This is a genomic window from Streptomyces sp. NPDC093225, assembly GCF_044753805.1.
Classification (GTDB): Bacteria; Actinomycetota; Actinomycetes; order Streptomycetales; family Streptomycetaceae; genus Streptomyces.
Window position 1 is genome coordinate 72,155 of the sequence record NZ_JBIVNX010000010.1, and the last position, 57,671, is coordinate 129,825.

At 75.2% G+C, this 57,671-nt stretch carries 41 protein-coding genes (1 of these 41 cut by a window edge); 29 read left to right on the forward strand and 12 right to left on the reverse strand.

Going from position 1 to position 57,671, the window contains the following annotated elements; translation table 11 throughout:
• Window positions 1-168 precede the first annotated feature (168 nt).
• Window positions 169-1,374, reverse strand: coding sequence for a thiolase C-terminal domain-containing protein (locus tag ACIQCH_RS12050; protein ID WP_402580538.1), 1,206 nt, complete (start codon window positions 1,372-1,374; stop codon window positions 169-171).
• A gap of 233 nt (window positions 1,375-1,607) precedes the next feature.
• On the opposite strand from ACIQCH_RS12050, the gene ACIQCH_RS12055 reads away from it, so the two are divergent.
• Both ACIQCH_RS12055 and ACIQCH_RS12060 read left to right on the forward strand, forming a co-directional pair.
• Window positions 1,608-2,957 (forward strand): acyl-CoA dehydrogenase family protein, encoded by a 1,350-nt coding sequence (locus tag ACIQCH_RS12055; protein ID WP_402580539.1) that lies wholly within the window; start codon window positions 1,608-1,610, stop codon window positions 2,955-2,957.
• Window positions 2,957-3,430, forward strand: coding sequence for a nitroreductase family deazaflavin-dependent oxidoreductase (locus ACIQCH_RS12060; RefSeq protein WP_402580540.1), 474 nt, complete (start codon window positions 2,957-2,959; stop codon window positions 3,428-3,430). Before ACIQCH_RS12055 ends, ACIQCH_RS12060 begins: the two co-directional genes overlap by 1 nt.
• A gap of 286 nt (window positions 3,431-3,716) precedes the next feature.
• Here the strand turns inward: ACIQCH_RS12060 and ACIQCH_RS12065 are convergent, their stop codons facing one another.
• Window positions 3,717-4,364, reverse strand: a complete 648-nt coding sequence (locus ACIQCH_RS12065; protein ID WP_030207357.1) for a TetR family transcriptional regulator — start codon at window positions 4,362-4,364, stop codon at window positions 3,717-3,719.
• A 532-nt stretch (window positions 4,365-4,896) separates the two neighbouring features.
• Here ACIQCH_RS12065 and ACIQCH_RS12070 point away from each other — a divergent pair.
• Complete coding sequence (locus tag ACIQCH_RS12070) at window positions 4,897-5,676, forward strand: VOC family protein (RefSeq protein ID WP_402580541.1); 780 nt, start codon at window positions 4,897-4,899, stop codon at window positions 5,674-5,676.
• Window positions 5,677-6,047: 371 nt separating this feature from the next.
• The gene (locus tag ACIQCH_RS12075) at window positions 6,048-8,570 is read left to right on the forward strand and encodes a PQQ-binding-like beta-propeller repeat protein (protein WP_402580542.1); all 2,523 of its coding nucleotides are present in this window, start codon (window positions 6,048-6,050) and stop codon (window positions 8,568-8,570) included.
• A gap of 227 nt (window positions 8,571-8,797) precedes the next feature.
• Here ACIQCH_RS12075 and ACIQCH_RS12080 read toward each other — a convergent pair whose 3' ends face one another.
• Window positions 8,798-9,586: a hypothetical protein gene (locus tag ACIQCH_RS12080; RefSeq protein WP_402580543.1), complete on the reverse strand. Its 789-nt coding sequence runs from the start codon at window positions 9,584-9,586 to the stop codon at window positions 8,798-8,800.
• Window positions 9,587-9,786: 200 nt separating this feature from the next.
• On the opposite strand from ACIQCH_RS12080, the gene ACIQCH_RS12085 reads away from it, so the two are divergent.
• Complete coding sequence (locus tag ACIQCH_RS12085) at window positions 9,787-10,392, forward strand: hypothetical protein (protein ID WP_402580544.1); 606 nt, start codon at window positions 9,787-9,789, stop codon at window positions 10,390-10,392.
• Here the strand turns inward: ACIQCH_RS12085 and ACIQCH_RS12090 are convergent.
• The 3 genes from ACIQCH_RS12090 to ACIQCH_RS12100 all read right to left on the reverse strand — a co-directional run bounded on the left by ACIQCH_RS12090 (window position 10,334) and on the right by ACIQCH_RS12100 (window position 12,869).
• Window positions 10,334-11,122 (reverse strand): enoyl-CoA hydratase/isomerase family protein, encoded by a 789-nt coding sequence (locus ACIQCH_RS12090; protein ID WP_402580642.1) that lies wholly within the window; start codon window positions 11,120-11,122, stop codon window positions 10,334-10,336. The two genes, ACIQCH_RS12085 and ACIQCH_RS12090, sit on opposite strands and share 59 nt — an antisense overlap.
• Window positions 11,123-11,214: 92 nt before the next feature.
• Window positions 11,215-11,667, reverse strand: a complete 453-nt coding sequence (locus ACIQCH_RS12095; RefSeq protein WP_402580545.1) for a Zn-ribbon domain-containing OB-fold protein — start codon at window positions 11,665-11,667, stop codon at window positions 11,215-11,217.
• A 50-nt stretch (window positions 11,668-11,717) separates the two neighbouring features.
• Window positions 11,718-12,869 (reverse strand): lipid-transfer protein, encoded by a 1,152-nt coding sequence (locus tag ACIQCH_RS12100; RefSeq protein WP_402580546.1) that lies wholly within the window; start codon window positions 12,867-12,869, stop codon window positions 11,718-11,720.
• A gap of 114 nt (window positions 12,870-12,983) precedes the next feature.
• Between ACIQCH_RS12100 and ACIQCH_RS12105 the strand changes: the two genes are divergently transcribed.
• Entirely contained in the window at window positions 12,984-14,675 is a 1,692-nt protein-coding gene (locus tag ACIQCH_RS12105; RefSeq protein WP_402580547.1) for a FadD3 family acyl-CoA ligase, read from the forward strand.
• Here ACIQCH_RS12105 and ACIQCH_RS12110 read toward each other — a convergent pair.
• The 3 genes from ACIQCH_RS12110 to ACIQCH_RS12120 all read right to left on the reverse strand — a co-directional run bounded on the left by ACIQCH_RS12110 (window position 14,635) and on the right by ACIQCH_RS12120 (window position 19,230).
• Complete coding sequence (locus ACIQCH_RS12110) at window positions 14,635-15,405, reverse strand: class I SAM-dependent methyltransferase (protein ID WP_402580548.1); 771 nt, start codon at window positions 15,403-15,405, stop codon at window positions 14,635-14,637. The genes ACIQCH_RS12105 and ACIQCH_RS12110 overlap by 41 nt on opposite strands.
• 377 nt (window positions 15,406-15,782) lie before the next feature.
• Complete coding sequence (locus ACIQCH_RS12115; RefSeq protein WP_402580549.1) at window positions 15,783-16,001, reverse strand: hypothetical protein; 219 nt, start codon at window positions 15,999-16,001, stop codon at window positions 15,783-15,785.
• Window positions 16,002-16,245: 244 nt separating this feature from the next.
• The gene (locus ACIQCH_RS12120) at window positions 16,246-19,230 is read right to left on the reverse strand and encodes an AfsR/SARP family transcriptional regulator (protein WP_402580550.1); all 2,985 of its coding nucleotides are present in this window, start codon (window positions 19,228-19,230) and stop codon (window positions 16,246-16,248) included.
• A 205-nt stretch (window positions 19,231-19,435) separates the two neighbouring features.
• On the opposite strand from ACIQCH_RS12120, the gene ACIQCH_RS12125 reads away from it, so the two are divergent.
• From ACIQCH_RS12125 to ACIQCH_RS12165, 9 genes are all read left to right on the forward strand, one after another.
• Window positions 19,436-20,656: an amidohydrolase family protein gene (locus ACIQCH_RS12125; protein WP_402580551.1), complete on the forward strand. Its 1,221-nt coding sequence runs from the start codon at window positions 19,436-19,438 to the stop codon at window positions 20,654-20,656.
• A gap of 156 nt (window positions 20,657-20,812) precedes the next feature.
• The gene (locus tag ACIQCH_RS12130; protein ID WP_402580552.1) at window positions 20,813-21,703 is read left to right on the forward strand and encodes a hypothetical protein; all 891 of its coding nucleotides are present in this window, start codon (window positions 20,813-20,815) and stop codon (window positions 21,701-21,703) included.
• A 413-nt stretch (window positions 21,704-22,116) separates the two neighbouring features.
• Window positions 22,117-23,064 carry a TIGR03619 family F420-dependent LLM class oxidoreductase gene (locus tag ACIQCH_RS12135; protein ID WP_402580553.1) on the forward strand — a complete coding sequence of 316 codons (948 nt, stop codon included), beginning with the start codon at window positions 22,117-22,119 and terminating at the stop codon, window positions 23,062-23,064.
• Window positions 23,065-23,100: 36 nt separating this feature from the next.
• A complete protein-coding gene (locus ACIQCH_RS12140; protein WP_402580554.1) occupies window positions 23,101-23,901 on the forward strand; it encodes an SDR family NAD(P)-dependent oxidoreductase in 801 nt (266 codons plus the stop codon).
• Between the two features lie 151 nt (window positions 23,902-24,052).
• Window positions 24,053-25,180, forward strand: coding sequence for an LLM class flavin-dependent oxidoreductase (locus ACIQCH_RS12145; RefSeq protein ID WP_402580555.1), 1,128 nt, complete (start codon window positions 24,053-24,055; stop codon window positions 25,178-25,180).
• Between the two features lie 147 nt (window positions 25,181-25,327).
• Entirely contained in the window at window positions 25,328-27,067 is a 1,740-nt protein-coding gene (locus tag ACIQCH_RS12150; RefSeq protein WP_402580556.1) for an amidohydrolase family protein, read from the forward strand.
• Entirely contained in the window at window positions 27,064-28,533 is a 1,470-nt protein-coding gene (locus ACIQCH_RS12155; RefSeq protein ID WP_402580557.1) for an aldehyde dehydrogenase family protein, read from the forward strand. The genes ACIQCH_RS12150 and ACIQCH_RS12155 overlap by 4 nt, the downstream gene beginning before the upstream one ends.
• Before the next feature lie 237 nt (window positions 28,534-28,770).
• Entirely contained in the window at window positions 28,771-30,396 is a 1,626-nt protein-coding gene (locus ACIQCH_RS12160) for an APC family permease (protein WP_402580558.1), read from the forward strand.
• A gap of 589 nt (window positions 30,397-30,985) precedes the next feature.
• Window positions 30,986-31,390, forward strand: coding sequence for a hypothetical protein (locus ACIQCH_RS12165; RefSeq protein WP_402580559.1), 405 nt, complete (start codon window positions 30,986-30,988; stop codon window positions 31,388-31,390).
• A 228-nt stretch (window positions 31,391-31,618) separates the two neighbouring features.
• Here ACIQCH_RS12165 and ACIQCH_RS12170 read toward each other — a convergent pair whose 3' ends face one another.
• The 3 genes from ACIQCH_RS12170 to ACIQCH_RS12180 all read right to left on the reverse strand — a co-directional run bounded on the left by ACIQCH_RS12170 (window position 31,619) and on the right by ACIQCH_RS12180 (window position 34,518).
• Window positions 31,619-32,218, reverse strand: coding sequence for a 1,4-alpha-glucan branching protein (locus ACIQCH_RS12170; RefSeq protein ID WP_402580560.1), 600 nt, complete (start codon window positions 32,216-32,218; stop codon window positions 31,619-31,621).
• Between the two features lie 100 nt (window positions 32,219-32,318).
• Window positions 32,319-33,107: a hypothetical protein gene (locus ACIQCH_RS12175; protein ID WP_402580561.1), complete on the reverse strand. Its 789-nt coding sequence runs from the start codon at window positions 33,105-33,107 to the stop codon at window positions 32,319-32,321.
• Between the two features lie 85 nt (window positions 33,108-33,192).
• A complete protein-coding gene (locus tag ACIQCH_RS12180) occupies window positions 33,193-34,518 on the reverse strand; it encodes a hypothetical protein (protein ID WP_402580562.1) in 1,326 nt (441 codons plus the stop codon).
• 187 nt (window positions 34,519-34,705) lie between these two features.
• Between ACIQCH_RS12180 and ACIQCH_RS12185 the strand changes: the two genes are divergently transcribed.
• From ACIQCH_RS12185 to ACIQCH_RS12250, 14 genes are all read left to right on the forward strand, one after another.
• Window positions 34,706-35,362 (forward strand): response regulator transcription factor, encoded by a 657-nt coding sequence (locus tag ACIQCH_RS12185; protein ID WP_402580563.1) that lies wholly within the window; start codon window positions 34,706-34,708, stop codon window positions 35,360-35,362.
• A gap of 442 nt (window positions 35,363-35,804) precedes the next feature.
• Window positions 35,805-40,271 (forward strand): hypothetical protein, encoded by a 4,467-nt coding sequence (locus ACIQCH_RS12190; protein ID WP_402580564.1) that lies wholly within the window; start codon window positions 35,805-35,807, stop codon window positions 40,269-40,271.
• 31 nt (window positions 40,272-40,302) lie between these two features.
• A complete protein-coding gene (locus tag ACIQCH_RS12195) occupies window positions 40,303-41,043 on the forward strand; it encodes a DUF4255 domain-containing protein (protein ID WP_402580565.1) in 741 nt (246 codons plus the stop codon).
• Window positions 41,043-43,196, forward strand: a complete 2,154-nt coding sequence (locus tag ACIQCH_RS12200; protein ID WP_402580566.1) for an ATP-binding protein — start codon at window positions 41,043-41,045, stop codon at window positions 43,194-43,196. Before ACIQCH_RS12195 ends, ACIQCH_RS12200 begins: the two co-directional genes overlap by 1 nt.
• Window positions 43,197-43,416: 220 nt before the next feature.
• Window positions 43,417-44,196, forward strand: coding sequence for a DUF4157 domain-containing protein (locus ACIQCH_RS12205; protein WP_402580567.1), 780 nt, complete (start codon window positions 43,417-43,419; stop codon window positions 44,194-44,196).
• Window positions 44,197-44,326: 130 nt separating this feature from the next.
• Window positions 44,327-48,076, forward strand: coding sequence for a hypothetical protein (locus ACIQCH_RS12210; protein WP_402580568.1), 3,750 nt, complete (start codon window positions 44,327-44,329; stop codon window positions 48,074-48,076).
• A gap of 262 nt (window positions 48,077-48,338) precedes the next feature.
• The gene (locus ACIQCH_RS12215; protein WP_402580569.1) at window positions 48,339-49,964 is read left to right on the forward strand and encodes a phage tail sheath family protein; all 1,626 of its coding nucleotides are present in this window, start codon (window positions 48,339-48,341) and stop codon (window positions 49,962-49,964) included.
• A 44-nt stretch (window positions 49,965-50,008) separates the two neighbouring features.
• Window positions 50,009-50,452 carry a phage tail protein gene (locus tag ACIQCH_RS12220; RefSeq protein WP_030197595.1) on the forward strand — a complete coding sequence of 148 codons (444 nt, stop codon included), beginning with the start codon at window positions 50,009-50,011 and terminating at the stop codon, window positions 50,450-50,452.
• A gap of 7 nt (window positions 50,453-50,459) precedes the next feature.
• Window positions 50,460-51,014: a hypothetical protein gene (locus ACIQCH_RS12225; RefSeq protein WP_402580570.1), complete on the forward strand. Its 555-nt coding sequence runs from the start codon at window positions 50,460-50,462 to the stop codon at window positions 51,012-51,014.
• A complete protein-coding gene (locus tag ACIQCH_RS12230; RefSeq protein ID WP_402580571.1) occupies window positions 51,011-51,172 on the forward strand; it encodes a DUF6760 family protein in 162 nt (53 codons plus the stop codon). The genes ACIQCH_RS12225 and ACIQCH_RS12230 overlap by 4 nt, the downstream gene beginning before the upstream one ends.
• A gap of 195 nt (window positions 51,173-51,367) precedes the next feature.
• Window positions 51,368-54,856, forward strand: coding sequence for a hypothetical protein (locus ACIQCH_RS12235; protein WP_402580572.1), 3,489 nt, complete (start codon window positions 51,368-51,370; stop codon window positions 54,854-54,856).
• Between the two features lie 125 nt (window positions 54,857-54,981).
• Window positions 54,982-55,407, forward strand: a complete 426-nt coding sequence (locus tag ACIQCH_RS12240; protein WP_030197589.1) for a phage tail protein — start codon at window positions 54,982-54,984, stop codon at window positions 55,405-55,407.
• Between the two features lie 40 nt (window positions 55,408-55,447).
• Window positions 55,448-56,353 carry a LysM peptidoglycan-binding domain-containing protein gene (locus ACIQCH_RS12245; protein ID WP_402580573.1) on the forward strand — a complete coding sequence of 302 codons (906 nt, stop codon included), beginning with the start codon at window positions 55,448-55,450 and terminating at the stop codon, window positions 56,351-56,353.
• Window positions 56,343-57,671, forward strand: partial view of a VgrG-related protein gene (locus ACIQCH_RS12250; RefSeq protein WP_402580574.1) — the 5' portion only. 528 nt of this gene lie beyond the right edge of the window; only the first 1,329 of its 1,857 coding nucleotides appear in the window; its start codon is at window positions 56,343-56,345; the stop codon falls past the right edge of the window. Before ACIQCH_RS12245 ends, ACIQCH_RS12250 begins: the two co-directional genes overlap by 11 nt.

Sequence of the window (57,671 nt, forward strand, 5' to 3'; positions counted from 1 at the left end):
GTGGTTTTGTGGTGGTGCCTATTGGGGGGCGTGGGCGTGCGGCCCGGGGGGGGCCCCGCGCGGGGGCCCCCCCCCCCCCCGGGCACGGCCACCCGAAGCGGGCTCCGGATGCCTCCGCCCCCGCAAACGCCGGGCGGACTGCAGGCGAGGCCCCCCGACCGGCCCACCTCAGCCGCGGCCGAGGACCAGCGTGCCCGAGGAGCAGAACCAGCCGCCGGTGCCCGAGGCGACGGCCAGCTCCGGCAGTCGCCCGCCCGCCTTGCGGACCTGGCCCGCGCCGGCCTCGCCGCGCAGCTGGCGGACGGCCTCCACGATCAGGAACAGCCCGCGCATGCCGGGGTGGCAGGCGGACAGCCCGCCGCCGTCGGTGTTCACCGGCAGCTCGCCGTCGCGCAGCAGCCGGCCCTTCTCCACGAACGCCCCGCCCTCGCCCTTCCCGCAGAACCCCAGGTCCTCCAGGGTCACCAGGGTCATGTACGTGAAGGCGTCGTAGATCTGGGCGAGGTCGACGTCGGCCGGCCGCACCCCCGCCCGCTCGAAGGCGAGCCGCCCCGACACGGCGGCGGGGGAGACGGTGAAGTCCTCCCACTCCGACATCGTGGTGTGGGACACCGAGGTGCCGGCGCCGAGGATCCAGACCGGCTCCTTGGCGGTGTCGGGGACGTAGTCCTCGGCGGCCAGCAGGACCGCGCAGCCGCCGTCCGAGCGGATGCAGCAGTGCAGCTTCGTGAACGGGTCCGCGATCATCTCGCCCGACAGGACGTCGTCCACGGTGATCGGGGTCCGGAACATCGCGTCGGGGTTGGTGGCGGCGTTCGCCCGCGCCTGGACGGCGACCGAGGCGAGCTGCTCCAGGGTGGTGCCGTACTCGTGCATGTGGCGGCGGGCGGCCATGGCGTACTTCGCGATCAGGGTGTGGCCGTACGGGACTTCGAACTGGAGGGGGCCGCGGGCGCCGAAGGAGAGGTTCGAGGTGCGGCGCCGGGCCTTGATGTCGGCGCGGGCCGTGGAGCCGTAGACCAGCAGGACGGCGTTGGCCGTGCCGGCGGCGATGGCCTCCGCCGCGTGCGCGGCCATCACCTCCCACGTCGAGCCGCCCACCGCGGTCGAGTCCACCCAGGTGGGCCGCAGGCCCAGGTACTCGGCCACCTCGACCGGGGCCAGGGTGCCCAGGCCGGCCGAGCCGAAGCCGTCGATGACCGAGCGGTCGAGGCCGGAGTCGGCGAGGGCGCGCCGGGCGGCCTGGGCGTGCAGGGCGTACGGGGTGGCCTCGTCGACCCGGCCGCAGTCGGAGAGCGCGACGCCGACGACCGCGACCCGGCGGCGGGGGCCGGACCGGGCCGGGGCGGGGGCGTGGAGGGTGGCTGCTGACATGAATCTGACGGTACGTCAGGTTCGGCGGGGGTGGAAGGGGGTGGCGGCCGGCCCGCGGCCGGGGCGTCTTCGGCCCGGCGCGGGCGGGCGTGCGGCGCGACGGTGGCCCGCGAGGCCGCCGCCCGCTCCGGCCGCTGCCGGCGGGGTGCTCCAGTTGGGTGTCGCGTGACGCTGTGCATTCCCGTCCGCCCGCCCTAATATGACGCGCCGTCAGATACGGGAGGAGCCCGCCGATGGACGCCGCCTTCACAGCCGAGCAGGACGAGATCCGTCGCACGCTGAGGGAACTGCTGGCCAAACGCAGCGGCCCGGACGAGGTCAAGGCCGCCGTACGCACCGCACCCGGATACGACCGCGCGCTCTGGCAGCTGCTCGCCAACCGGCTCGGGCTGCCCGGGCTCGCGCTGCCCGAGGAGTCCGGCGGGGTCGGCTGCGGCCTCACCGAGCTGGTCCTCGCCTGCGAGGAGACCGGGCGGACGCTGACCCCCTCGCCCCTGCTGGCCACGTCCCTGCTGGCCGCCCCCCTGATCGCGGCCCTCGGCACCCCCGAGCAGCGGGCCCGACTGCTGCCGGCCCTCGCCGCCGGGGAGCTCACCGCCGCCCTCGTGGTGCCGGGCACGGCCCTGTCCACCGCCCTCGACCTGACCGCCGACAGCGCCCCCGGCGCCTGGGCCGGCGGCGGTCGCGCCGGCGGCGTACAGGCCCGGCCGACGCCCGCGGTGCAGACCGGGGGCGGGGAGCCCGCCCGGCCCGGGGTGCGGGACGACGCCACGGTGCGGGGTGACGCCACGGTGCGGGACGGCGCCGGGGCCTGGCGGCTGTACGGCGAGGCGGCCCAGGTCCTGGACGGGCACAGCGCCGACCTCCTCGTCGTCGCCGCGCACACCGGCGGCTTCGCGCGCAGCCGCGCGCAGCTGTTCCTCGTACGGGCCGACGCCGCGGGCGTGGTCAGGGCCCGCCAGACCGCCCTCGACGAGACCCGCCCCCAGGGCCGGGTCCAACTGCGCGACGTCCCCGCCGAGCTGCTCGGGTCGGACGACGAGGCGGACGTGTGCGCCGCGCTCGCGGCGACGGGCCGGGGCGCGGCCGCGGCGCTGGCCGCCGAGGCCGCCGGGGCCGCCGGACAGGCCCTGGCCAGGACCGTGGAGTACGTCCGCACCCGCGAGCAGTTCGGCCGGCCCGTCGGCTCGTTCCAGGCCGTCAAGCACCGGCTGGCCGACGTCTACGTGCAGGTACAGGCGGCCCGCTCCGCGGCCTACTACGCGGCCTGGGACCCGGGGCAGGGCGGCCTCGCCCTCGCGCAGGCGCTGGAGGCGCTGCGCACGGCCGCGGCGGAGGCGGTGCAGCTGCACGGCGGCATCGGCTTCACCTGGGAGCACGACGCGCACCTGTACTTCAAGCGGGCCGCGGCCGACGAGCTGCTCTTCGGGCCCGTGCACCGGCTCCGCGCGCACGCCGCCGACCGGGCCGGGCTGTTCGCCCCCGCTCCCGGCTCCCCTCCCACCACGGTTCCCGCCGCGGTCCGCGCCGCGGTCCCCACGGCCGGCCCCGCCGGCTCCGGAGAAGAAAGGGTGGCCGTCTGATGCCTCCCGGTGTCCGCCTGATGCAGAAGGTCTCCTCGACCCGTACGTTCGCCAGGATCGCCCCGCACTTCATCCCGGCCATGGACCGCGCGGTCCACCGGCTCACCCGCGGCAAGGTCATCCTCAGCGCCAAGATGCTGCCCGGGGTGATCCTCACCGCCAAGGGAGCCAAGTCCGGCCTGCCGCGGGCGACGCCGCTGGCGTGCATGCCGGAGGAGGGTGCCGGCACCTGGATCCTGATCGGCTCCAACTTCGGCCGCCCCGGGCACCCCGCCTGGACCGCCAACCTGCTCAAGCACCCCGATGCGGAGGTGAGTTGGAAGGGGCAGGACATCCCGGTCCGGGCCCGGCTGCTGGCGGGGGAGGAGCGGGCCCGGGCGTGGCGGGCGGTGCTGGGCTTCTGGCCGCCGTACGCGACGTACCAGGCCCGCATCGAGCGGGAGATCCGCCTCTTCCGCCTGGAGCGGCGCTGAGGGCTCGGGCGCGCGGCGCGACGGTGGCCGCCCGTACGCCGACCGCGGCGGCGGTGCGGCCGCCGGTACGGACCGCGGCGGCGCTGTGGCCGCCCGTACGGACTGCGACCGAGCTGTGGCCGCCCGTACGCGCACCGCGGCGGCGGACCCCCGAGTGGCCCGCCGCCGCGCAGACAGGATGTGCCGGGGTCGCCGGCCGCGCGGGATCTCCCCCGAGACCCGCTGCGGCCGACCGGCGCCCGGTCGTCAGTGGGCGTCACCCGGCCTCACCGGGCGCCGCCCGTGGTCACCTGGTCGGCTTCTTGCCGGTGACGCCCAGGTGCACCAGCAGCGCCAGGTTCGGCTTGAGCTCCGCCTGCTTGACGCCCCAGGTCTGGAAGCCCTTCTGGTGCGAGGCGACCGCCGCGAGCATCGCGACGAGCGAGCCGGCCATGGCGGCGGCGCTGACGTCCTTGTCGAGCTTGTTCTTGGCCTGGAGCTCCTTCATCGACTCCGTGAGGGAGTTGGTGACGGAGTTCAGGATCTTCATGCGGATCTTGTAGAAGCGCTTGTCGCCCTCGGCCGCACCGAGGTCGACCACGCGCAGGATCGCGTCGTTCTTGCGCCAGAAGTCCAGGAATCCCTCGACAAGTTCCTCGGCCGCCTGCCAGCCGGACTTGCCGACCCAGGTGCGGCCCTCGACCAGGGAGGTCAACTGGGCGCCCTCGGTGGCCATTTCCTCGGCGATCTCCAGTACCGCGCCCTCGACGTCGGGGAAGTACTGGTAGAAGGTCGCCGGCGAGGTCCCGGCCTTGCGGGCGACGTCGATGACCTTGACGTCGCGATACGGCGAGGAGCTGAGCATCTCGCTGAGGCAGTCGAGCAGCTTCTGCCGCGTCGCCTGTCCACGCCGACCGGCCACGCGGCCGTCGACGGTGCGCACTTGTCCTGTCATGCCGTCAGCTTACCGAGGGGTGATCCGCGCGCGATTCGGCCGCCTGCAAATGGGGTTACCGGCTCCCGGCGGGGCCTTCGCGGCCCCGCTCCGGCCCCGTTCCGGCCCCGTTCCGGCCCCGTTCCGGCCCCGTTCCGGGCCCGCTTCCGGCTCCTCCGCCGCACCGGGGCGCCCGCTCGCACCCACCCCGCACCGACGCCGTTTCCGCCACGCTCCCGGTCGACCGCGCAGCGTGACCGGCGGCTCGGGCGGTGCGGCGGACCGGGCGGCCGGGCGTGCTCGGCGTGCGCGGGTGAGCCCGGCCCGCCGGGCGGGGCCGGGCTCACCCGAATAGTCTTATCAACAGGCTGTGGACAACTCTGGTGGACGAGCGGCCGCGGGCCCGGCCCGCCCGGCCGGCGGCGGCGGCCCCGCCCCGGCGGCCCCGGACCGCGTCCGGGGCGGCGGCCCGCTCTCGGTGCGTGACCGGCGCGAGCCCATTAGTTTGACAGCACGGGCAGGGGGGACACCCGCGCAAGGGAAGGACCGGTCCATGGCCGCATTCGCAGAGGGCACGCCCTGCTGGGTCGACGCCTCGCTCCCCGACGTCGAGGCGGGCAAGAGGTTCTACGGCGAGCTCTTCGAGTGGACCTTCGGCGACAGCGCGGGTCCCGAGTACGGCGGCTACACCCAGGCCTACTGCGAGGGCCGCAACGTCGCCGCCCTCGCCCCCAAGCCCGACGGCCGCATGCCCACCGTGTGGAACGTCTACCTCGCGGCCAAGGACGCGCGCGCCACCGCCGCCCGGATCCGTGCCGCGGGCGGCCAGGTGATCATGGATCCGATGCCCGTGGGCCCGTACGGCAGCGTGGCCCTGGCCGCCGACCCGGGCGGGGCCGTCTTCGGCCTCTGGGAGCCCGGTACGCACCACGGCTTCGAACGGCACGGCGAGTCGTTCTCGTACTGCTGGACCGAGCTCTACACCCGCGACCGGGACGCCGTGGACACCTTCTACGCCCAGGTCTTCGGATACGTGCCCCAGGACCGGGACGACGCGGGCATCGAGTACCGCACCTGGTCGCCGCCGGGTGCGAAACCGGGGCCCGACACGGCGATCGTCGGACGCAGTGTGATCACGGACGCGTTCCCCGAGGCGATGCCGGCGCATTTCCTGGCGTATTTCGCGGTGCCCGACTGCGACCGCTCGGTGGCGACCCTCCGCCGGCTCGGCGGCCGGGTCAGCGCCGATCCGTTCGACACCCCCTACGGGCGGGTGGCCGTCGTCGCCGACAACCAGGGCGCGGCGTTCGCCCTGCTCAGCGAGGCCGTCTGAGTCCTGGAGCGACGCCGGCGGGCGCCCCGGACCGCGCGTTCCCGGCCCCCGCCCGGCCCGTTCCGGGGCGTCCGGCACCGTCCGACGGGCGCCCGTACCGGCCGCGCGGGGCCCCCCTTACGCCGTCCGAGTCGTCCGGAACGCGGTGAGACACCCCGAGACGCCCCCGGGTTCGCCCATCCGGCCCCGGACCGACAGAATCGGGACCGGCAGAATCAAAGAGCAGGACGACCGACAGCGTCAGGACCGACGGAGTCGGGGTGCACGTCCCCGGGCCGGACCCCACGGGGCCCGGCCGGGGTGAGACGCTGCACGGGGCTGTTTGGAGCGGGTCCGGACGACGGCCCGTACGGGGAGGTGGCAGGCGAGTAATGGAGCAGCTGACGCAGCACGACCCGCGACGGATCGGTCCGTTCGAGGTGCTGGGCAGACTCGGCGCGGGCGGCATGGGTCTGGTGTACCTGGCGCGCTCGGCGTCCGGACGGCGCGTGGCGATCAAGACGGTGCGCACCGAGCTCGCCGAGGACCAGCTCTTCCGGGTGCGCTTCACGCGCGAGGTGGAGGCGGCGCGCGCGGTCAGCGGCTTCTACACCGCCGCGGTCGTGGACGCCGACCCGCGGGCCGCGGTGCCCTGGCTGGCCACGGCGTACGTGCCCGCGCCCTCCCTGGAGGAGATCGTCAACGAGTGCGGGCCGATGCCCGCGCAGGCGGTGCGCTGGTTGGCCGCCGGCATCGCCGAGGCCCTGCAGTCCATCCACGGGGCCGGGCTGGTCCACCGCGACCTGAAGCCGTCGAACGTGCTCGTCGTCGAGGACGGCCCGCGCGTGATCGACTTCGGCATCGCGAGCGGCGTCTCCAACACCCGTCTGACCATGACGAACGTCGCGGTCGGCACCCCCGCCTACATGTCGCCCGAGCAGGCGAAGGACTCGCGCAGCGTGAAGGGCGCGAGCGACGTCTTCTCGCTCGGCTCGACGCTGGTCTTCGCCGCCACCGGTCACCCGCCGTTCCACGGCGCGAACCCGGTCGAGACGGTGTTCATGCTGCTGCGCGAGGGCCCGAACCTGGAGGGGCTGCCCGAGGAGCTGCGGCCGCTCATCGAGTCCTGCATGCAGATGGACGCCACGCTCCGGCCCACCCCGGCCGACCTGCAGGCGCAGCTGGCCCCGCACCTCTTCGCGGCCGGCGACGACAGCGGCACGGCCTCGGCGTGGCTGCCGGCCCGGGCGGTGGAGCTGATCGAGCAGCGGCGCGCCGGGGCCTCCGGGCGTACGACCACCACGCCGGGCGCGGCCGGCCACGCGGGCCGGCCCGGTCCGGCCCAGAGCGCCCCGGAACCCCACCCCGGCCCCGCCGCGGGGCCGGCCACCCACCGCCGCGAGCGGCCGGAGCCGGCCTGGGCGAACGACCCGCGGACCGGCCAGGCGACGCCGCCGCGGCCGCCGCACCCGCCGGGCCCGGGCCGCGGCCCGGGGGCCGCACCGGTGCCGGCGGGGTCGTCCCTGCCCGCTTCCTCCGGGGAACCGGTCCGCCTGGGTGCCGTGCCCGTGCCGATCGGTCCCGGCCCGCGGGCCGGGCGGGCCGCCGCTGCCTCGGCCGTGGCCGAGCCGGGGCCGGCCACCGGCTGGATCCGCCCGCCGGCCGGCGTGGACGCGCCGCCGGCCCCCGCGACCTCCTCCGCGCCTTCGGCCCTGTCCATCGCCGCCGACGGCGCCGCGGCCGCGTCGTCCACCGTGCCGCGCCCCGGCCCCGCACCGGACAGCGGGCGCTGGCGGCCGTGGCGGTTCCGGATGTCCAACGAGGTCTGGGGCACGCCGAGCGTCGACGGGGACCTGCTGTACGTCACCTCCTTCGAGGTGCACGCCCTCGACGTGGCCAGCGGCCGCCGCCAGTTCAAGACCCGAGAGGTCGCCTGGGCGATGCAGGTGGCGGACGGCCGGATCCACGCCTCCGACGGCCCGTCCCTGTACGCGCTGGACGCCAAGGACGGCACCGAGCGGTGGCGGCTCCAGACGGACGCCTGGGTGTACGCCCTCAAGGCCGACCGGGGCACGGTCGTGACCGCCACCCGCGGCGGCGGCGTACAGGCCTGGGAGGCCGCGAACGGGCAGCAGCTGTGGGAGACCTCCGGCGCCCAGACCGACTTCGAGACGCCCGAGGCCGCGCCGGTCATCCACGACGGCACGGTGTACGTCTGGCAGAACGCGCGGCTGCGCGCGCTGGACGCCCGGACCGGCACCGAGCAGTGGTCGTACCCCGTCGGGGACGCGGCCTCCTGCGGGAACGTGCCGGTGCGCGTCACCCCGGCCCCGGACGGCTACGTGTACATCGCCGCCGGCACCCGGGTCATCGCGGCCGACACCGCCACCGGGCGGGTCCGCTGGCACTTCGAGGCGCCGGCCGTCTTCCTGGCGCCGCCGGCCTTCGCGCCAGGGCCGGCGGTCACCGGCGGCGGGGTGTACCTCGCCGACTACCTGGGCACGGTGTACGCGCTCGACGCGACGACGGGCAAGGACCGGTGGCGGATCGCGACCGAGCCGCGCCAGTCGGCCGAGCCGGTGATCGTGGCGGGCGGCAGCATCCACCTGGGCGCCGGCTCGGCGCTCTACACGCTGGACGCGGTCACGGGCACGCCGAAGTGGCGCTTCGCCGCGGGCGGCGAGATCACCGGCGCCCCGGCCGTGGCCGAGGGGCGGGTCCACTTCGGCTCCGCCGACCACTGCCTGTACACGCTGGACGCGGCCGGCGGGCAGCTCCGGTGGAAGCTCGCCACCGGCGGCGAGATCACCGGCTCGCCGGTCGCCAAGGCGGGCGTGGTCTACGCGTGCAGCAAGGACCGCTGTGTGTACGCGCTGGACGCGGCGAAGGGGACGGGGACGCGTACGGCGTCGTGATCGCCTCAGGCGCCGGCGGGGCTGGAATCCGCCCCCGCCGGCGATCGAGGCGCGGGGGTCCGGGGGCGGAGCCCCCGGTTTCTGGAAGGGGCGGGGTGCGGCGGGCTCGCTTCGTGGGCCGCCCCGTGGTGCGCGGGTCCCCACGCCTCAAGAGGCTGCCCCGCACACCACGGGGCGGCCGCTCCCGTGGCTGTGGGGCGGGGTGTCCCGGAGGGCCGCTCGGCCACCTAGGGCTTGTTCAGCGGGGGGCCCAGCGGGGGGCCGTGGTCCGGGCCGTCGGGGCGGGGTTCGGTCTCGTGCAGCGGGGCGCCGAGTGCCGGGCCGTGTTCGTCGTCGTGGGCGGTCGTGGGGCCGGGGGTCCCGCCATGCGACGGAGGCCCGAGCGGGGGGCCGTGGTCCGCGGCGTCGGGACCGGGTTCGGTCTCGTGCAGCGGGGAGCCCAGCGCCGGGCCGTGGTCGAGCCCGGCGTCCGGCGCGCGGTGCCGTCCGTGCCCCTCGGGGTCGTAGGCGCGCGGGATGCGGGCGGGCGCGGTGTCGCGGCCCGGCGGGGCGCCGCGGGCGGGGCGGCCGGCCTCGTAGCCGCCGACCCGGGGCCGGGGCCGCCGACCGCTCATGACGGCCGCGCCGATCAGCAGGAAGAGGCCGCCGCCGAGCGCGTTCGCCACGCCCGGGCCGAGGCCCTGCCCGCCGTTCCCCACGGCCAGTTCGCCCGCTGCCTGGCCCTGCCGGACCATCCACAGGACGGTGAAGCCGAGCACCACGACGCCCGCGACGGCCATCAGGATCCGGGACCGCAGGACGACCGCGACCAGCGTCAGCACGGCCGCGCAGGCGAAGGGCAGGAACAGGGACCACATCAGGGTGGCGTGGGCGTCGCTGATCCCGTCGGCGGAGAAGAGCTCCCCGAGGCGGTAGTCGCGTCCGAGACGGCCGTCGTACCAGGCACGGAAGGGGCTGAGAACGGCGGCCGTCGCTCCCACGAGCCCCACCACGGAACCGAGGACGTTGCGGACCATCTCGGCCTCCTGAGTCGGGCTCTCGTTCCCGACGCTACGCCCGCCGGGGACACGGCGCACTCCCACCCCGACGGGGTCCGGGACCGCCTGTCCGCGGGTACCCGGGAGGCCCTCCGGCATGCGCGGTGGCGGGGCCCCGGACCCGTTCCCGCACGTCCTGGTAGCGTGCCCCGGGTTCGCCCAGGGGAGGGAATCCGGCCATGCTGCGCCGCCGCGTCAGGTTCGCGTCCGTGATCACCGTCGTCGTACTCGGTCTGACCGGGTTCTCCGGCCACGGCCACGGCTCGGGCGGCGGCTCCGTCCACAAGGACGGCGGGTCCGGCGGCGGTTGCTCCAGTTCGAAGAAGCACAACGGGACGCACTCCGACACCGACTACGACGGCACCAGCGGCAGCAGCAGCGGCCAGGGCGGCAGCACCCCCGCCCCCTCCTCCGCCGAGCCGGGCTACGCCTACGTCCTGACCTGCGCCGGCTCCCGGGGCACGACCCGGACCCCGGGCGGGAAGAAGGCCGGACCGGCCACCGCCTCCACCGTCCAGGTCCACTCGCGGCTCTCCACGACGCGGACCTTCGAGGTCACCGTCGCCTTCCGGGGCGACACGGGCACCGCGGCCGACGTCGAGATCGACCGCAACACCGTCGCCCTCACCCTCGACGCCCTCGACAGCCGGCCGCTCACCGTGCCGATGACGAAGCCCGCACTGGCCGGGGACGTCACGAGCTGCGTGGTCCTGTCCGTCACGCCGGTCAGCGGAGCCGGAACCCCGGACCCGGGCTCCCCGAGCCCGTCGCCCGCCGCGAGCTGAACAGCTCGGCCTGCCGCTCCGGTGCCAGGTTGCCCAGCGTGATCAGGTGCGGGGCCTGCGCCAGGGCCGCGGCCCTGGCCGCCTCCTTGGCGGACCACAGCGCCCGTACGGTGCCCTGCACGGCCGTCGCCGGATACCCGGCCAGGGTCTGCGCGCACCGCACGGCGGCCGCCAGCTCCGCGCCCGGCTCGGTGAGCTCGGAGACCAGCCCGATCTCGTACGCGCGGCGGGCCGAGAGCCGTTCCGCCGTGCCCATCAGGGACATCCGGGCGACCTCGCCGAACGGCATCCGCTGGGCCATGTAGACCGCCTCGTAGGCGCTGACCATGCCGTAGGTCGTGTGCGGGTCGAAGAAGCTCGCGGTGGTCGAGGCCACGACGAACTCCGTCTCGCCCAGCAGGTAGAAGGCCCCGCCGCAGGCCATGCCGTTCACGGCGGCGATCACCGGGGTCCACAGTCCGGCGGCCTTCGGGCCGATGCCGATCATCGGGTCCTCGATGCCGTACGGGGTCGGCGGCTGGTCCACCTTCACCGAGCGGTCGATGCCGGTGCAGAAGGCGGCGTCGCCCGCGCCCGTCACGACCACCGCCCGGACGGTGTCGTCGAAGCGGAACGCCCGCCAGGTGGCGGCCAGCTCGGCGGCCATGGCGAGGTCCACGGCGTTGTGCCGGGCGGGCCGGTCGAGGGTGACCACCGCGACACCGGTGGCCCCGTCCCGCTCGACCCGGATCCCGCCGGAGCCCGGGCCGGCGCCACCCGGGCCGGCGCCACCCGGGTCGGTGCCACCCGAGCCGGAGTCCGAGCCCGAGCCGGAGCCGGCGCTCACGCCCGCTCCAGCAGCCAGCGCGGCACGCTCACGCCCCCGACCTCGGTGAACGCCACCTGCACCCGCGCCCCGATGCGCAGCCGCGCCGGGTCCACGGAGTCCAGCGGGGCGTCCGGCGCGGCCACCAGGTTCCCGGCCAGCCGGATCTGCGGGGCCTCGGCGAGCTCCACCAGGACGACGTTGTACGGGGCCTGGGCGGCGTACGCGGGCAGCAGCGGGGGGTGTGGCAGTACGTACGACCAGATCCGCCCGCGTCCGCTCATCAGCCGCCACTCGCTCGCGAACGACTGGCAGTGCGGGCAGCACGGGCGCGGCGGGAAGCGCAGCCGCCCGCAGTCGGCGCAGGCCTGGACGCGCAGTTCGCCGCGGGCCGCGTACTCCCAGAACGGGGCCCCGTCCTCGTCGGGCACCGGCAGCAGCAGGCCGTCCGCCGTCATCGTGTCGGTCATTCGCTCCGGCTCCTCGCTCACGTCGTCGGATCGGTGGTGCGCCGCCGCGGTCACGCGCGCAGCAGGATCGCGGACGTCGGCACGCCCTCGCCCGCCGTGACCAGGCAGGTGGTGGCGTCCGCCACCTGGGCGGTGGAGGTGCCGCGCAGCTGCTTGACGCCCTCGTTGATCAGGTTGAAGCCGTGGACGTACGCCTCGGACAGGCCGCCGCCCCCGGTGTTGAGGGGCAGCCGGCCGCCGATCTCCAGCGCGCCGCCCTCGGTGAAGGCCGCGCCCTCGCCGCGCCCGCAGAAGCCGTAGCCCTCCAGGGAGAGCGGGATGAGCGGGGTGAAGGCGTCGTAGATCTGGGCCACGTCCACGTCCTGCGGGCCGAAGTCGGCCTGCTTCCACAGGTGGCGGGCGGCCGTCCAGGCGGGGCCGGACAGCGGGTCGTCGTTCCAGTAGTTGACCATGCCGTGGTGCTGGGCGGGCAGGCCCTGGGCGGCGGAGTGCACGTACACCGGCCGCTGCCGGCAGTCGCGGGCCCGCTCGGCGGAGACGATGACGCAGGCCAGCGCCCCGTCCGTCTCCAGGCAGTTGTCGAAGAGGCAGAGCGGCTCGCTGATCCAGCGGGCGGTCATGTACATCTCGCGGGTCAGCGGGCGCTCGTACATCATCGCGGCGGGGTTCTGGTTGGCGCGGTTGCGGCAGGCCAGGGCCACGTTGAAGAGGTGGTCGCGGGTGGCGCCGTACTCGTGCATGTAGCGGCGCGCGAGCATGCCGATCTCGTCGGCCGGCCGCAGCAGGCCGAAGGGCCGGGTCCACTGGCCGGGGGTGGGCAGCTGCACGGCCGTGTTCTTCCACGGGCGGGGGCCCGAGCCGCGCTTGCGGGAGCGCCAGGCGACGCCGACCGTGGCCTGGCCGGTGGCGACCGCGGCGGCGAGGTGGCCGACCGTCGCGCACGAACCGCCGCCCCCGTAGCCGATCTTGGAGAAGAAGGTGACGTCGCCGGCGCCGATCGCCTTGGCGACCTCGACCTCGTCGGTCTCCTCCATCGTGTACGAGGCGAACGCGTCGACCTCGGCGGGCGCGATGCCGGCGTCGTCGAGCGCGGCCAGGATCGCCCGGCAGGCCAACTCCTTCTCGGTCTGCGGGAGCCGCTTGGCGAAGGCGGTCTGCCCGATCCCGACTATCGCCGTGGCGTCCTTCAGGGTTGCCGCCATCGCCACCTCCGTGGGAGTGCGCCGGTGCGCCGCATCAGTACTGACAGCGGGGAAGGCTACAGCTAATCTGACGGATAGTCAGCTACCGGGAGCGGGGCGGGTGGGGAGGCCTTGATGAACGACAGCCACTACGGTGACGAGGACCCGGGCACGGACGACGTCGACCCGCGGACGGACGACGTCGACCCGCGCGGCGACCTGCGCTGGGGCAGCATCCCGCGCCTGGTGCGCGAGGCCGCCGCCCGGTACGCCGACCGCGAGGCCGTGGTCGACGGCCGGACCCGCGTCACGTACGCCGAACTCGGCGAGCGCGTCGAACGCGCCGCGGCCGCCTGCCTCGCGGCCGGCACCGAGCCCGGCGACCGGGTCGCCGTCTGGGCCCCCAACTCCCTCGACTGGATCGTCGCCGCCCTCGGCGCGGTCTCCGCGGGCGCCGTGCTGGTCCCGCTCAACACCCGCTTCAAGGGCGCCGAGGCCGCGTACGTCCTCGGGAGCAGCCGCGCCCGCCTGCTCTTCGTCACCGGCACCTTCCTCGGCACCTCGTACGTCGCCTCGCTGCGCCGCGCCGCCGCCGACGGGCCCGGCACCGGCCCGCTGCCGGGCCTGCCGCACCTCGAGGAGGCCGTGGTGCTCGCCGAGGACGCGCCCGTGGGCTTCCGCACGTGGAAGGACTTCCTCGCCGGCGGGGACGCGGTGGCCGCCGACGCCGTCCGCGGCCGGGCGGAAGCGGTGCCCGCCGACGCCCCCTCGGACATCGTCTTCACCTCCGGCACCACCGGGCGCCCCAAGGGCGCGGTGATCACCCACGCCCAGTCGCTGCGCTGCTACCAGGTCTGGAGCGCACTCGCGGGGCTGCGGGAGGGCGACCGCTACCTGATCGTGAACCCGTTCTTCCACACCTTCGGCTACAAGGCGGGCATCATCGCGTGCCTGATGCGCGGGGCGACGATGGTCCCGCAGCCGGTCTTCGACGTCGACACCGTGCTCGCCAACATCGCCGCCGAGCGGATCTCCGTCCTGCCCGGACCGCCCACCCTGCACCAGTCGATCCTCGACCACCCCGCCCGCGACCACCACGACCTGTCCGCCCTGCGGCTGGTGGTCACCGGAGCGGCCGTGGTCCCGCTGCGGCTCGTCGAGCGGCTGCGCGGCGAGCTGCGCATCCGGACCGTGCTCACCGCGTACGGGCTGTCCGAGGCCAGCGGCATCGTGACCATGTGCCGGCGGGGCGACCCGGCGGAGACCGTCGCCGAGACCTCGGGGCGGGCGATCCCGGGGACCGAGGTGCGCGTGGTGGCGGGGGAGGACCCGGGCCGGGCGCTGCCGCCGGGGGAGCCGGGGGAGGTGTGGGTGCGCGGGCACAACGTGATGTCCGGGTACTTCGAGGACCCGGAGGAGACCGCCGCTGCCGTCACGCCGGACGGCTGGCTGCGCACCGGCGACGTCGGGGTGCTGGACGCCCGCGGCAACCTGCGCATCACCGACCGGATCAAGGACATGTTCATCGTGGGCGGGTTCAACGCCTACCCGGCGGAGATCGAGCAGCTGCTGGGCCTGCACCCGGACGTCGCGGACGTGGCGGTGGTGGGCGTGCCCGACCCGCGGCTGGGCGAGGTGGGCAAGGCCTACGCGGTCCGGCGCCCCGGCTCGACCCTGACCGCGGACGACCTCATCGCCTGGTCCCGGCGCGAGATGGCGAACTACAAGGTCCCGCGCGCCGTCGAGTTCGTCGCCGAGCTCCCCCGCAACGCGAGCGGCAAGGTCCTCAAGCGCGAGCTCCGCTCCCGCGCGGGCGGCCGGGGGTAGCCGGGGCGTCCTTGCGGGCCACGACCAGGCGGGCGCGGGGGCTGCCGTCCGGGCGGCGGCCGAAGTGCTCCAGGGGGAGCAGTCCGACGCGGAACCCGGCCCGGGCCAGGTCCGTCCGTACGCCGCCCAGCGGGAAGGTCCGGTAGTACATGACGAACGGGGGCCGCCACAGCGCGTTGCGCACCCGCATCCCCGCGTCGAAGCCGAGCGCCGCCCAGTAGAGCGGCGAGGACGGGCGCGGTGGTGCCCCGACGGGGAAGGCGAAGACCCCGCCGGGCCGCAGCGCGCGGTGCACCCCGGCGAACAGGGCGGGGCGCTCGGCGGGCAGGAAGTGGCCGAAGGCGCCGAAGGAGACGGCCAGGTCGTAGGCGGCGTCGAAGGGCAGCGCGCGGGCGTCGGCCCGGACGAGGTCCACGGCCGGGGTACGGGCCCCCGCGTGCGCCCGCCGGGCCCCGGCCAGCATCCCGGTGCTGACGTCGGTGCCGGTCACCCGCTCGCGGCACAGCTGCCGCAGGACGCCGAGGCCCGCGCCGGTGCCGCAGCAGACGTCGAGCCCGGCGTCGAACGGCCCGAGCGGCGCGAGCGCCTCGGCGGTGGCGTCGAGCACCCGGTCCGGGGTGCGGAAGGGGGTGTGGTCGAACGTGGGGGCGAGCAGGTCGTAGCCGCGCTCGACGGAGGAGAGCGCCTGGACGGCGAGCTCGCGGAAGGTGGGTCCCTCGGCGGTGAACACCCCTTGAGCGTACGCAGAAACGCGACGGTCGCGGTGGTCCCCCCTCCGGGCCACCGCGACCGTCCCCCCGTTGCCGTGCACCGCGGGGCTTCCCCCGAATCCCCGCGGCCGTTCCCCCGTGGTCGTGCGCCGCGGGTTTCCCCCGAATCCCCGCGGCCGTTCCCCCGTGGTCGTGCGCCGCGGGTTTCCCCCGAATCCCCGCGGCCGTTCCCCCGTTGCCGTGCACCGCGGGTTTTCCCCCGAACGCCCGCGGCCGTTCCCCCGTGCTTCCCCCGTGGTCGTGCACCGCGGGTTTTCCCCCGATCCCCCGCGGCCGTTCCCCCGTGCCCCCGTGGTTCCCCCGTGTCCCCGCGCGGGCCGTCGGAGCGTGCCGCCGGTTACTTCGGCAGCGGGTTGGACGCGTGGCTGTCCATCGTGGCCAGGGGCTCGTCGGACGCGTGGCTGTCCTGGAGCTTCAGCGGCTCGCCGGACGCGTGGCTGTCCTGGAGCTTGAGGGGCTCGCTGGACGCGTGGCTGTCCATGGTGGTCAGCGGCTCGGCACCAGCGTGGCTGTCCAGCGGCTTGGCCGGCTCGTTGGGCTTGGTGGCGTCGGTCATGGCGAACACTCCTGTCACGTCTGTCGTCTGTCGACGGTCCGTCCGGCGACTCCCCCGAGGGCCGCCGGACGGTGTGTCTGGGGCCCGCACCCTAACGGGTGACCCCAGCTGCCGGGCCGCCTGCCCCCCGATGCGGCGGATCGACACCATCAGAGTGCCGAACGGCGATAAACGAACGATGAACGGTTCGTCCGGGCCGTGCATCAGTGCAGGTGGGCCCGCGGACCGGGCGGGCGGTGCGGGTTCAGACGGGGGTCGACATGGCCAGGAGCAGCCGTACCTCGGCCGCTTCCGCCGAGCCCAACTCCTCGTAGATCGCGAGCGCTTCCTGCCAGCACGCCCGGGCCCGGTCCGGCTGCCCGAGCTCCACGAGCGCCCGGCCCAGGACCTGGAGCACCGTGCCCCGGCGCCAGATCCCGCCGATGCCGCGCAGCGCGATGGCCTGTTCGGCGTGGGCCGCGGCGCGCGCGGCCTCACCGCCGGCCAGGTGGACCTCGGCGATGCGGAAGTGCGTCACGCCCTCCCACAGCCGGTGGCGGTTGTTGTGGAAGATGTCCAGGGCCTGCGTGAACTCGGTCAGCGCCTGGGTGAGCAGGCCGCCCTGGGCGAGGGCGAGCCCCAGTGCGTAGCGCCCGTTCGCCAGCCGCAGTTCCAGGCCGAGCCGGTCGTAGATCTCGATGCCCTGGCGGGCCAGTTCGACGGCGCTCGCGGTGCGGTCCAGGGCCAGGTGGATGCGCGACAGGTTGCACAGCGCGCTCGCCTCGCCGGGGCGGTTCCCGTCCTCCCGGAAGGCGTCGATCGCCTGCCGGAGGTAGCGCTCGCCGTCGGCGTGGTCCTTGCGGTAGATCGCGATGATCCCGCGCTCGTTGGGCGCGTTCGCGCTGGTCCACGGGTCCTGGGCGGCCCGTCCCAGCTCCATGGCCACCCGGGCCTCGGCGTCGGCGTCGTCGAAGCGGCCGGCCGTCAGGTGCGTCTGGGTGAGCGTCGTGCGGGCGCGCCCCTCCGCGCGGGCGTTGCCCAGCCGGCGCGCCGCGTCCCGGGCGGCGCCGGCGGCCCGCTCGTACGCGCGGGAGCTGGCACCGGACTCGGCGAGGTCCTTGGCCGCGAGGAGCAGGTCGACCGCCCGGTCGATCTGCTCCTCGCCGAGGGACTGCCGGGCGCACGCCAGCAGGCAGTCGGCCTCGCGGTGCAGCCAGTCCAGAGCGGTGGCGCTGTCGGGGAACGCGACGCCCGCGTGCCGGGTCGCGGCGAGGTGGTCGACGGTGCGGTCGCCCGGCCGCTCCAGGGCGTAGACGCCCGACGCGGTGGCGAGGTAGAAGTCCAGGAGGCGGGACATGGCCGCCCCGCGCTCGCTCGGCGGCTGCTCGTCCCGCTCCGCGCAGGCACGCGCGTAGAGGCGTACGAGGTCGTGGAAGCGGTAGCGTCCGGGGGCGGCCGACTCCAGCAGGGAGCAGTCGACGAGGGCCTCCAGCAGGTCCTCGGCGTCGTGCTCGGCCAGGTCCAGGACGGCGGCCGCGGCGGCCAGCGAGATGTCGGGCCCGTCCGCCAGCCCGAGCAGCCGGAACGCGCGGGCCTGGGCCGGCTCCAGCTGCCCGTAGCCGAGCTCGAAGGTCGCCTTGACGGCCAGGTCGCCGGCCTGTAGCTCGTCCAACCGGCGCCGCTCGTCGGCGAGCTTGGCCGCCAGGACGGACACCGTCCAGGTGCGACGGGCGGCCAGCCGGGAGGCGGCGATCCGGATGGCCAGCGGCAGGAAGCCGCAGGCCCCGACCACGTCGAGGGCGGCCTGCCGCTCCGCGGCCACCCGCTCCTCGCCCACGATCCGGGTGAAGAGCTGGAGCGCCTCCTCCGGGCTCATCACGTCGAGGTCGACCAGGTGCGCCCCGGCCAGCCCGGCCATCCGCACCCGGCTGGTGACCAGGGCCGCACAGCCCGCGGTGCCGGGCAGCAGCGGCCGTACCTGGGCGGCGTCCTTGGCGTTGTCGAGCAGGACGAGGACCCGCCGCCCGTCGAGCGTGGAGCGGTAGAGCGCGGCCCGCTCCCCGGGGGTGTCGGGGATCGCCGAGTCGGCGGTGCCGAGGGCGCGCAGGAAGGCCCCGAGGACCGCCTCGGGCTCGGCGGCCCGCGCGTCGGTGCCCTGGAGGTCGACGTACAGCTGGCCGTCGGGGAAGTGCGGGCGGGCGGCGTGCGCCACGTGCACGGCGAGGGTGGTCTTGCCGACCCCGCCGATGCCGGCGAGGGCGGAGACCGCCATGACGGTGCCGTCCGTGCTCGCGGCCGCGAGGATCTCGGACAGCTCGGAGACGAACGCGGCCCGTCCGGTGAAGTCCGGGACGGTGGCGGGCAGCTGGGCCGGGCGCACGGTGACGGGCGCGGCGGCCGGGGCGGGCTCGGCGGCGCGGGCGAGCTCGGCGTCGGCGCGCAGGATGCGCTGCTGGAGCTCCGCCAGTTCCGGGCGCGGGTCGACGCCGAGCTCCTCCGACAGCAGGCGGCGGGTGTCGGCGTACACGGCGAGCGCCTCGGCCTGCCGGCCGGAGCGGTACAGGGCGAGCATGAGCAGCTCGCGCAGCCGCTCGCGCAGCGGGTGCGCGGCGGTCAGGGCGGTGAGCTCGGAGACGGCCTCGGCGTGGCTGCCGACCTCGAGGTCGAGGTCGAGGCGGGTCTCCAGGAGGGAGAGCCGCCACTCGGCGAGGCGGGTGCGCTCGGTCTCGGCGTACGGGCCGGGCACGCCGGCCAGCGGTTCGCCGTCCCACAGGTCCAGGGCGTGGTTGAGGAACGTCCGGGCCCGCGTGCGGTCGCCCGCCGTGCGGGCCTTGTCGGCGTCGGCGGCGAAGCCGCGCGCGAGGCCGACGTCCAGGGCGGCGGACGGGGTGCGGATGGCGTAGCCGCCGGACTCGCTGACGAGGGTGCCGGGGGCGAGGACCTTGCGCAGCCGGGAGGCGTACGTGCGGACCGCCGCCAGCGCCTGGGAGGGCGGGTCCTCGCCCCAGATGGCGTCGATCAGCTCGGGTGCGGTGGCGGTCCGGCCCTCGCGCAGCAGCAGCGCCGCGAGCAGGGCGCGCTGCTGCGGCGAGCCGGAGGCCAGCGGCTCGCCGCCGCGCCAGGCCCGGACGGGTCCGAGGACGGCGAAGCGGGCGGCGTCGGGGGGCCCGGGGGCCGGGGTGGCGGGAGTGGCGCCGGCGGGTGTCGCGGGGTGCTTCCGCTGCTGCGGAACGGGCGGAGTGCCGTCCATTTGATCCCCCTTGCCTTCCGGAGCGGCGAAGTTCGCATTGGTCAGTCTGCCTTGTTCCGGGCGGGTGCGTCAGCCCGGGAGTGGTGCGCCGCACACCGCTGAACGGACACCGGATCGGGGGTCGGCGGTTCCCGTGACCCGGTCGTGCCGTTCCCGATCCCCCTAATAGCTGACGGTTCGTCAGATCGGCGCTACCGTGGAGGCCATGGAGACCTTCCCGAAGATCATCTCGGTGGACGACCACACGGTTGAGCCTCCCCACGTCTGGCGGGACCGGCTCCCGTCGAAGTACGCCGACGTCGGCCCCCGCGTCGTGCGCGCCCCCTTGAAGGAAATGACCTTCATGGGCGGCAGGTTCGCCCCGGTCATGGGAGCCAAGGGCGACGACGGACCGATCGGCGACTGGTGGGTGTACGAGGACCTGCACCGGCCGCTGACCCGCCTCGACACGGCCGTCGGCTACGACCGCGACGAGATACGCCTGGAAGTCATCACGTACGAGCAGATGCGCCCCGGCTCCTTCTCCGTGCCCGACCGGCTCGCGGACATGGACGTCAACCACGTCCAGTCGGCGCTGTGCTTCCCGACCTTCCCGCGCTTCTGCGGCCAGACCTTCACCGAGGCCAAGGACCGCGAGCTCGGGCTGCTCGGCGTGCGGGCGTACAACGACTGGATGGTCGAGGAGTGGTGCGGCCCCGAGGCGCGCGGCCGGCTCGTCCCGCTGACCCTCGTGCCGCTGTGGGACGCCCGGCTGGCCGCGGCGGAGGTGCGCCGCAACGCCGCCCGCGGGGTCCGGGCGGTCGCCTTCTCGGAGATCCCGCCGCACCTGGGCCTGCCGTCGATCCACACCGACGAGTGGGACCCGTTCCTGCAGGCCTGCGACGAGACCGGCACGGTCATCGCCATGCACATCGGCTCCTCGTCGAAGATGCCGTCGACCTCGGCCGACGCCCCGCCCGCCGTCGGCTCCACCATCACGTTCGCCAACTGCTGCTTCTCGATGGTGGACTGGCTGATGAGCGGCAAGTTCGAGCGCTTCCCCCGCCTGAAGATCATGTACGCGGAGGGTCAGATCGGCTGGATCCCGTACATCCTGGAGCGCGCGGACGTGGTCTGGGAGGAGAACCGCGGCTGGGGCGGCGTGGCCGACAAGGTCACCCGGCCGCCGTCGGAGCTCTTCGCCGAGCACGTCTACGGCTGCTTCTTCGACGACGCTTTCGGCCTGCGCAACCTCGACGCGATCGGCGTCGGGAACGTCCTGTACGAGACGGACTACCCGCACTCGGACTCCACGTGGCCGAAGTCGCGCGAGGTGGGCGAGGCGCAGATGGGGCACCTGGCGCCGGACGTGGTCGACCGGATCGTGCGCGGCAACGCGATCGACCTCCTCGGCCTGACGCCGGACGGCCTCTGGCCGGGCGCCTGATTCGTCAGAGGACCTAGGACGACCGCCGGTTCAAAGCGTCTGACCTGCTGTTACGTCCGGATCGCCGGCCCGCTCGCCCCCGGCTCGGGGCGGGCACCACCCGGGCGGGGGTAGAAGACAGGAGGAACGGAACAGACCTTGGGTACGGTTGGGGCGATGAGCGAACATGTCCGGACAAAAGCCACGACTGCCCGCCCGCGTGACCGCCGGCGCGGCGGCGGATGGTGGTGGGCCGCCGCAGCGGCCGGGATCACCGCCCTGCTCGGCCTCGGCGGCTGGGCCTACGTGGCCCACGACGGGCCCGGACCGCACCGGGCGGCAGCCGGCCGCCCGGACGTCGGGGGAGCGCCTCCCGGCGGCTCGGCCGCCGCCGCGTCCCCCGTACGCGGCGGCCAGGGAGCGTCCGGCCCGCCGGGGCGGGCCGCCCCGCCCCACCCCGGTCCGCCGCACGCCGCCACCCCCGGCCGCATCCCCGGCATCAGCCGCGCCACCCGGGGCCGGATCCCGGCGGACTCGCTCCAGGCCCTCGTGGTCAGGGGCGACGGCGAGGACTCCTCGTACAACACCGTCACCCTCTACACCCGGACCCCCGGCTCCCCCGACTGGACCCCGGGTCCCAGCTGGAACGGCCGCAACGGGGCGAACGGCTGGTCCACCGACCGCAAGGGCGGCGACCTGACCTCGCCCGTCGGGGTGTTCCGCCTGACGGACGCCGGCGGCCTGCTGCCCCCGCCGCCGGGCACCAGGCTGCCGTACGACGAGAACGAGGGCTTCGTCGCGTCCGGTCTGGGGGTCGAGGGGGAGTCGCTGGAGGGCTCCTTCGACCACGTCGTGGCCATCGACTTCAACCGCGTGCCCGGCACGTCCCCCCTGGACGCCGAGAAGCCCGAGGGTGAGGACAAGGGCGGCAACATCTGGCTGCACGTCGACCACGACGGCCCTTCCCAGGGCTGCGTCGGCATCCCGAAGCGGGCCATGGAGAGCCTCCTTCGGACCCTGGACCCCGCCCGGCACCCGGTCATCGTCATGGGTCCCGCCGGGGCCTGATCCCCGCCCACCACCTCGCAGGACCAGGCCCGGCGGTCGCCGTCCAGGTGCCCGAGGCGGGCGAAGCTCCCCTGGCCGTCCCGTGGTGTGTGGGGGAGCCTCTTGAGGCGTCATGGCAGGCTGGTCCGGGCCTGCCTCCGGTCCAGCGTGCCACCCCCGTCAAGCGCCTCCCCCACACACCACGGGACGGCCTGCCGGGGGCTTCGTTCGCTTCGGCCGCCCGGTGCGGGGCCGTTCGTGCCGGGCTCCGTCTCGCGGCACCACCCGATTGCGCCGGCCGCTCCGGCCCACGGTCCGGGTGCGCACCTCGTGCGCGCCCGGGTCTTGCCTGACGGGGCGTCAGCTACCAGCATGGGCTCCGCACGCACTGATATGACGAATCGTCAGGTGAGGTGGAAGGCGGGGCGGAGCCCATGGCGCGCGTGTTTCCGGAAGGCCGGCTGGTGTACGGGATGCAGCTCCCGATCCAGTCGCAGAGCACCATCTACGCCGAGCCCTGGGAGGCCGCCGCCACCCCGGGCGACCTCTTGGAGATCGCCCGGGCCGCGGACCGGTCCGGTTTCGGCTACCTCGCCTCGTGCGACCACGTGGCCATCCCGCGCCGGCTCGCCGGGGCGATGAGCACGGTCTGGTACGACCCGGTGGCCACGCTGGCGTTCCTCGCCGCCGCCACCGAGCGGGTCCGGCTGCTCAGCCACGTCGCGATCGTCGCCCTGCGCCACCCGCTGGCGACCGCCAAGCAGTACGCGACCCTCGACCACCTCTCCGGCGGCCGGCTGGTCCTCGGGGTCGGCGCGGGCCACGTACAGGAGGAGTTCGAGGCGCTGGGTGTGGACTTCGCCCGCCGCGGCCCCCTGCTGGACGAGACCGTCGACGCGCTCAGGGCGGCGCTCGGCCCGGCGGAGTACCCGGAGTTCGAGGGGCCGAGCCTGTCCTTCCGGGACCTGGGCCAGCTGCCCCGGCCCGCGCAGGAGCGGGTGCCGGTGTGGGTCGGCGGGTCCTCGCCGGCGGCCGTCCGGCGCGCAGCCGTGCGCGGTGACGGGTGGCTCCCGCAGGGCGACCCGCGCGAGGCCCTGCCGGCGCAGATCGGCCGCATCCGGCAGCTGCGCGAGGCGGCCGGCGTCACGGACCCGATCGAGATCGGGGCGATCACCGAGCCGTTGTACGTCGGCGAGCCGTCGTGGGCGACGGGCCGCCGCACCCGCACCGGCAAGCCGGAGGAGCTGGCCGAGTCGCTGCGGGAGTACCGGGCCCTGGGCGTGGACCAGATCCAGGTCCGGTTCCGCAGCCGCGACCGGGCCGAACTCGTGGACCAGATCACGGCTTTCGGCGCCGAGGTCGGCCCGCTCCTCAACGCCTGAGGCGCCCTCTTCCATCCCTCATCAAGGAGTACACCCATGGGCAAGCTGGACGGACGCGTCGTCATCGTCACCGGAGCCGCCCGCGGCCAGGGCGAGCAGGAGGCGCGGCTGTTCGCCGCCGAGGGCGCCCGCGTGCTGCTCGGGGACGTGCTGGACGACCAGGGCCGGGCGGTGGCCGGGGAACTGGCCGCGGACCTGGGTCCCGACCGCGTCCGGTACGTCCACCTCGACGTGAGCAGCGAGGAGGACTGGTCGGCCGCGGTCGCCGCCGCGAAGGACGCGTTCGGCGGCCGGATCGACGGCCTGGTCAACAACGCCGGCATCCTGCGCTTCAACGAGCTGACCGCGACGCCGCTGGCCGAGTTCCAGCAGATCATCCAGGTCAACCAGATCGGCGCCTTCCTCGGCATCAAGCACGTGGCCCCCGAGATCGCGGCCGCGGGCGGCGGCACGATCGTCAACACCTCCTCCTACACGGGCCTGACCGGCATGGCCTTCGTCGGCGCGTACGCCGCCACGAAGGCGGCCATCGTCGGCCTGACCCGGGTGGCGGCGCTGGAGCTGGCGGTCAGGAACATCCGCGTCAACGCCATGTGCCCCGGCGCGGTGGACACCCCCATGGCCAACCCGGCCCTGCTGGACCCCGACGGGCCCTCCGCGGAGGCCACCGAGGCCATGGCGGACCTGTACAAGCGGGTGGTGCCGCTGGGGCGGGCCGGGCTGCCCGAGGAGGTGGCCCGGCTGGCGCTGTTCCTGACCGCCGAGGACTCGTCGTACATCACCGGCCAGCCGTTCGTCATCGACGGCGGCTGGATGGCCGGCGTCAGCGTGCTCTGAGGTGCGCGCCCCCGCGTCCCCCGCATCCCCGACCCGCACCCGCCCCCCTATCTGATGGATCGTCAGGTATTGACGGTCCCGGCCCGCGGTGGAACAGTCGACTGCATCGTTATCTGACGGTCAGTCAGAAGTCAAAGGACGGTGAACCCCCTTGGAATTCGGTCTCTTCGTGCAGGGATACGTGCCTGAGGCGCGGTCCAAGGTCGACCCCGAGGCAGAGCACAAGGCGCTGATCGAGGAGACCGAGTACGTCATCCAGGCCGACAGGTCGGGCTTCAAGTACGCCTGGGCCTCCGAGCACCACTTCCTGGAGGAGTACTCGCACCTGTCGGCGAACGAGGTCTTCCTCGCCTACCTCGCCCACGCCACCGAGCGCATCCACCTCGGCTCCGGCATCTTCAACCCGCTCGCCCCGGTGAACCACCCGGTGAAGGTGGCCGAGAAGGTCGCGATGCTCGACCACCTCTCCAGGGGCCGCTTCGAGTTCGGCACCGGCCGCGGCGCCGGCAGCCACGAGATCCTCGGCTTCCTCCCCGGTGTGACGGACATGAACCACACCAAGGAGATCTGGGAGGAGACCATCGCGGAGTTCCCCAAGATGTTCCTCCAGGAGGAGTACGAGGGGTTCCAGGGCAAGCACTGGTCGCTGCCGCCGCGCAAGATCTTCCCGAAGCCGTACGGCAAGGCCCACCCGGCCATGTGGTACGCCGCCGGCTCGCCGTCCTCGTACGCCATGGCCGCCAAGAAGGGCCTGGGCGTCCTCGGCTTCAGCGTCCAGAAGGTCTCCGACATGGAGTGGGTGCTGGAGCAGTACAAGACCGCGATCCAGGAGGCCAAGGCCATCGGCGCCTTCGTCAACGACAACGTCATGGTCACCTCGACCGCGATCTGCGCCGAGACCCACGACAAGGCCGTCGAGATCGCCGTCAACGCCAACATGAACCGCTTCCAGTCGCTGGTCTTCCGCTACCACGACACCTTCCCGCGGCCCGAGGCGATCCCGCAGTGGCCCGAGATCCTCCCCGAGTACAACGCGGAGATCATCGAGCTACTGATCGCCGAGGAGCTGCTGATCTGCGGCGACCCGGGCGAGGTGCTCGCGCAGTGCAAGCGCTGGGAGCAGGCCGGCGCCGACCAGCTGTCCTTCGGCCTGCCGACGGGCGTCTCGCACGAGGACACGATGAACACCATCAAGCTCATCGGCGAGCACGTCATCCCGAAGGTCGACACGGACCCGGTGCACCGCACCACGCGCTTCCGCGAGGCCGCCGGGGCGTGACGGCGTAGCCCCCGTACCGGGGCCCCGTACCGGGGCGGTGTCTTCCCGGACCACCGCCCCGCAACCGGCCGGGGCGCGTGCGGCAGCGGCCTGTCGTACGCGCCCCGGCCCGCTCACGCCACCGGCCGCAATGCCAGGAAGGACGCCATGCTCGACCACCTGATCAAGGGCGCCACCGTCGTGGACGGCACCGGCGCCCCCGCCGTCACCGCGGACGTCGGCCTGCGCGACGGCCGCATCGCCGTCATAGCCGAGCCCGGCACCGTCACCGAACCGGCCCGCACCACCGAGGACGCCGCCGGCCTGGTGCTCTGCCCCGGCTTCGTCGACCCGCACACGCACTACGACGCGCAGCTCTTCTGGGACCCGTACGCCACCCCGTCCCTCAACCACGGCGTCACCACCGTCGCCGGCGGCAACTGCGGCTTCACCCTCGCCCCGCTCAACCCGGACCGCCCCGAGGACGCCGACTACACCCGCCGCATGATGAGCAAGGTCGAGGGCATGTCCCTGACCGCCCTTGAAGAGGGCGTCGACTGGAGCTGGCACACCTTCGGCGAGTACCTGGACGCCCTGGAGGGCCGGATCGCCGTCAACGCCGGCTTCATGGTCGGCCACTGCGCCCTGCGCCGCCACGTCATGGGCGCCGACGCGGTCGGCGGGCAGCCCACCCCCGCCCAGCTCGACGAGATGCTCCGGCTCCTCCACGACGCCATGGACGCCGGCGCCTGGGGCCTGTCCACCACCCAGTCCGCCACCCACTCCGACGGCGACGGGCGGCCGGTCGCCTCCCGCCACGCCCGCCCCGACGAACTCCTCGCCCTCTCCCGGGCCGTGGCCGACCACGAGGGCACCCAGCTGGAGGCGATCGTCGCGGGCTGCCTCGACCAGTTCTCGGACGACGAGATCGACCTCTTCGTCGAGATGTCCGCGGCCGCCGGCCGGCCCCTCAACTGGAACGTCCTCACCGTCGACGCCGCCGTCCCCGAGCGGGTGCCCCGCCAGCTGGTCCCCAGCGAGCGGGCCCGCAAGGCGGGCGGCCGGATCGTCGCCCTCACCATGCCGATCCTCACCCCCATGAACATGTCGCTGGGCACCTTCTGCGCCCTCAACCTCATCCCCGGCTGGGGCGAGGTCCTGGGCCTGCCCGTGCCCGAGCGGATCGCGAAGCTGCGCGACCCCGACGTACGCGCCGAACTGCTGCGCCGCGCCGACAGCAAGGAGGCCGGCGTCTTCCGGCGGCTGGCCAACTTCGGCCGCTACGTCATCGGCGACACCTACAGCCCCGCCAACGAGGGCCTGAGCGGCCGGGTCGTGAAGGACATCGCCGCCGAGCGCGGCCAGGACGCCTTCCGGTGCCTGGTGGAGATCTGCGCCAACGACGACCTGCGCACGGTCCTGTGGCCCATGCCCACCGACAACGACCCGGACAGCTGGACCCTGCGCGCCGAGACCTGGCAGCACGAGGACGTCCTCCTCGGCGGCTCCGACGCCGGCGCCCACCTGGACCGCATGTGCGGGGCCCCGTACACCACCCGCTTCCTCGGCGACTGCCTGCGCGGGCGCCGGCTGGTCCCGCTCGAGCAGGCGGTGCGGATGCTGACCGACGACCCCGCCCGGCTCTTCGGGCTGCGCGAGCGCGGCCGGATCGCCGAGGGCTACCACGCCGACCTGGTGCTCTTCGACCCGGAGCGGATCGAGGCCGGCCCGGCGACCCTCGTGCACGACCTGCCCGGCGACAGCCCGCGGCTGGACTCCAAGGCCATCGGCGTGGTCTCCGTACGCGTCAACGGCGTCGAGGCCATCCGCGACGACGTCGTCACCGGAGCGCTGCCCGGCACCGTGCTGCGCTCGGGCCGCGACACGAGGACGGTGAGCACGCGATGACCGCGGACGCGCAGGCGCTGTACATCGGCGGCGCACGGGTGGCCCCCGACCACGGCCACTACGACGTCGTGGACCCCGGCGACGAGAGCGTGGTCGGCCGTGCCCCCGAGGCCTCCCCGGACCAGGTGCGCGCGGCCGCGGCCGCCGCCCGCGAGGCCTTCGAGACCTGGTCGCGCACCCGCCCCGAGGAGCGGGCCGCGATCCTCGACCGGGCCGCGGACCTGATCCAGCAGCGCTACGAGCCGCTGGTCCGGCTCGCGCAGGCGGAGACCGGCGCCCCCACCGGCATCGCCCGCGGCATGCAGGTCGGGGTCGGCATCGCCCGCTTCCGCCGGTACGCGCGCGGAGCCCTCGAACCCGTCGAGCGCGGGCTGCCGCCGCAGGTCACCGAAGCCGGCCCGATGGGGCCGGCGGCGGCCCTGGGCGCACTGGAGGTGCGCCAGCCGGTCGGCGTGGTCACCTGCATCACCTCGTACAACAACCCGTGGGCCAACCCGGCCGGCAAGGTGGCCCCCGCGCTGGCCATGGGCAACACGGTGGTCGTCAAGCCCGCACCGCAGGACCCGCTGTCGGTGTTCGCGATGGCCGAGGCGCTGCACGAGGCCGGTGCCCCGCCCGGGGTCGTCAACGTCGTGAACGGGCAGTCGGTGGCCGTCGGCGAGGCGGCCGTCGACTCCCCGGACGTGGACATGGTCTCCTTCACCGGCTCCACGGCCGTCGGCCAGCGGATCGCGGAGGTCTGCGGGCGCGGGATGAAGCGGCAGCTGATGGAGCTCGGCGGCAAGGGCGCGGCGGTGGTCTTCGACGACGCCGACCTCGACGCGGCCGTCATGGGCATCGGCACCACCTTCTCCTTCTACAGCGGGCAGATCTGCACCGCCCCGACCCGGGTCGTCGCCCAGCGCGGCGTCTACGACCGGCTGATCGAGAAGCTCACCGGCTACCTAGCCTTCATGAAGGTGGGGGAGCCGGCCGCGCAGGGCACGGTCGTCGGCCCGGTGATCTCCGCCGCGCACCGCGACCGCGTCGAGTCGTACGTCGAGCTGGGCCGCAAGGAGGGCGCCCGGCTGGTCGCGGGCGGCACCCGGCCGGCGGTCCGCGAGGACGGCAAGGGCTTCTACGTCGCCCCGGCGCTGCTCGCGGACTGCACCGCGGACATGCGGGTGGTCCGGGAGGAGGTCTTCGGGCCGGTGGTGGTGGTCCTGCCCTTCGACGCGGAGGAGGACGCGGTACGGCTGGCCAACGACAGCGACTTCGGGCTGCTGAGCTACGTGTGGTCGGGGGACGTGGCCCGGGCGTTCCGGGTGGCGCGCCGGCTGCGCGCGGGCGGGGTGGGCGTCAACACGATCGGCCGCAACATGGAGGCCCCGTTCGGCGGCTTCAAGCGCAGCGGGGTCGGGCGGGACGTCGGCTCGTACGCCCTGCACGCGTACAGCGAGGTGCAGTCGATCGTGTGGACGACGTAGGCCCTGTGAAAATTGCCACGGGAAATTTTCGAACCGGGCGAAACGGACAGAGCTGCGATTTCCGTATACCGGAACACGGTGTCCGACCTCATGGAAGCGATGGTCCGTGAGGTCGGATGCCTTCCAATGCATACCCATGCGGGGGTGACTCCTGTGAATCGCAAGAGCATCTTCGCCGCCGGGAACCGGACTTAGAGCCTCCGAATATGGAAACCGCAGCGTCTAACGTCCCTTCCCATGACACAGCTGGACGTACGGCCCCAGGCCGGAGGCACGGTAGGCGGAACCGCCGGAGGTGGCGACCGGTCCACCGAGGCCCCCGGCGGCGGCGTCCGGGGCAACGGTCCCGGCGACGTCCGCGGCAAGGGCCTCGGCAAGGGCTCGGTCGGCCTCGTCGGCAGTGCCGTCATCGGCATCTCCACCGTCGCCCCCGTCTACTGCCTGACCTCCACCCTCGGCTCCACCGCCGGCGAGGTCGGCGTCCAGATGCCCGCCGTGTTCCTCGCGGGCTTCCTCCCGATGCTCCTGGTCGCCTTCGCGTACCGCGAGCTCAACAAGGCCATGCCCGACTGCGGCACCTCCTTCACCTGGACCGTGAAGGCCTTCGGCCCCCGCGTGGGCTGGATGTGCGGCTGGGGCCTGGTCATCGCGACGATCATCGTGCTGTCCAACCTGGCCGGCGTCGCGACCTCCTACTTCTGGCTGCTCGCCGGCGAGATCACGAGCAACCCGCAGATCGCGGCCCTCGACGGCAACAAGGCCGTCCACATCGCGACCTGCCTCACGCTCATCGCCGCCGCCACCGCCGTCAGCTACCGCGGCATGACCGCCACCAAGGGCGTCCAGTACACGCTGGTCGGCCTCCAGCTCGTCGTCCTCGCCGTGTTCGTCGCCCTGGCGGTCCAGAAGGCGCGCTCCGGCGCCGTGGCCGACCTGTTCGACACCGGGGCGGACTTCTCCTGGCAGTGGCTGAACCCCTTCGCGGTCAAGTCCTTCGCCGCCTTCACCGCCGGCCTGTCCCTCTCGATCTTCATGTACTGGGGCTGGGACGCCTGCCTGGCCACCAACGAGGAGACCACCGGCTCGGCCAGGACCCCCGGGCGCGCCGCGCTCATCGCGATGCTCGTCCTCGTCGGCTCGTACCTGGCCACCGGCATCGCCGCGCAGATGGCGGTCGGCTCCGGCACCACCGGCCTCGGCCTCGCCAACCCGGAGACCTCCTCCAACGTCTTCGCCGCCCTGGCCGGCCCCGTCATGGGCCCGGTCCTCGGCATCGCGCTCTTCGTCGCGGTCCTGGCCTCCGCCACCGCGTCCCTCCAGACCACGTTCATCCCGGTGGCCCGGACCGTCCTGGCGATGTCCACGTACGAGGCCCTGCCGACCTCCTACGCCGAGGTCCACCCGCGCTTCAAGACGCCCGGCCGCGCCACCGTCACGGCGGGCGTCGCCACCGGCGGGTTCTACACGGTCATGAGCCTGGTCAGCGAGAACGTCCTGGTCGACACCATCTACGCCCTCGGCCTGATGATCTGCTTCTACTACTCGCTGACCGCGTTCGCCTGCGCCTGGTACTTCCGCAAGGAGCTCACCCGCTCCGGCCGCGACCTGCTCTTCAAGGCGGTCTTCCCGGTGCTCGGCGGCCTGCTGCTCGCCACCGTCTTCGTCAAGACGCTGGTCGACATGTGGAACCCCGCGTACGGGTCGGGATCGTCGGTCCTCGGCGTCGGCAGCGTGTTCGTGATCGGGGTGGGCCTCCTCGCCGTGGGTGCGGTCCTGATGGTCCTCTTCGCCCGGCGCAGCCCCGCCTTCTTCCGCGGCGAGGTCCTCACGAAGTCGACCCCGTCCCTCGTGGTCGAGGACTGACCCCCGTCCCCGGTCGCGCGATGGGCCCCGCGGGGCGATGTCCCCTCCCCGCCCCTTCCCGTAACCGTGGCTTGCGACCACGGACGCCGCGTCCAGCCGGGCTCCACCCGGGAAACCCCCGGCGCTGCGCTCCGGGTGCGCTCAAACGCCGCGCGGGCTGGATATGCCGGCCCGTCTCGGACGCCGCGCGGGCTGGGTGCGCCGGTCACGGCAGTTCCGGCCCCGCCGGCGTTCGTCCCGGCAGTTCCGGTCCCGTCGCGGTTCGGTCGGGGCGATTCCAGCCTCGCCGGCGTTTGAGGCGCGGGGTCCGGGGCGGAGCCCCGGGAGGCCGGCGCGGAGCGCCCGGCCCGGGCGGAGCCCGCCCGGCGTCCGCGGGCCTGGGGTCCGGGGCGGAGTCCCGGGGAACGGGGGAAGGGCGGGTAGGGGACCGGCCCCGCAGGGCAACGGCCCGCAGCCGACCCGCGACGGCAAGCCGAGGGGTAAAGGCCGCACAACGAACCCGACCCGGTAGTGGCACGCGTACGCCCAATGGTGGGACCTCCACCGCCACCCCCGGTGACCGGGCCGACCCCGCTTCGTTGTCCGGGGCATGGACCTCAAGAACCACAAGACCCTCAGCACCGTGAAGCGCGCCGCCGCCGCGATCACCCTCGCCGGCGCCGCCCTGGGCCTGGCCTCCACCGCCGCCCAGGCCGCCCCGCTGCCCGAACTCCCGAACGTCCCGCTGGCCGGCATGCCGGACGTCCTGGACGTCCCCACGGCCGGTGTGCCGGACCTGACGGGTGCGAAGCTCCCGGCGCTGCCCGCAGCCGAGGTGACCTCCCAGGTCCTGGACCTCGCGGAGAACCCGGACGAGGCCGTCGAGCAGGCCGAGTTCGCGACCGTCGCCGCCGACGAGGCCCTCGGCGCCACCCTCGGCGACGCCGCCCCCGCGCTCACCCCGCCGCTGAAGGCGGCCGGCGGCTGGGCGAGCGGCAGCATCGACGGGCTGTAGCCCCGGCCCGCACACCACGCCCCACGCGCTGTACGGTCCGGCGGGCTCCCCGGCAGCGCCCGGTCCCCAGGGGCCCTGTCCCGCCGACGTGACCCCGCGAGCAGCCCGGCCGAGCCTTCCCCGAGCCCCGGCCGCCCTCGCGGGGTCACGCCCTGTGTTCCGCCTCCCCGGCCCCCGCCCCGTCTCGGGCCCCGGCCCGTGCCCGGCCCAGGCCCTGGCGCGCGCGGCTCAGGCGCCCGGGGCCGCCAGGACCGCGAAGACGCCCCGGAACTCCGCCGGCCCGGACGGCAGGCGCCAGGCCGCGGCCACGTGGCCGCGCCGCTCCTCGGTGTCGGAGCCCGCCCCCAGGACGCGTACGACCTGCGGCTCGGCGCCGTCGCCCGGGCCGGCTCCCGCGCCGGTCGCCCGTACCACCACCGTCGGGTCGGGGGTGTCGCTCAGGCTCTGTGCCTGCGCCACGGCCCGCCCCTCGAAGAGGGCGCGCAGCTGCCCGGTGAGCACCGGGTCCTGCGCCCCGTCGTAGATCCACCGCGTCCCGAGCACCCCGTGCTCGGACGTGCCGATCAGCGCGGCCTCCGCCCCGTCCAGCGGCGCCCCGCGGTAGGTCATCGGCACGTGGTAGACGACCGGTTCGGGCCCCGAGGCGTCGGCCACGGCCATGAACTCCATGCCCACCTCCCCCTCGGGGTCGTCGAGCCGGAACCCGCCCACCCGCGTCAGCAGCGGCTCGAGGGCGGGGTCGCCGGCGTACCAGGGCTGCACGGGCAGCCATGCCGCCAGCAGCTCGGTCTTGGTGGGACTCATGGTGGTGTGGTGGATGACAGCCATGCCCTCATCCTGCCGTTCGGGGGACCTCCGAGGCCCTGGAATTACGTCGGGGTCGGGGGAGGGCGGGAGGGGGAGGGGTGACGGCTGCCGCGCCGGGGCGCTACGGCCAGAACTGGGCCAGTGCGCCCTCCTTGTACGGGGTCGGGCTGACGCTCAGTTCCCCGGCGAACGGCCGGTCCAGCACCAGGACCAGCAGCAGGCTGAAGCCGATCAGCGCCGCCACGGCCGACACGAACAGCAGCTGCATGCGCAGGCTCCGCAGCCCGAACAGGAAGGTGAGCGGCAGGATGACCAGCGCCCCGCCGTAGACCAGCACCTGCAGCAGGCCCGGGAGTTGGCGCTCGGCCATGGTCACGCGGGCCCGCCGCTGGGCGGCGGCGTCGTTGAGGCGGGCGGCGGCCTCCTCGTAGAAGGTCTGGGTGCGCGACGTGGTCGGCTCGTACGCCTGCAGCGCCCGGTACATGCCCTGCACCTGGCCGGAGGTGGTCTCGTAACTGGGTGTTCCGGCCTGCATCTTGGGCCACTGGACGGTGACCACCGCGTGGACGTAGTCGCTGACGGAGCGGTTGATGCGGGCCCCGTCGGCGGGCGGGAAGGACTCGGCGCTGCGGACGATCAGCGCCAGGTCGGTGGACTCGCTCGCGATGACGTTCTCGGCGGTCTCCAGCTGTGTCCACAGGTTCACGACGACGAAGGCCAGGATGATGCCGTAGATCGCGCCGAACATGCCGAGCGCGACCCCGACCATCTCGTTGTGCTCGCCCTGGGCCAGGTGCGGGAAGCGGCGCCGGGCGGCGATGCTTCCCGCGACGGCCAGGAGGACGATACCGCCGACCATCAGGACGGCGAGGAGGAACGTACCGACGTTGTTGAGCAGCCAGAGCACCATGCCCTGGTCAACGACGGGCGGGGCCGGGGGTACGGGTGGTTCCGGGGTGGGTGGGGTGGGTGGGGTGGGTGCTGTCCGGTCCGGCTCACTCCATCGTTCCGTTGAGGAGGGCCGCGGCCGAGCACTTGGAGGGCGCCGGGGCGGCCGGGGGGCGGCCCACGGTGCGGCACGTGAGGGTGATCGTGACCTCCTGCTTCTCGGCCGCCAGGAGCCCCGAGCCCCAGTGGAAGTCCTGCTCGCGGAAGTTCTCCAGGGCCGGCGCGAGGAGCGGCTTGCCGCCGACCGAGAAGACGACCGAGCCGTTGTCGCCCTGCGGGTTCTCCAGGATGAGGCCGGTCAGGCGCAGCACCTTGCCCTCCGGGACGGTGTACGTCGCCGTGTCCGAGCCGCCCGCGGCAGCGGAGGCCGTGAGGCGGGCCGAGAACAGGGCGGCCTGCGGCTGCGGACCGGGGCCCTCGCCCGGCTTCTTCGGCGAGGGGGAGGGGGAGGGGGAGCTGCCCGGGCCGCCTGGCTTCCCGCCCGGCTTGCCGTCCGAGCCGCCGTCACCGCCGCCCGCCTTCTTCGCGTCCTCGGCGGCCTTCTTGGCCTCCTCCGCCTTCGCCTGAGCCGCCTTGACCGGCTCCTTGACGGCCTCCTTGGCCGCCGACCGGACCACCGGCCGCAGCACCCCGAACCACAGCCCGGCCAGTACGGCCGCCAGCGCCACCGCCGCCAGCACGGCCTTCAGCAGCCCGGGCGAGAGCACCGGGCGCTGGAGCAGGCTGCCGTCCAGCGTGGCGGGCGCGACCTCGGGGGCGCCCTCCGGGCCGGCCGCCGGAGCGGCGTGCAGCTGGAACGCGTGCGGGACGGGTGTGCCGCGCCACAACCACCGCTTGGGCTTCACCGGCACCTTGACGAACGCCGCCCGGCCCGGCTCCACGAGCGTGGGCCCCGAGGGCAGACCGAACTTCAGGAGGTCACCGGCATCCTTGCCCGAAAGGGCAACCGAGAGCGGATAGTTGCCGCGGTTGTCGAGCGCGACGCGGTACCCGGCGCCGGTGCGCCCCGTGCCCATGCGCGGCGTGAGCTCCGCGGCGAACTCGGCGTACGGGCGGACGTGCAGCACGCCCTCGGGCACCGTGGCGTGCTGCGGCTGCTCCTGCGGCAGCACCCGTACCCCGTACGTGAGCTCGCCCGGCGCGACGGTCGTGTCGCGCGGCGGGCGGACGACCAGTTCCACCTGACCTGCCGTGTTGGGGTACAGCGATATCGTCGCCGGCTCCACCACCGACCACCGGGCCGCAGGCCCGAGCACCTCGAAGCTGTACGCCTCGACGACGTTCCCGCTGTTGCGCAGCTCCAGCGGGATCCGGACCTCCTCCCCGGGCAGCACCGAGGTCGGGGAGGCGTCCAGGTGAGCGGAAGTGGTCATGGTCAGGACGGTAGGGACGGGGGTGTGGGGACGCCGGATCCGGACGGACACACGCGAGGGCATGCTGCGTTGCCCGTTGAGTCCTCGTTAAGTGCCTGCTGACTGCCCGGGTGTTCACTGGACGCCGCAGAGGGGACAGGTGGGCTCTCGCGCGGGCGCGGGGCGCCGAGCAAGGGGGGTACGTGCCATGCGGTACCAGGGTGAGAGCGGTGCGGAGCGGGTTCCGGTGCGGCTGACCGCACAGGACCCGATCTCGCAGGCGGGGCTGGCCGGCCAGCTGCGCACCTGCCCGGAGCTGCGGCTGCTGGGCGAGGAGGACGGCACGGGGGACGACCGGCCGTACGTGGCGGTGGTCTCCGCCGACCGCGTCGGGGAGGCCGAGCTGCAGACGCTGCGCCGGTTCCAGCGGGCGGGCCAGGGGCGGATCGTGCTGGTCGTCACGGAGATCGACGACGGCGGGCTGGTGGCCGCGGTCGAATGCGGGGTGGTCGGGGTCGTCCGGCGGGCCGAGGCGTCCGCCGAGCGGCTGGTGCAGGTCATCACCGCCGCGGCGCGGGGCGAGGGCAGCGTGCCGGCGGACCTGCTGGGCCGGCTGCTGGACCAGGTGGGGCGGCTGCAGCGGCAGGTGCTCGACCCGCGGGGGCTGGCCTTCACGGGGCTCGCGCCGCGCGAGATCGACGTCCTGCGGCTGGTCGCGGAGGGCAGCGACACGGCGGAGATCGCGCGGGCGCTGGCCTTCTCGGAGCGGACGGTGAAGAACATCCTCCACGACGTCACCACGCGGCTGCAGCTGCGGAACCGCTCGCACGCGGTGGCTTACGCGATGCGGCAGGGGTTCATCTAGGGGCGTGCGGGTGAGGGGTCGGGGTGGGCGCGCTTCGTGGGCCGCCCCGTGGTGTGCGGGTCCCCTCGCCGCTTGACGGGGCATGGCCTGCAGGCCCTGCGGCAGGCCCACCTCTGGGGCTTCGGGGCTTCGCCCTGGCCTTCGGCCACCCCAGACCCGGGCCCGCCTCCGGACCAGCCTGCCATGCCCCGTCAAGCGGCTCCCCCACACACCACGGGGCGGCCCACCGGGGCTTCGGTTCGTTCGGCCGCCCTGGGCGGGGGTGCTGCTCGGACCGGTCGTGCACCGAGGGGCCCGCGGCGGTGGGGCGGTCGGGGCGGGACGGGTCGGTGCGGGGGATCGGGGTTGCCTCTTCGGGCTGCTTGGGCTGCCCGAACCGCTGCCCGGTCTCCGGGTGATGGGGAGCGGGGAGCGGGACAGGGTTTCGGGTGAGGAGGTCTGCGTGCGACGACGTGTACGAGGAGACGGCCGGCCGGTCGGCGGCGCAAACCGGCCCGCTCCGGCCGTGCTCCCGCGCCCCGGCAGGCCCGCGCGCTCCGGCGCCCGCTTCGGGCGCTGCGGGCTCGTGTTGGCGCTCGCCCTCGCCCTGGTGGGGGCCGTGCCCGCCGCCGCGCCCGGTGCCGGCGGCCCGGCCGCCGCGCCGTCGCGGGCCGCGGTCGCCGATCCGCCGCCCGACCCCGGGCGGATCGCGTACGTCGGCGACGGGTGGCACCACGGCCTCGTCACCGTCGGCCCGCGCGGCAGCCTCGCGCCCGCGCTGCCCGTCGGGGTCGCCGGTAACGACTGCGAGGCTTCCGCCCGCGGCGACGACCTGGTCTGGGTCAGCGACCGCGACGGCGACGCCGAGGGTGTCTACCGGCGCACGGCCGACGGGGCCGTCCACCAGGTGCTGCGCAAGCCCGCGGTCGGCTCGGAGCCCGGGTGGCGCCTCGTCCACCCGGTGCTCTCCCCGGACCGCCAGTGGATCGCGTTCGTCGGCTGGCAGGGCGACGAGGGGGACGGCACCCGCTCCTCCGCCGGTCGTTGCGACGCCGAGCGCGGTCTGACCGAGCGGGACGCGCGCCCGTCCGTATGGGTGGTGAAGGCCGACGGCAGCGGTGCCGGGCTGCGCGAGGCCGTGGCGGACGCCGACTGGTTCGACTGGTCGCCGGACGGCACCGAGTTCGTGTTCACCCGCGACGGGGTCGCGTACCGGACCACCGTCGCGGCCGGCGGCGCGCAGGTGCGCGTCACCGGCGACGAGGAGGGGGTGGCCAAGCCGGCCTGGGAGCCGGCCGCCCCCGGCTCCGAGGACCGCATCGCGTACGTGAGTTGGCGCTGGATCGACGACGACCCCGGGTGCGGGACCGCCTGCGTGACCCGCGGGCGCCCGGCCGACGGGGCCGGGGTGCGGGCCGCGGCCGAGCGGCGCCGCATGGTGCTGGCCACCGTGCCGGCCCGTCCCGGTGATGCCACCCCCGAGGTGCTCGCCGTCGGCGACGGGTACACCCAGGCGCGGTCGGGCGTGGCCTGGTCGCCCGACGCGAAGACGATCGCCTTCCTCTCCGCCGAGCCGTACCTGGTCGACGCCACCGCCCCCGCCTGCGGCACCTGCGCCGGCACGCCCGTCTTCGACCCGGACGCCGTGGTCGGCTACGAGACGGAGTCCGTGACCTGGTACGGCCCGGCGGCCGGCGGGGACGGCGGGCCGGTGCTGCTGCTCGGCGGGACGGACCCCGAGTCTACGAACATCGAGAACTCCCGCCCCGTGCTGCCCGCCGACCGCCTCCAGCTCCGCGCCCTGCAGGGGCGGGAGTACGACCTCGCCGACCCGGCCTACTCCCCGGACGGCACGGCCCTGGCGTTCGTGGCGAGCGCCTCGACGCCGTCGGAGGCCCCGGACGAGCAGCGCATCCTGGTGGGCGGCCCCGAGGACCTGGCGGCGGCCGTCCGGCTCACGTACGAGGACCCGGAGAGGGAGCTGCCGGACGAGCGCCAGTCCCGGCCCGCCTGGTCGCCGGACGGCACGAAGCTGGCCTTCGCCCGCTGGGGCGACGAGGGCCAGTCGTACGCGCGGATCACCGTCGTGGACGTGTCCGGCGGGGCGGCGCACGCCGAGTTCCTGTACGACGTGCCGTGGCGGCTCCCGGCGCCCGGGTACGCGTGCGACTCCGACGACCGGGACCCGGCCTGGTCCCCGGACGGCACGCGGTTGGTCTTCTCGCGCTGGAGCAGCTGCCGGCTGGTCGACGAGCCGGGGCTGCGGGCCGTCCCGCGCGCGCCGGCCGCGACCCCGCCGGCCGCGACCCCGCCGGCGGGGGACCGGTCGCCCGGGGCCGTACCGCCCGGGTCGGGGGCTCCGGGCCCCGCGTCCTCCGGTCCCGCGTCCCCGGGTTCCCCGACCGCCGGTTCCCCTGCCTCCGACGCCCCGTCGTCCGGGTCCGGGCGCGCGGGTGCCGCGCCCCCGGGGCCGAGCCCGGCGGCCCCCCGCACCGGCGCCGTCGCCCCGGCCGCCGGCCGGGCCGCCCCCACCCCCGCCCCGCTCCTCACCGGAGACCCCGGAGACCAGCGCGACCGTCACATCTGGAACGCCGAGGCCTTCATCCCCAGCGAGGAGCACATCCCGCGCCAGTTCGACGTCACGGCCCGGCAGTGCGGCAGCCCGGGCTGCCTCGTCGTGGACGTACGGCCCGCCTGGAACTGGGGCGACGGCACCATCGCGTTCGTCCGCCAGGCCACGCTCAGCGGTCCCGGCCTCGGGGCGGCCGCCCCGGCCGCGCGCCCGCGGGCCGCCGGCGCGCCCGCGGTCGCGCTGGGTTCCGGCTACGACGGCCCCCGCGCGGTCCTGCGCATGAAGGCCGACGGCACCGGCTGCACCGGCCTGCTCCCGCGGCGCACCGACGACTGCCCGCTCGCGCCCTCCGAGCTGCCCGGCGAGGACGGGACGGGCTGGTCGTACGACGAACCCGACAACCCCGCCTGGACCCCCGACGGGCAGCGCCTGGCCGTGGACGTCCTCGTCACCGGCCACGACAGCGACGCGAACCCGCGCACCCGGCGCCTGATGACCCTCGACCCGGCCGCCCCCGCCACCGCCCGGATCCTGGCCGGCAAGCTCTACAACGGCCAGTCCCAGCCCACCTGGGAGCCCGGCTCCGACCTGCGCGCGTCCCTCACCACCCCCGACGACCCGCTGCTGCTGGGCGGCACCGCCACCCTCGTCCTGGAGGTGTGGAACCGCGGCAACGCGCCCGCCCCCCGCGCCCGCGCCCGCTTCACGCTGCCGCCCGGGATGGAGGCGGCCGGCCCGCCCGTGCCCCCGCCCGGCGGCGGCACCTGCGGGCCCGACCTGGTCTGCGACCTCGGCACGCTCCCGAGCGGCACCAGGACCCGCATCGAACTGAAGGCCAAGGCCGTCGCGAAGGGCGCGCAGACCGTCACCGCGGCCGCGGAGTCCGGCCTGCCCGACCCCCGACCGGGCGACAACACCGTGACCCTGTCGGTGAACGTCGTCGTCGCCGACCTCGCCCTCACCGCCACCGCCACCCCGCCCGTCGTCGACGTGGGCGAGCCGTCGACGGTCGTGTTCACGGTCCGCAACCTCGGCACCGCCGGCGCCCAGGACGTCCGCCTGAAGCTGACCGTCCCGCCCGGCCTCACCCTCGTGTCCGGGACGGCGTGCCCGCCCACCGGCTGCGCCCTCGGCACCCTCGCGCCCGGCGCCGTCCGCACCGTCACCGCCGCCTACACCGCCGCGGCCGCCTTCTCGGGCAGCATCGACGGCACCGTCAGCACCGGCACCCCGGACGACGACGGCGAGAACGACGAGGCCTCCGTCGACCTCACCGTTGTCGACCCGCGGCTGCCCGACCCGACCGTGACCGTCACCGCGACCCCGCCCGTGATCGCCACCGGGCACCTGGCGACCCTCACGTACACGGTCCGCAACGCCGGCGACGCCCCCGCCCGGGACGTCCACCTGACGACCCTGCTCCCGACCGGGGTACGGGTGGTCACCGCGAGCCCGCCGTGCCCGGCCCCCACCGGCTGCGCGCTCGGCGACCTGGCTCCCGGCGCCACCGTCACCGTCACCCGTACCGTCACCGCCGACGTCGCCCTCGACGGCGCCGTGGCCGGTACGGTCACCACGCCCGGACCCGACGCGAACCCGGCCAACAACAGCGCGAGCACGCCGTTCGGCGTCCGCCGGGTGACCGACCCGGGCACCGACCCGCCCGGCCGGCCCCGCCCCGGCCGGCCCGACCCGGCGGTCGCCCTGAAGGCGGCCCCGCGCACCGCGTACGCGGGCGGCCGGTTCGACGCCGAGGTCGTCGTCCGCAACGAGGGCCCGCGCCCGGCCACCGGGCTGCGCCTGGTGGTGGCCGTGCCGAGCGGGGTGCCCGTGCTCAGCGCCTCGCGCCCGGAGTGCCTCACGCCCGCCGGCTGCCCGGTCGCGGACCTGGGCTTCATGAAGCGGGCGACCGTACGCCTCGTCCTGGGCGCCGAACACGCCCTGACCGGGGCGGTCACGGCGACCGTGACGACCACGGGCGGCGACTCGAGGCCCGGCAACAACAGCGCCCGCGCCCCCCTGACGGTCCGCGAGCCGCTGCTGCGGCTCGTCCCGCCGGCCGGACCGCCCGGCGCGGTGGCCCAGGCCTCGGGGGAGCAGTTCCCGCCGGGCGTGGAGCTGCGGCTGCGGTGGAGCAAGGGCGTGACGGTGGCGTCGGCGCCGGTGGTGGTGCGGGCGGACGGCACGTTCTCCGCGCCGATGCTGGTGCTCGTCCAGGACGCGCTCGGGGAGCGGCGGCTGAGCGCCGCCCAGGCCGGCGTACGGGCGCCCGCGCGGGCCCTGTTCCGGCCGGTGACGGCGGACTACCTGGTGGTGCCCGGCGTACTGCAGCCGGGGGACTTCCAGTGGCGACGGTGACGGCCGGCGGGCCCGGCGGCGGGGGCGTGGCGTGATCCACGAGGTGGACGAGGCGCTGCGGGCGCTGGTGCGGGCCGAAGCGGTGGGGGAAGGCGCGGACGTCGACGTGGTCTTCGAGGCGCCCACCCGCGACTGGGCGGCCCGCCGCAACACCCCGACCGTGAACCTGTACCTGTACGACATCCGCGAGGACATGCGGCGCCGGTCGCGCGGGCGCCGCAACATCTACGACGAGCAGGGCCGGGTCACCGCCCGCACCCTGCCGCCCCGCTACTTCAAGCTGTCGTACCTGATCAGCGCGTGGACGCAGCGGCCGGAGGACGAACACCGGCTGCTGTCCGCGCTGCTGGCCTGCTTCCTGCGGCACGACGCGCTGCCGGCGGCGGGGCTCGGACCCGAGCTGGCCGGCACGGGCCTGCCGGTGCCGGTGTCGATCGCGCTGCCGCCGCCGGAGGACCGGGCGTTCGCGGACGTGTGGTCCGCGCTGGGCGGCGAGCTGAAGCCCTCGCTGGACGTGGTGGTCAGCGCGCCCGTGGCGACGGCGCCGGTGTGGGACGCCGGGCCGCCGGTCGAGGACGGGCTGGTGGTGGACCTGTCGGACGTGGCGGCGGGGGCGGGCCCGGGGCCCGGCGCCCCGTCCGGGAGCGGCGGCGGGGGCGGGAGTCCGGGTGCGGACGAGGGGCCCGGTGGGCCGGGTGCGGGTGCCGGGGCCGGTGGGTCGGGTGCGGGCGTGCCGCGGGCGCGGGGGCCGCGGACCCGGCGGCGTGGCTGATGGACCGCTACCTGCTGGGGCGCCTGGCGATCGTGGAGGCCCGGGTGCGGCGGGCCGTGGCGGCGCGGCGCGCCGGGGACCCGGAGGCCGACGATCCGTTCCGGGGCCTGTACCTGTCCGACGAGACCGTACGGCGCATCCTCGACGACCCCGGCGCGCCGATGGGCCCGGACGAGGTCGACGCGCGCGCCCTGGCCGCCCTGCCGGCCCCAGGTGACTCCCGTCTCGGGCTGCTCGTACGGAACTTCGGCCTGGGGGCGGGCGGCCCCGCCGGCGCGGGCGCCGAGGGCGGCGAGGGCGGGCCGGGCGGCGAGGGCGACGTGCTCGGGGGCGTCCCGGGCGGTCTGGACGCCGAGCTGCTGCTCATCGCGCTCGCGCCCGACCTCGACCGGCGGTTCGAGCAGCTCTACGGCTACCTCAACGACGACGTGACCCGGCGCCGCCCGAGCGTCGGCCTCGCCCTGGCCCTGTGCGGGGTACCGGCCGCCTCGGCGGCCGCCCGGGCCCGGCTGTCGGCCGCCGGCCCGCTCGCGGCCCGTGGCCTGCTGCTCGTCGAGGAGCCGGAACGCCCCTTGCTCAGCCGGTCGTTGCGGGTGCCCGACCGGGTCTCGGCCTACCTGCTCGGCGACGACTGCCCCGACCCGGCGCTGGCGGACCTGCTCGCCCCGGGCCACCCGGGACGGCTGCCCGTCGACGCGCTCGGCGACCTGCCGGACCGGCTCGCCGCCGCGCTGCACGCCCCGGGCCTGGTCTACCTGCGGGAGCCCGCGTGCGGCGTGGCCCGCGCGCTGGCCGTGGACGCCCTGGCCCGGGCCGGGCACCGGGCACTCGTCCTCGACCCGGCGCGGCTGGCCCGGCAGGCCGACGCCGACGGGCTGGTCGCCGCGGCCGGCCGGGAAGCGGCACTGACGGGCGCCGGGCTGGTGGCGGGGCCGGTGGAGGCGCTGGCGGAGAAGCCGGAGCTGCTGCGCGCGCTGACGGCGCTGGGCGGGGCGCACGGGACGTCCGGCGCGGCCGGATACGGCGTACCGGTGCTGCTCACCGGGCAGGCCGGCTGGGACCCGGCCTGGTCCGGGCGGGTGCCGCTGCTGGTGGAGGTGGCCCGCCTGGGCGCGGCGGCGCGGGCGTCGCTGTGGGAGTCGGTGCTGGGGGCGCCGGCCGGGCCCGCCGTGTCGGCGTTCGTGCTGAGCCCGGAGCAGATGGAACGGGCCGCCCGCACGGCCCGCCAACAGGCCGACCTGGCGCGCGGCGGCCCGGGCCCGGAGCCGGCCCCCGTGCCGGACGCGTACCTGCTGCAGGGCGCGCGGGCGCAGAACACCTCCGGTCTGGAACGCCTGGCCCGACGGATCGGCCCGGGCGTCGGCTGGGACGATCTCGTCCTGCCCCAGCCCGTCCTGGGGCAGTTGCGCGAGCTCGCCGCCCGCGCCCGGCACCGTGACCGGGTGCTCGGCGACTGGGCGATGCGGCCCGGCGGCGGGCGGGGCCGCGGGGTGATGGCACTGTTCGCGGGCGACTCGGGGACCGGCAAGACCATGTCCGCGGAGGTGATCGCGGGTGCGCTGGGCCTGGACCTCTACACCGTGGACCTGGCCACGGTCGTGGACAAGTACGTGGGCGAGACCGAGAAGAACCTGGAGCGGATCTTCACGGAGGCGGCCGGGGTGAACGGCGTCCTCCTCTTCGACGAGGCCGACGCCGTCTTCGGCAAGAGGTCGGAGGTCAAGGACGCGCACGACCGGTACGCCAACGTCGAGAGCGCGTACCTGCTCCAGCGGATGGAGACCTTCGACGGTCTGGCCGTCCTCGCCACCAACCTGCGCGCCAACCTCGACGAGGCGTTCACGCGCCGGCTCGACCTGGTCGTCGACTTCCCGTTGCCGGACGCCGTGCAGCGCACGGCGCTGTGGGACCGCTGCCTGGGGTCCGCGCTGCCGCGCGGGGACGACCTGGACCTGGTCTTCTGCGGGCGGGCCTTCGAGCTGGCCGGCGGCGACATCCGCTCGGCGGCGGTGACGGCGGCCTACCTCGCGGCCGACGCGGGCCGGCCGGTGGGCATGGCCGACCTGGTCGCGGCGGTGGCGCGGGAGTACCGGAAGCTGGGCCGGCTGTGCCTGGCCTCGGAGTTCGGCCCGTACCTCCACCTGGCCCGCTGACCGGGCCGGGGACCGGCTGGTCCGGTCGGTGCGGTCCGTGCGGTCAGCACGGTCATCGCCACCGGCCGGGCGCGGTGCGGCCCCGTGCGCGAGCCGGCTTCCGGTGCCGGCCGTCCCCTCAGCCTGCCTGAAAGGGCAGGGAGCAGTGCCCTGTGGGGGCTGCGCGGGTGAAGGACGGCAGCGGTACGCGACCGGCAGGGTGGCAGCGGGAGGCTACGACATGCGCGAACACGAGCACGACGGCGAGCACTTCGACGGGCCCCGCCCCAAGGCCGAGCCGGAACACGGGTCGGCGGCCCCCGACGCGCTGCTGCTGAAGGCCGCCGCCGGCGGCCGGGCCGACGTCCTGGGCCCCACCGGCCTGCTCCGCCTCCAGCGCGCCCTCGGCAACAAGGGCGCCACCGCCTCGGTCCAGCGCTCCTCCGTGCACGACGTCGTCGGCTCCGGCGGCCAGGCCCTCGACCCCGAGGTGCGGGCCGACATGGAGGGCCGGCTCGGGGCGGACTTCGGCGACGTCCGGGTCCACACCGACGCCGCCGCGCACGCCTCCGCCAAGGAGGTCGGCGCCCACGCGTACACGGTCGGCTCGCACGTGGTGTTCCAGCGCGACGCCTACGACCCGGGCTCGCACCAGGGCCGCACCACGCTCGCCCACGAGCTGACGCACGTCGTCCAGCAACGGTCCGGCCCCGTCGACGGCACCGAGACCGCGGGCGGCATCAAGGTCAGCGACCCCGGCGACCGCTTCGAGCGGGAGGCGGTGGCCAACGCCGAACGCGTCATGGCCGCCCCCGGCCCCGGAACGGTGTCGGACGGCGCCCCGGACACGGGCCCCGCGCCGTCCGCCACCACCGTCTCCGCGGGTCCGGCACCCGCCGTGGCACCGGTGCAGCGGGCGGCCGAGGAGGCGGAGGGGGAGGAGGATCCGTCGGTGCAGGGGCTGTTCGTGCAGCGCGCCGCGGCCGAGGAGACGGACGAGGAGGAGGCGCCGGCGGAGTGACGGCCCCGAGGACCGGGCGGCGGCCGTGCGGACGCCCCGCCGGACCGGGGGGCGGCTGCGTGTCTGCCGCACGGACCGAGCGGGGTGGCGGAGTGGAGGCGAATGGGCCGGTGGAGGCGGTGGTGACGCGGTGAAGGCGACGGCGGACCGGCCGGCGGGCGGCCAGGAGCCCGCACGGGACGGCGCCCGCACGCGGAGGCCCGCGCCGTCCGGCGCGTCCGCCGCGGCCCGCCCCCGGCCCGTGGACGCGCGGGCGCTGCAGCGGCTCCAGGCCGGTGCCGGGAACGCCGCCGTGGCCGCGCTCCTGGGCCCCCGCCGGGCCCCGGGGCAGGGCGACCGGGCCGGCGGGGAGAGCGACGGGAGCGGCGCGGGCGGCGGCCCCGGGCGTACGGACACCACCGCGCCCGACGCCGGCACCGGAGCCCGCACCACCGCGCCCGACGCCGGCACCGCGTCCGCCCTCGGCACCGCTCCCGGACTCGACCCCGCTCCCGGACCGGACACGGCCCCCGGACTCGACGCCGCGCCCGCCCCCGCCCCCGCCCTCCAGCGCCTCGAAGCGCTGCCCGCGCCGCCCGGCGGCCTGAGCCCCGCCACCGACCCGCGCTTCAAGAAGGTCGCGCTGGACCTGCGTACCAAGAAGGCCGCGCTGGCCGCGCACCCCACCGCCGCCTCGCAGGCCAAGGCCGCCCAGGACGCCGCCCGGCCGCCCGCCGACGACAAGGAGGCGCAGGCCAAGCAGGCGCAGGCGGCCGAGATGGGCGCCGCCACGCCCGGCGCGTTCGACAAGGCGGCCTTCGTGGCGGCCGTGTCGGCGGCCATCGCCGCCAAGGCCCCCAAGACCCTCGACGAGGCGGACAAGTTCACCGGGTCCGGCAAGACGGACGAGATCAAGAGCCAGGTCTCGGGCCAGGTGAAGGCGGGCAAGGACGGCTCCGCCAAGGACATCACCGACAAGACCAAGGCGGCCCCCGACCAGTCCAGGGCCGTCGAGAAGCCCGTCACCCCGCTCCCCGGGCAGCCCGCCCCGCCCACGCCCGCGCCGCCGGACGCGAAAGCCGCTTCCGTCGCCCCGGCCCCCGCCGCGCAGACCGACCTGAGCACGGGGCCCAAGGAGACCGACGCCATGCTGGCGGAGGCCAAGGTCACCCCCGAGCTGCTGGCCCGCTCCAACGAGCCGCAGTTCAAGGAGACCCTCGACGCCAAGCAGGAGGCCGACACCCACGCGGCCACCGCCCCCGCGCAGTTCCGGGCCGCCGAGACGGCCCGGATCGCGGCCGAACAGGGCGGCGCCGCGGCCGCCGGGCCGGCCGGCGTCCAGGCCATGACCGCCGCCCGGGCCGGGGCCGGGCAGCAGGTGGCGGCCGGGCAGGGCGCCGCCCGGTCGAAGGAGGAGCAGGAGCGGGCCCGCGTCGCGGCCGAGATCAAGGGCGTCTTCGACGCGACGAAGAAGGACGTCGAGGGCATCCTCGGCGCGCTCGACGCCGAGGTGGAGACGGCGTTCGACAACGGCCAGAAGCAGGCCAAGGCCGCCTTCGACGCCGACCACCAGACCAAGATGAAGGCCTGGAAGGACGAGCGCTACTCGGGCGTGACCGGCGCCGCACGCTGGCTCGCCGACGCCGTCCTCGATCCGCCCCCGCGCGCCAACCAGATCTTCGCCGAGGCCCGGGCGGTCTACGAGCGCGAGATGCGCGCGGTGATCTCCACCATCGCCGACCTCATCGGCAAGCGGCTCGGCGACGCCACCGCCCGGATCGCCCAGGGCAAGGCGCAGATCGCCAAGAAGGTCGAGGACCAGCCCAGGAACCTGCGGCAGTTCGCGCAGCAGGCGGCGAGCGACATCGGCGGGGAGTTCCGGGCCCTGGAGTCCTCCGTCAACGAGAAGTCCCAGTCCCTCGTCCAGGACCTCGCGGACCGTTACGTGGCCGCCCGCGACGACCTCGACAAGGAGATCGCGGCCCTCCAGGAGGCCAACAAGGGCCTGCTCAGCAAGGCCAAGGACGCCGTCGCGGGCACCGTCGAGACGGTCCTCAAGCTCAAGGACATGCTGCTCGGTGTACTGGCCCGGGCGGCCGGCGCCATCGACAAGATCATCGCGAATCCGATCGGCTTCCTCGGCAACCTCGTCAACGCCGTCAAGGCGGGCGTCACCGGCTTCGCCGCCCGCATCGGCGAGCACCTCAAGAGCGGCCTCAAGCAGTGGCTGTTCGGGCAGTTGTCGGCCGGCGGCATCGAGATCCCCGAGACCTTCGACGCCAAGGGCATCGTCAAGCTGATCCTCTCCATCCTCGGCCTGACCTGGGCCAACATCCGCACCCGCATCGTGGCCCAGATCGGCGAGCCCGCCATGAAGGCGCTCGAGACCAGCTTCGAGATGGTCCAGGTGCTGGTGTCCGAGGGTGTCGGCGGGCTGTGGAAGTGGATCGTCGGCAAGCTGGCCGACCTCAAGGACACGGTCGTCGGCGCCATCAAGGACTTCGTCGTCGAGAAGATCGTCACGGCCGGCATCACGTGGATGGTCTCGCTCCTCAACCCCGCCTCCGCCTTCGTCCGCGCCTGCAAGGCGATCTACGACGTGGTGATGTTCTTCGTGAACCGCGCCGCCCAGATCAAGTCCTTCGTCGACTCCGTCCTCGACTCGATCGAGGGCATCGCGTCGGGCGGCGGCGGGGGCGTGCCGGCCCTGATCGAGAACAGCCTCGCCAAGGCCCTCCCGGTCGTCCTGGACTTCCTCGCCAGCCTGCTCGGCCTCGGCGGCATCTCCGAGAAGATCAAGTCCATCCTGGCGAAGGTCCAGGCCCCCGTCATGCAGGCCGTCGACTGGGTCGTCGGCAAGATCGCCGGCGCCGGCAAGAAACTCCTGTCCAAGCTCAAGGCCAAGGCCCAGGGCGGCGACGACTCCCCGGAGGGCAAGAAGGCCCGCCTCGACAAGGGCATGGCGGCGGCCAGGGGCCTGGCGGCCCGGTACGAGGGCAAGACGGTCGGGAAGACCATCCTCAACACGGCCTTCGCGGCCATCAGGGTGCGCTACGGGATGACGCGGCTGGAGCTGGTCAGGTCCGGCCCGAACTGGTCCATCTCCGGTGCGGTCAACCCGGAGGAGGTTGCGGGCACGGGCATGAGGGCCGCGGGGGCGGAGGAGGGTGCGGACCCCGATGACGCGGTCTTCATCGGCCAGCTCGAGGAGTCCTACAACGCCCCCGTCGACCGGGCGGGTGGTACCGAGCACGGCGCCAACGTCCGCCTTTCCGAGCACAGTTACGACGTGGGCCTGAAGGTGCTGGCCGGCTACGCGACCAAGAGCGGGGCCGCCGGAGCGGGCGCCGCGCTGAGGGCGGCGAGCGACCTGCTGAAGGCGGCCAGGACCACCGGAGGTCCCGACTCGCACGCCGTGTACCTCCAGGCGATCGCTGCGACCGGCCCGGTCAAGCGGCTGTTCGCCTGGCTCCCGGAGGAGGAGCGGGCGCAGCTCCTCCAGGTGCACCACGAGAAGGAAGTGGCGCAGAACCCCGGCGAGCACAAGGAGACGCGGGAGGAGCGCATCAAGCGCAAGATCGCGCAGTTCGTCAACGACGCGAAGAAGGGCACGAAGAAGTACGCGCACCTCAAGGCCATGGCCGACCAGATCCGCGGCATGGACAAGGCGACCCGCATCAAGATCATCCGTGAGGTGGCCGCGTCCCAGGTCGAGACGGAGGCGGATCACGCCGGTCAGGGCGCCGACCGCCAGACCCTCCACGAGGTCGACCTCTACATCACGCCCGTCGAGGCCCACAAGGCGATCCACCGGGCACGGGAGGCGGAGGACCGGGTGCGGCCGCTGGAGGAGGGCGGCATCGACGGCCCGGCCCGGTGGCCTTCCGAACGACGCCGATGACATCGCCTCCCTCCCGGCCTCCGCCCAGGCGTCCGCCCAGGCGTCCGCTCAGGCGTCCGCTCAGGCGTCCGCTCAGGCGTCCGCTCAGGCGTCCGTGCCGGCCCTGTACCGGACGTGCGTGCCGGCCCGCACCGGCGCAGCCCACCGGCGTTGCCCGAACGGGCAGATCGTGATTCCCCCACGGCCGCACGGCAGGTCATGACCTTCGACCGGGGGCGGGCGGAAGGTGGGGGCGACCGTCACGTCCCAGGGGAGGGCAAGGATGCCGTCGTACCTGTCACCAGGCGTCTACGTCGAAGAGGTCGAGGCCGGCTCGCGCCCGATCGAGGGCGTAGGCACCGCCGTCGCCGCCTTCGTCGGGCTCGCGGCCGAGGGCCCGTACAACACGCCCACCCTGGTGACGAACTGGAGCCAGTTCACCGCCGCCTTCGGCGACTTCATCGAGGGCTCCTACCTCGCCCACGCCGTGTACGGCTACTTCCTCAACGGCGGCGGCACCGCCTACGTCGTCCGCATCGGCGGCCCGGACCGGACCGACGCGGAACCGGCCGCCGTCCCGGCGCCCGCCGCGGCCCCCGGCGCCCCGGGCCCCAGCGGCCCCACCGGCGCCGGCAAGCGCGGCAAGGCCGCCCTCCCCGCAGGCACCCGCGTCCCCCTCGGCGGCTTCCAGGTCGCCGCCCTGGAGGGCACCGGCGAGGGCCTGTCCGTCGAGGTCGCCGACGCCGCCGGCGAGACCCCGGCCGAGGACGCGTTCACCCTCCACGTCAAGCGCGGCGACCGCACCGAGGAGACCTGGGAGGTCTCCGCCAAGCGCAGCCAGCGCAACTACGTCGCCACCGTCGTACGGGAACGCTCCCGCCTCGTCCTCGTCGAGGACGCCGGCCCCGCCCAGGCGCTGGCCCGCCCGGACAACCAGAGCGTCGCCCTCCCCGCCGCCCCCGCGCCCACCGTGCCGGCGCCGGCGGCACCCACCGGGCTCGCCCCCGCCGACTACGTGGGCAGCGCCGACGACCGCACGGGCTTCGGCGGCCTGGAGGCCATCGACGAGATCACCATGCTCGCCGTCCCCGACCTGATGAGCGCCTACCAGCAGGGCGCCCTCGACGCCGACGGCGTCAAGGCCGTGCAGCTCGCGATGATCGCCCACTGCGAGCTGATGGGGAACCGCGTCGCGATCATCGACCCGCTGCCCGACCTCACCCCGCAGCGCGTCAAGGAGTGGCGCATGACGGGCGCGGGCTACGACTCGAAGTACGCGGCCCTGTACTACCCCTGGGTCAAGGTCGCCGACCCGGCCGTGCCGAACCAGATGAAGTACGTACCGCCCAGCGGTGCCATGGCCGGCGTCTGGGCGCGCAACGACGAGAGCCGCGGCGTGCACAAGGCCCCCGCCAACGAGGTGGTGCGCGGCGCCGTCGACCTCGCCGTCCACCTGACCAAGAACGAGCAGGACCTCCTCAACCCCATCGGCGTGAACTGCATCCGCTCCTTCCCGGGCCGCGGCATCCGCGTGTGGGGCGCGCGCACCCTGTCCTCCGACCCGGCGTGGCGGTACCTGAACGTGCGGCGCCTGTTCAACTACATCGAGGACTCGATCCTGATCGGCACCCAATGGGTCGTGTTCGAGCCGAACGACGACGCGCTGTGGGCCCGGATCCGGCGCACGATCTCGGCGTTCCTGGTCAACGAGTGGCGGCGCGGCGCGCTGTTCGGGCTGACGCCGGACGAGGCCTTCTACGTGAAGTGCGACCGCGAGACCAATCCGGCCGAGGGCATCGACGCGGGGCAGGTGGTCTGCGAGATCGGCATCGCGCCTGTGAAGCCGGCCGAGTTCGTGATCTTCAGGCTGTCGCAGTTCTCGGGCGGCACCAGCCTCGTCAACGAATGACCGGAACCCGTACGTCCCGTACGCGCGCGTGAGGAGCGGTTGCTGTGGCACTTCCCGATATGGACACCTCCGTCGGCCACTCCTTCGGGCTGGAGGTCGACGGGGTCGTCATCAAACAGATCAACGAGGTGACGGGCCTGAAGATGGAGCAGGACGTCATCGAGCTCAAGCAGAACACCGCGGACGGCAAGTACGTCATCAAGAAGCTGCCGGGCCGGCCGAAGGCGGGCGAGGTGACGCTCACCCGCGGCCTGACCGCCGACCAGAGCTTCGAGAAATGGATCAAGGACGCCCGCTTCGGGAAGATGAGCACGGCCCGCAAGGGCGGCGCGATCATCGTCTTCGACTACGAGGGCAACGCCATCAAGCGGTACACGCTGGTCAACGCCTGGCCCAAGAGCCTGGAGATCAGCTCGCTGAAGGCCGGTGACACGAGCGTGCTGACGGAGAAGCTCGTCATCACGTACGAGCAGATGGATGTGGCGTGAGGCCCTGATGCGTCGTCGGATCGTGCCGGAGCCCGGGCAGACCCTGCCGGGGCAGCACGGCGTGCAGCCCGCCCCGGGAGGCCCGGGTACGGAGCCCTGGCCGGGGGCGGGAGCGGGGCCGGCGCAGGGAACCCGGCCCGGATCAGGGCCTGGATCGGGGCCGGGCGTACCCGGGAGCGGTGTGCGGGAGACCATGCGGACCGAGTTCACCTTCGAGCTGCCGCGCGGGTACCTGGACGAGTCCGGCCGCGTGCACCGTACGGGCGTCATGCGCCTGGCCACCGCCCGCGACGAACTCGTACCGCTGCGGGACGACCGGGTCCGCGAGAACCCCGCGTACCTGTCGGTGGTGCTGCTGGGGCGGGTGGTGGAGCGGATCGGCACGGTGACCGATATCCACGCGGGGGTCATCGAGGACCTGTTCGCCTCCGACCTGGCCTTCCTGCAGGACTTCTACCGCCGCATCAACGCCGAGGGCCACACCCGCGCCCAGGTCACCTGCCCCTCCTGCGCGACCGGCTTCGCGGTCGACCTGGCGGGTGGGCGCCTGGGGGAATCGTGACGTACGCGACGGACGACCTGTACGACGAAGTCGCGTACATCGCCTACCACTTCCACTGGGACATGGACACGATCCTGGACCTCGAACACCCCGACCGCCGCCGGTACGTCACCCAGATCGCCCGCCTGAACCGGCTGGCCACCTCAGGGGGGCGCTGACCGGTGGGGGTGTGGGGGTGGCTGAGGGGGAACGGTTCGGCCGGGGGCGCGGCCGGTGCGGGTGCGGGTGCAGGTGCGGGTGCGAGTGAGGCGTCGGGCGCGGATGCGGGCCCGGGGTTCGCCTCGGGGGCCGGTTCCGGGATCGACCAGGGTGCCGCCGAGGGTGTCGCCGCGCAGGCGCGGGAAGGTTCTGGAGTGGGGGCCCCTGACGACGTCGTCCCCACCGCGCCCACCACCCCGGCCTGGCTCCAACTCCCGCTCCAGCGCACGACGTTCGGCGCCCCCGAACTCGTCACCGCCCCCGAGTCCTTCGCCGCCGGACTGGCCAGTTGGCAGAGCCCGGTGCTGTCGCGTCCCCTCGGGCACGCGGTCACCCCCGACGCGCCCTCGGGGTTGGTGCACGGGGTCGTCGAGCCGGCCGTTCCGATGACGTCGCTCCCTGACGGCACGGCTGCACCGGACCCGGGCCCGGGCCCGGCCACGGGGCCGGCCGGGGCTTCGGATGCGGCGGTCGGTCTCGGGGCCGCGGAGTCGGCGCCGCCGGCCGTGGGGGCCGTACGCCCGCCCGCCGGGCCGGTGGTGCAGCGTCGGTCCGCACCCGGCGGATCGGGCGGGGACGCGCTGCCCGTGGTGCGGCTGGAGCTGCCTGCGCGCCCGTCGGCGTCGGCGGAGGTGTCGGGGCAGCTGTCGGCCGATCCGGCTCCGCGCGCGGCCGGTGCGTCGGGTAGCTGGACGGCTTCCGGCGCGGGCGTCGGGGCCGAGGGCGGCTCCGCCGGTTCCGTGCGATCCGCGGTCGTACGACCGGAGCCGCCCGCGTCCGCCCTGACGGTGTCCCGCGTCGTGGACCTGCCGCGCCGGGCGCTGCCGGCCTTCCCGCTGCCGGCGGCTGAGCAGGCCGGCCCGGGTCCGGGGGCGGTGCCACGTACCCCGGACACGGTCGCGGACGAGGAGCCGCGCCCGCTGGTGGGCGACCGGCCCGCGGCGGGGATCCCGCCCGAGGCCGGGGGCCCGGACGGTGCCGCGGGAACGGTCGGCGTCGCCGGCCTGCCGGTGCAACGGGCCCACGCCCCGGACGCCGGGCCCGTGGACGCGGCCGCCCGGTCGGGGCCGGCGCCCGACGCCCTCCTGGTACGCGGCCCCGGCGACCCCGACGCGGTAGGCCCGCCCGCCGCTGCGTCGGCCGTGGCCGAGGCGCCGGCGCAGGACGGGCCGGCCGGGGAGGTACGTCCGCTGGTCGGCGAACGGCCCGAACTCGTCGCGCAGCCGGCGGACGCCGTCTCCTCGACGCAGCCGGCCGGGGCGGACCGGACCGGGACGGACCGGACCGGGACGGACCTGATCGGGGCGGACCCGAGCACGGCGGATCCGGCCGGGGCGGTGGTGCAGCGGGCCGTGGTGGCCGGGGGCGTGGTGGAGACGGGCCCCACTCCTGAGCGTGCCCGGGTGGAGGGGGTGGGTGAGGGTTCGGGGCCCGGAGAGGGGGCGGGGCCGGACCCTGGGAAATCCCTGAGGGAGGGACACGGGTCCGGTGTGCAGCGGCTCCCGGAGGGTGGGGCGTTGCCGGACGACCACGAGCCGGTGGCGGTGCGGCCGTTGGTCGGAGAGCAGGTGACGGAGGAACGGTCGCCGCTCGGGGAACGGACGTCGGCGGGGGCCTCGCCGCTTGCCGAGGAGCACGCGGCGGCGGGGGCCGCGTTCGCCGGGGAGCAGACGCCGACAGGTGGCTCGCCGCTGGTCGGGGAGCAGTCGGCCGGGGAGGCAGCGCCGGCCGCAGTGCAGCGGGCGACCGGTGAGGTGCGGCCGCTGGTGGGGGAGTGGTCGGATTCCGGGAGACCTGGGCAGACGCCGCGCGGCAGCCTCGGGGCGGGCGCGCAGCCGCCGGTCGGTGGCTCCGGGCCGGCGGTGCAGCGGTCGGTCGAGCGGCGCGGGGGCGGGACGCCGCCGGTGCGGGCGGCGTCCGACCGGGCCGGTGGCGGGGCCGGCGAGGGGGCGTACGCACCCCCTGGCGTGCCCGGGGTGGTGCAGCGGGAGGTCGGGTACGACAGCGGGACTCCCAGCGGGAGCAGCGCCGGGAACGGGTCCGGGACCGGGAGCGCCGCGGGTGACGCGGCGGCCGGTGCCGGGAGTGCGGACGGGGCGGACGGGCTCGGTCTCGGTGGTGCGGACGCGGCAGGAGTGCTCGGTACCGCAGGGGCGGCGGGTGACGGAGGAGTCGGTGTCGGGGGTGCCCCCGACCCGGACTCCGGGTCGGGGGCTGCCGCGGCGGCGGTCGGTGGGGGCCCGGACGCGGCTCCCGCAGGCGCGGACGTGGGTGTGGACGGGGGCGGGGAAGTGCGGCCCCTGGTCGGGGAGCGACCGCTCGCGGAGGCCTCGGCGGGGTCCGGGGCGGAGGGGGTGCCGGGGGCGGGAGTGCCGGTCACCGGAGTCCAGCGGCTCGGCGAGGGGTCCGTACGGCCGCCCGGATCCGGGCAGCGGGGTCCTGGGGACGCGCGGGGCGACGCGGGGGCCGTCCAGCCCGTGCAGCGAACGCGGCGACTGGGCCTGGGAGCGCCGATTCCGGCCGTTCCGACGTCGGTTCAGCGGAGTGCGGCGGAGCCGCCGGCCGTGCCGACTTCCGGGGCTTCGACGTCCGCCACTTCGGCTTCGGGTTCGACTTCGGCTTCGGCCCTGCCGTCGGGTTCGGCATCGGGTGCCGTTCCGGCTGCGTGGGCGGGTACGGCCCCGGCGGTAGGACAGGGGTTGGGGAGCGGTCCCGCTTCCGGGGGTGGCCCGGAGGCCGGGGGCGCCGGTGTCGTGCAGCGGGAGGCGCAGGTCGGTGGTGCGGGGGGTGGGCCGGGGACGGCCGGGCTGCCCGTGGTGGCGGCCGTACCGCTGCAGCGGGCCCTCCCCCTCGTGCCGGAGGGGGGTGACGGGCCCGTGGCGCCGTTGGTCGGCGAGCGGCCGTTGGAGCTCTGGTCCGCGTCCGCCCCGGCCGGGGACGGCGTGGCCGGGGGCGGGGCGGTGGAACCCGAGCCGGTCGTCGTTCCGGTGACGTGGGTCGACGGCCCGTCCGGTGCCGCGACCGGCGGTTCGTCCCGTATCCCGACCGGTATCCCGTCCACGGCGTCGGCCGGTGCCGCGACCGGTGCGCAGGCCGGTCCGTCCGGTGGTGGGTCGGGTGGTGCCCCCTTCGGTGGGTCGGGTGGGAGCGGCGGGTCGGGGGCCGCGTTCGCGTCCGGGCCCGGATCCGGTTTGTCGCCCGGATCCGGCTTCGCGTCCGGATCCGGCTTCGCGTCCGGATCCGGCTTCGCGTCCGGGCCCGGCCTCGCGTCCGGGCCCGGCCTCGGGGCCGGGCCCGGTGGCGGGGCGGGGACGGGGGCGTTGCCGGTGGGCGCGGGTGGCGGTCTCCCGGCCGGGGGCGTGGGCGTGGGCGTGGTCGGCTCGGCCGTTCCCGCCGTGTGGACCCCGCCCGCCGTCCAGCGGGAACCGGAGCCGGTCGGGTCGCCGCCCGAGCCGGCCGGCGCCGCGCCCGCCGCCGCGGGGCCCGGGCCCGCCGCCTCCGGTGCGGCGGCTGCCGGCGTTCCGCCCAAGGAGTCGACCGACGAGCTCGTACGGCGCCTCATCGGCCCCCTCAGTCGCCTGCTGCGGGCCGAACTCCGCCTCGACCGCGAGCGCGCGGGAGTCCGCATCGACCCCCGCCACTGACCCCCGCCCCACCGGACCAGAGCCCGGACCCGCACCAGGACCCCGACAACGACCCGAACCCGAACCCGAACCCGACTCCCGCCCCACCCGCCCTGCCCGCCCCACCCCACCGCGAAAGGCACCCCGTGGCCAAGGACACCGACCCCGCCGTGAGCGTCTGCTTCATGGTCGAGATCGACAACATCAACCTCGGCGCGTTCAACAGCTGCGAGGGCCTCGGCTGCGAGGTCGTCATGGAGCAGCGCGAGGAGGGCGGCAACAACGGCTACGTCTGGCAGCTCCCGACCCGCATCAAGTACTCCAACATCAAGCTCACCCGCCCCGTCACCCAGGACACCGAGAAGGTCACCGCCTGGCTCTCCGGCATGGTCAACGGCGTGGCCCGCAAGACCGCCCACATCAGTGCCATGACGGTGGAGGGCACCGTGGTGGCCCGCTGGAGCCTCATGGACGTCGTGCCGGTGCGCTGGACCGGGCCGCAGCTCAACCCCGAGACCCCCAAGGTCGCCACCGAGACCCTGGAGATCGCGCACCACGGCTTCCTCAAGTAGCAGCAACCCCCGTCCGCCCCACCAGGAGGAGCCAGGAGCCATGCCGCCGACCCAGCCCGTAGCGTTCATCGCCTCCGGTGCGCCCGCCGCCCCGCCGTCCAAGGACCCGAACGGCAACGGTGCCGGCGGCTCGCGCCCCAAGCTGGAGCGGGCGTACCTGGAGCTGCGCCAGCCGCCCGCCGACGGGGGGACGACGACGCCCGGGCCGCGCATGGGGCAGATCGACTTCCAGTTCAACCCCAAGGAGCTGACCCTCGCCAAGTCGGCGAAGTGGGAGCGCAAGACGGCCAAGGGGGCGAAGAAGGCCGGCCCCGCGGAGTTCAAGGGCGCGGGGCCGGCGAAGCTGACGTTGGAGATGTTCTTCGACGCGACCGGTACGCAGGACGACCGGGTGGTGAAGTCCGTCGAGGAGCTGCTGTCCTGCTGCGTGCCGACCGAGCAGACGCACCAGAAGCAGCAGGGCGTGCCCCCGTGGGTGATCTTCCATTGGGGCGGGCTGACGGGGTTCGTCGGGTACGTGAGCCAGGTGCAGGCCAAGTACACCCTGTTCACGCCCGGCGGCATGCCGATCCGGGCCACCTGCCAGGTCACCGTCGAGGAGATCGCGGGCCCGATGCCGGGCCAGAACCCCACCTCGGGCGCCCTGGCCGCCCGCCGCGTGCACCGTGTGGTCACGGGGGACACGCTGGCGCTGCTGGCCTGGCACGAGTACGGGGACCCGGCCGCGTGGCGGGACATCGCCGAGGCGAACGGCATCGACGATCCGATGCGCCTGACCCCCGGGCGGGAGCTGCTGCTGCCCGCCGCCGAGGAACTGGCGGACCTCCGCGAGGCGCAGCGGCAGCGGCAGGGACAAGCTCATGGACCGGGACCGGGACCGGGACCGGGATCGGCCCAGGCCCCGGCGGCCGCGCAGTCGTGGGGAGGGACCGCCGGTGGCCGGTGAGAGCTTCGCGAACACGCTGGCCGTGGAGGTGAACGGGCAGCCGCTGCCCGCCCCGCTGGCCGAGCTGATCGTGTCCGCGTACGTGGACGACAGCACCCAGCTGCCGGACCTGTTCGTGGTCCGCTTCCGCGATCCGCACCACCAGGTGCTGGAGAAGGCGGGCATCACCGTCGGCACGCCGATGAAGCTGTACGCGCGCGCGGGCGACGATCCGCAGCGGCTGCTGCTGGCCTCCGGTGAGGTGACCGCGGTCGAGATCGACCTCGACGCCACCGGCACGTTCACGGTGGTCCGCGGCCTGGACCACGCGCACCGCTTCTTCCGCGGCCGGCAGGTCGCCGGGTACCGGCAGATGACGGCGTCCGACGTCGCGGTGCAGGTGGCGCGCCGGGCCGGGCTGCCCGTGGGGCGGGTGGACGCGACGACGACCGTGTACGAGCACCTGGCCCAGCCGGGGGTGACGGACTGGGAGTTCCTGCACCGGCTGGCCGACCTCGCGGGCGCCGAGGTCTCCGTGTCGGACGGGAAGTTCCACTTCCGGGACCCGGCGAAGGCGGAGCGGGCGCCGGCCACGTCGACGCGGCCGCAGGCCAGCCCGTACGTGCTGGAGTTCGGCCGGAACCTGCTGCGTTGCCAGGCGTCGGTGACCGCCGCCGACCAGGTGCAGCAGGTCGAGGTGCGGGGCTGGGACGTGCAGGCCAAGGCGGCGGTGGTCGGGCGGGCGCCGGCCGGGACGAGCGACCGGCTGCAGCTGGGCATGACGCCGGGGCAGGCGGCGCAGCCGTTCGGGCAGGCGGTGTTCCTGGCGACGGACACGCCGTACGGCACCCAGGCCGAGGCCGACCAGGCGGCGAAGGCGCTGGCGGCGGACCTGGCGGCGAGCTTCGCGGAGCTGGACGCGGTGGCCATGGGCATCCCGCAGCTGCGGGCCGGCACGGCGGTGACCCTCGCGAACGTCGGTCGGCCCTTCGAGGGCAAGTACACGGTCTCCGCGAGCCGGCACGTCTTCGACCCCGACACCGGCTACCAGACGTGGCTGACGGTCGGCGGCCGCTCCAACCGCTCGCTGTACGGGCTGGCGTCGGGCGCGTCCGGCGGCCCGGCGCAGCAGGACCGGGTCGGCGGGCTGGTCAACGCCACCGTCACCGACACCCGCGACCCGGAGGGGCGGGGCCGGGTGAAGCTCGCCTTCCCGTGGCTGTCGGGGGAGTACGTGAGCGACTGGGCCCGTACCGCGGACGCCGGCGGCAAGGGCGGCGGCGGGGTGTTCGGGCCCGAGGTGGGTGACGAGGTGCTGGTCGGGTTCGAGCAGGGCCGG

Bases quoted from the DNA above. Each gene is read 5' to 3' on its own strand.
- ACIQCH_RS12050 (WP_402580538.1), bottom strand. From the start codon at position 1,374: ATGTCAGCAGCCACCCTCCACGCCCCCGCCCCGGCCCGGTCCGGCCCC.
- ACIQCH_RS12055 (WP_402580539.1), top strand. From the start codon at position 1,608: ATGGACGCCGCCTTCACAGCCGAGCAGGACGAGATCCGTCGCACGCTG.
- ACIQCH_RS12060 (WP_402580540.1), top strand. From the start codon at position 2,957: ATGCCTCCCGGTGTCCGCCTGATGCAGAAGGTCTCCTCGACCCGTACG.
- ACIQCH_RS12065 (WP_030207357.1), bottom strand. From the start codon at position 4,364: ATGACAGGACAAGTGCGCACCGTCGACGGCCGCGTGGCCGGTCGGCGT.
- ACIQCH_RS12070 (WP_402580541.1), top strand. From the start codon at position 4,897: ATGGCCGCATTCGCAGAGGGCACGCCCTGCTGGGTCGACGCCTCGCTC.
- ACIQCH_RS12075 (WP_402580542.1), top strand. From the start codon at position 6,048: ATGGAGCAGCTGACGCAGCACGACCCGCGACGGATCGGTCCGTTCGAG.
- ACIQCH_RS12080 (WP_402580543.1), bottom strand. From the start codon at position 9,586: ATGGTCCGCAACGTCCTCGGTTCCGTGGTGGGGCTCGTGGGAGCGACG.
- ACIQCH_RS12085 (WP_402580544.1), top strand. From the start codon at position 9,787: ATGCTGCGCCGCCGCGTCAGGTTCGCGTCCGTGATCACCGTCGTCGTA.
- ACIQCH_RS12095 (WP_402580545.1), bottom strand. From the start codon at position 11,667: ATGACCGACACGATGACGGCGGACGGCCTGCTGCTGCCGGTGCCCGAC.
- ACIQCH_RS12100 (WP_402580546.1), bottom strand. From the start codon at position 12,869: ATGGCGGCAACCCTGAAGGACGCCACGGCGATAGTCGGGATCGGGCAG.
- ACIQCH_RS12105 (WP_402580547.1), top strand. From the start codon at position 12,984: ATGAACGACAGCCACTACGGTGACGAGGACCCGGGCACGGACGACGTC.
- ACIQCH_RS12115 (WP_402580549.1), bottom strand. From the start codon at position 16,001: ATGACCGACGCCACCAAGCCCAACGAGCCGGCCAAGCCGCTGGACAGC.
- ACIQCH_RS12120 (WP_402580550.1), bottom strand. From the start codon at position 19,230: ATGGACGGCACTCCGCCCGTTCCGCAGCAGCGGAAGCACCCCGCGACA.
- ACIQCH_RS12125 (WP_402580551.1), top strand. From the start codon at position 19,436: ATGGAGACCTTCCCGAAGATCATCTCGGTGGACGACCACACGGTTGAG.
- ACIQCH_RS12130 (WP_402580552.1), top strand. From the start codon at position 20,813: ATGAGCGAACATGTCCGGACAAAAGCCACGACTGCCCGCCCGCGTGAC.
- ACIQCH_RS12135 (WP_402580553.1), top strand. From the start codon at position 22,117: ATGGCGCGCGTGTTTCCGGAAGGCCGGCTGGTGTACGGGATGCAGCTC.
- ACIQCH_RS12140 (WP_402580554.1), top strand. From the start codon at position 23,101: ATGGGCAAGCTGGACGGACGCGTCGTCATCGTCACCGGAGCCGCCCGC.
- ACIQCH_RS12150 (WP_402580556.1), top strand. From the start codon at position 25,328: ATGCTCGACCACCTGATCAAGGGCGCCACCGTCGTGGACGGCACCGGC.
- ACIQCH_RS12155 (WP_402580557.1), top strand. From the start codon at position 27,064: ATGACCGCGGACGCGCAGGCGCTGTACATCGGCGGCGCACGGGTGGCC.
- ACIQCH_RS12160 (WP_402580558.1), top strand. From the start codon at position 28,771: ATGACACAGCTGGACGTACGGCCCCAGGCCGGAGGCACGGTAGGCGGA.
- ACIQCH_RS12165 (WP_402580559.1), top strand. From the start codon at position 30,986: ATGGACCTCAAGAACCACAAGACCCTCAGCACCGTGAAGCGCGCCGCC.
- ACIQCH_RS12170 (WP_402580560.1), bottom strand. From the start codon at position 32,218: ATGGCTGTCATCCACCACACCACCATGAGTCCCACCAAGACCGAGCTG.
- ACIQCH_RS12175 (WP_402580561.1), bottom strand. From the start codon at position 33,107: ATGGTGCTCTGGCTGCTCAACAACGTCGGTACGTTCCTCCTCGCCGTC.
- ACIQCH_RS12180 (WP_402580562.1), bottom strand. From the start codon at position 34,518: ATGACCACTTCCGCTCACCTGGACGCCTCCCCGACCTCGGTGCTGCCC.
- ACIQCH_RS12185 (WP_402580563.1), top strand. From the start codon at position 34,706: ATGCGGTACCAGGGTGAGAGCGGTGCGGAGCGGGTTCCGGTGCGGCTG.
- ACIQCH_RS12200 (WP_402580566.1), top strand. From the start codon at position 41,043: ATGGACCGCTACCTGCTGGGGCGCCTGGCGATCGTGGAGGCCCGGGTG.
- ACIQCH_RS12205 (WP_402580567.1), top strand. From the start codon at position 43,417: ATGCGCGAACACGAGCACGACGGCGAGCACTTCGACGGGCCCCGCCCC.
- ACIQCH_RS12215 (WP_402580569.1), top strand. From the start codon at position 48,339: ATGCCGTCGTACCTGTCACCAGGCGTCTACGTCGAAGAGGTCGAGGCC.
- ACIQCH_RS12225 (WP_402580570.1), top strand. From the start codon at position 50,460: ATGCGTCGTCGGATCGTGCCGGAGCCCGGGCAGACCCTGCCGGGGCAG.
- ACIQCH_RS12245 (WP_402580573.1), top strand. From the start codon at position 55,448: ATGCCGCCGACCCAGCCCGTAGCGTTCATCGCCTCCGGTGCGCCCGCC.